Genomic DNA, 57,671 nt, shown 5'->3' with positions numbered 1-57,671 from the left:
GCAACCTCTGCCCCCAACATGATATTAGCGCTACCACTTTTGCCTTCACCGATAATCGTGCCATCTTTATCTAGCACTCTGGCGCGACACGAGGTGCCGCCACCGTCGATTCCTGCTATGAATCTAGCCATGATGTTCACCTTTGCTATCGCTAAGCTTTAGTGCCACTGCTAACAGATACCATGCAGCATGAGGAATCCACTGCTCACCCCAACGCCAGTTTTGCAGCATGTCGTCTTTTTGCTCTTTGGGGTTAAAAGCAATATCACGTTCATCGTCAAAGCCGCCAGTAATGCCATTACAGATACCGCCGTGAGCATTGAAAAATCCAAGCTGCGGTAGATAATCGGGGTTATTAAAACCGTAACCGTCTAACATACACATGTCATAAGGATTCGATCCTAATATCCAGTCGAGGCAGTGAGTAGCGTAGCCCTCTAACTGATGCTTAACTGAGGTGTCAGAGACAATGCTCTTGGCAATCAAAGCCATGGAGGCGAGAGACGCAATACGGGCATTTTCACCTTGCCACCAATAGCCAGACTCGTTGTTATGTGGAATGAAAAAGGCAGAGCGTTTTGGCTCATCAACGCCTTTTACATACTGTCTTGGATAACTAAAGGGATTAAATACTTCAGTGGTGACGGTCAGTTCAAATTGACAGGCTTGTGTGACTAACTGCATGAAACGTTGTTGACGTTCTAGGTTAGTCTCGATAGTAAGATATTCTGCTAATGCAATGACAGGTAATCCCGCTTCAGCAGCGTGGTAAAACGGGCGAGAACCGTCACAATCACTAGACCAGAAGAAATCGTAGTTGTCGTCGGCCTTAGCCCGCAAGGCTAATGAGTCCGCCCAGATTCTCGCTTGATCTAAATAAAGGTCTTTACCGCTCGCTCTATAAAGCTCGACCGTCGCCAGCAGAGCACAGTATTCATCAATGATATTAGCAATGCCGTCGTTGAGATATTGCGTATTATGTTGTTGTAAGTGCCAATAGCCTTTTTGGGCTAGCTCAATAAAATGCGCTGCTTGGGAACAGGTGGCCGACTCAGATTGACTCGCTTTGGCAAGAGCGGCAATCGCGATGCCAGCACCTTGTCGAAAACCTGCTTGATAGTCTTGCTTCTTGTGACCTAATTGAGTCTCGTAGGCACAGATATCGCGCTGTTCGACATCTTTGCTCCACTTATCAAACACGGTCATGTAAAAGTAACCGTCGCTATGTTGCATGCGAGCAAGAAACTCGGCGCCGTAAAGTGCTTCCTCTTGCAAACGTGCACGCACAAAATTTGGGGCGTCTTGTTGTGCGAACAGAAGATCGTCCGCTTTCAGCATATTCCAAACCACCATTGGCGTTTGTTGTGGATTGAGGTAATTGGCGTAGGAAAGGTGGCTTAGATATTTACTGACATCTCCCGAAGCATCATACCAACCACCGTGCACATCGGCGGTGTCATCGCTGCCGATAATACGCGCTTGCTTATCGTGTTTATCGAATTGTCCACCGCAGCGTTGAGATTTGAAATAATGAATGACATCAGAAAAACTGCGCGTTAATAGATTGTGTTCTTCAATCACAAAATCATGAGAGCGAATGGACTGGTAGCGAAGGTAGTAACGTCCTGCCTGCTGATATTGACTGAAGTCGATAGTAAAAAACACCCCACAGTGCCAGTTGTCGACAGACTGTCCGCCTTCGAGTATGAGCTCTAGAACGGTGTTTTCAGAATACGCATCAACTAAATATGCCGTCGTCACTGGATGATGTGGATCAGTACACATCAACACTGCGCGTTTCGCATTGTTTACCTGATAGCCAATATGATTAGTGAGCAATTGCATCGTTTTTCATTCACCTGTCGAGAAGAAGCGCTCCCATTACAGGAGCGTGTAATTAGTTTTCGTAGAGATAACAACGCACAAAATGGTTGTCAGCGAGTTTGGTCACTGGTGGCAAGGCTTGCGTACATTTACTGGTTGCGTGTTTGCATCGACCCGCAAATGGGCAACCAATGGAGGCCGGTGTCCAGAGTGGAATCTCGCCTTTATTACCTTCCAACTTCTCATGAATAGATTTCTTCGGATCCGGTACCGCGGAAACTAGAAGTTGGGTGTAAGGATGCTGAGGGTTGGCAATGACCTCATCGGTATCGCCCCATTCCACCATATGGCCGACGTACATCACCGAGATATCTTCTGCGATATAGCGAGCCGTTGCGATATCGTGAGTGATGTAAAGCAATGACATTTGTTTTTCAAACTTCATCTCTTCCATCAGGTTGAGAACGCCAGCGCGAATCGAGACATCGAGCATAGAGGTGGGCTCATCAGCGAGGACAACTTCTGCTCCAACCGCAATATTTCTCGCTAAATTGACACGCTGCCTTTGACCACCTGAAAGCTGATGAGGGTATTTGGCTGCGGTTTCTTTAGGTGGGATCAAGCCTACTTGATCGAGCAGATCGTACACTCGCTCTTCTAGCTCTTTTTTATTGCTTTTCGACACCTTGTTGTGGATCAGTAGTGGACGCGCAATATGATGAAAGATCGTGTGTGTAGGGTTTAATGAACCAAACGGATCTTGCCATACCATCTGCACGCCTTCGCGGTACTTCATTAACTCGCTACGCGCTTTGATCTCTTGAATATCACGGCCGCGATATTTAATTTCACCACCACTTGGGGCATACATTTTGGCGATCATTTTTGCCGTTGTTGATTTGCCAGAGCCTGACTCACCAACTACCGCAAGACCGCGACTTTTGTACATTTTGAATGAGACGTCGTTGATAGCACGCATCATGGGTTGTTTTAGCGTATTACTGTTGATTGCGAAATCTTTGATAACGTTGTTGCCTTCAATCAGTAGTTCACCATAGTTGCTCATAATGTTTCTCCAGAAATTCCTTGTATAACTTGCTCAGTTCGTTGCTGGTTGCTTATGACAACTCTTGCGATACAGCGATGGTGTCGCCATATAAGTGGCAGTTAGAAAAACGGTTCGGTTCAATTTGGCGTAACTTGGTCGGTATACGAGTACACGCTTCATGAACACGATCGCATCGTGCTTGGAAACGACAACCTTGTGGAATTTCCAATAGATTGAGTGGATTACCTGGAATGCCCGTTAGCTTGGTTTTTGGACCTGTTAAAGGCGGGAATGAACTTCCCAGCCCTTTTGTGTATGGGTGATAAGGCGAATCTAAGATCTGTTGTGAGGGGGCGACTTCAATAAGCTCACCGGAATACATGATCCCAATACGATCGGAGAACTCCACCATAAGCGAAATATCGTGAGTGATGAATAAGATCGAAAATCCAAACTCCTCTTTGAGCGCATAGATCTTTTGCAAAATCTCACGCTGTACAACCACATCAAGCGCCGTGGTTGGCTCATCCATGATGATCATTTTCGGGTTGAGGGCGAGAGCAATTGCAATCACCAAGCGCTGGCGCATACCACCAGAAAACTGATGCGGGTAGTCGTTAAGACGACTTGGATGAATATCAACAATCTCCAATAAGCCTTGCGCACGTCTTACGGCTTGTTCACGAGTCATATTGGTGTGGCGCATAATAACGTCACAGAACTGCTCTTCCATGGTTAGGACGGGATTCAAAGCGTTCATGGCGCTTTGGAACACCATAGACATTTGGCTCCAACGGAAGTTTTGCATCTTATCATCACTGTATTGAAGGATATCTTCGCCATTGAAGATGACCTCACCACCTGAGATAAACGCTGGCGGCTTGTGTAAGCGCATGAGCGAGAAAGCAACGGTCGACTTACCGCAACCAGACTCCCCTGCAAGACCAAATACTTCGCCTTTACCGATATCGAAACTTACATTGTTGCACGCTCGAACATCGCCTGCTTCAGTGATGTAATCTACGCACAAATTGCGGACTGAAATTAGTGGTTCTGACATGATTAACGATCTCCGCTCCAAAGTGCATTTTGTGGCGCGACGGGTACTTCGCGTTCCTGTTTGTCTTGCTCTGCCAGTTTCTTCCAGCGTTTAAGGCCTTTATGAGAACGAAGCTGAGGGTTGGCAATTTCATCGACGGCAAAGTTAAGCAGTGCTAGACCTGTGACCAGAAGAGTCAATGCGATACATGGAGCTAGAATTTCCCACCATGCGCCTATCAGCATGGCAGAAGAAGTTTGTACGTTATAAAGCATGATGCCCCAACTGATGGTATTGGGATCGCCCATTCCCAAGAAAGAGATAATGGCTTCCATCAAGATGGCGTAAGACACGGAGCCGATAAAACTTGCACCCACAATTGAGATTAGGTTTGGTAGCAGCTCAACAAAAATGATGCGTAGTCGTGATTCTCCAAGTACCTCAGCCGCTTTTACAAACTCTTTCTCTCGCAGCGATAAGGTTTGTGCCCGAATAACCCTAGCTCCCCATGCCCAAGAAATGGAGGCAATAACGACCGCGATGGTCATGGGGCCGGCTTCACCCACAAAGGCTGCGACAACGAACAGAAGAGGCCAAGGAGGAATGACGAGCATAATGTTCATAGCTGAGGTCAGCACACTATCTACACGGCCGCCAAAGTAGCCAGCGGAAATTCCGATCACTGTTGCTAACACACACACAATAAGGCCTGCGCTAAAACCCACCATCAGTGATACACGAGCGCCGTAAGCCACTTGTGACCAGACATCACGACCCATGCGCGTGGTGCCCAATACATGATCCGCCTTTTTCGACATGAGTAACGTTCTGCGATCATCCGCGAGATGCTGTGCTACCCAACCGTCCGGGTTAGCTTGTGCTAACTTCACCACCGCAGAGGGGTACTCGTGAGGGTTACCAGTACGTTTGTCTGGGGCATGTTTGGTGACTAATGGTGCAGCAATGGCCACAAACATAAATAAGCCAATGATAATAAGTCCAATGCGCGCCGTGGTATTACGCCAAACTAAAGATAGAAAACCTTTCATGACTATTTACCTCCCTTGCGTAGACGTGGGTCTAGCACGACATACAACATGTCAGCAGCCAAGTTAAAGAACAGCATAAAGAGCGTCATAATAAGAAGTTGTCCTTGCAGTACTTGGTAGTCACGAGCATGAATCGCATTCAGCATGACACTGCCAAGCCCTGGATAGTTGAAGATGATTTCGACAATTAACTGACCACCAATCGCCATACCTAACGCCATGGAAAGCGCGGTGACACTGGGTAGGAGCGCGTTACGCGCTGCATAGTTGAAGACGACGCGGTTTTCACTTAAGCCCTTACCGCGAGCCATAGTGATGTAGTCTTCTCCCAACAAGTTGATCATGTTGTTACGCATGTTTACTAGGAAGCCACCGATTTGAATGACAGTGGCGCAAAATAGGGGAAGTGCTGCGTGATAAAGCATATCTTTGATAAATGCCCAGCTCGTCCACTCAGGAATGGTGCCTGGGGTATACGCATAACCCGTAGGAAACCATTTCAGGCCTATCGCAAAGATAAACATGGCTAACATGGCAATAACCACAGGGGGGATCGCTTGAATGATGAGCATTCCAGGAGTGACGAATGTGTCGAAACGAGACCCGCGCTTCCAAGCGGCGAAAATACCGAGAATTGAGCCGATAGAGAAAGACATCACGACAGCGGTGCCAGCCAGAAACAGTGACCAACCAAATGCACCGCCTAACAGCTCACTAACGGTCAATGGGAAGAACTGAACCGAAACACCAAGCTCCCAACTTAAAATGTTCTTCATGTAGGTCAGATATTGAACAAATAAGTTACCGTCAACAAAGCCCAATAGCTCTCTCATCGCGGCAATTCGTTCTGGTGTAATTTGCACCGTTGTATGAGCGAACATCATAGTAACCGGATCGCCCGGCATCGCCCTTGGAATAATAAAGTTGATAGTAGCCGCAACTAATAGTGCTACTACATATAATGACAAACGTCTTAAAAAATAACCCATAACTCACACCTTAATTACCCAGCTTTTTCCTTAGCTGGCTACGCCGCCTCCAAATTAGAGACGAGCAATCCCCTGACGACGAGCGCCAAACATCAAATAGACATAGAGAGGGGAAGAAAGCGGTACGGATGTACCGCTTTTAGTTTGTGTTTACTTCACTGGTTTTAGGTCCAGTACGTGTAGTAGACGCTCTGGAATACCTGCCCAGATATTTGGACGACCTTGAGGATTTTGCTCGTTCCACCAACCCGCAAAACGAGTGGTGTTGTATTGGTACATGTAAGCACCTGACATCACTGGAATAGTGACTTGGTCTTGAGCAATGATCTTCTGGATGCCATGAGCAATTTCTAGCTGCTCATCTTTATCTGCCGTCTTGTAGAAGCTATTTAGTAAGTTATCTAACTCAGCATTCTTATAGAAGTGCATTGCAAAGCGAGGCATACCGTCACCAGCTTGAAGCGTTGAGTTATAACCAGAGTTCCAATATGTGTATGGATCAGCTCCGTGGAAGTAGTTGGTATAAGCGACGTCGTAGTTACCTTCTAACATAGCTTGGTTGTACACAGAGAAATCAGGCGTTCGAGCTTTAGCTTTAATGCCTGCTTCAGCCAGTTGTTCTACAGCCAGTTGAACTGTGTTGTTAAAGTCTGTCCAACCGTTTGGTGATTGGATGAATAGCTCAAACGATTTGCCTGATGGAGTATCGACAAAGCCATCGCCATCGACGTCTTTAAAGCCTGCTTTTTCTAGCAATGCTTTTGCACCTTCAACATCATAGCTGTTGTAGCCTTTGTATTTATTGTGAACCGCTTCGTCAGACCAAGCAGAGAATGCGTAGCCAAGACCAGAAGCAAAGTCATTCACAGTACCGCCGCCGTAGAAAGCAATATCGATAATAGTTTGACGGTCAAGAGCCATTGAGAATGCGCGACGGAAGTCGACATTAGTGAGGGCTTCTTTTTTCGCTGCATCTTGGTGTTTGAAGTTAACAACAAATGCTTGCGTACCTGACGGTGGATACCAATATTGATGGTTAGGAGAGGCGGCAGCATAAGTGCGGTCAATGTCAGGAATAAACGATGACGTCCAGTCCATTTCTGAGTTAACAACTTTACCAAGGAACTGATCGTTGTTAGCGATTTGTGGAACACGCAGGCAATCTACCTCTAGGTTGTCATTATCCCAATAGTTAGGGTTGCGGCATTGAACGTATAGCTGCGGAGTGAACGTATCGATCTCAGTAAATGGACCAGAGCCTACAGGATTTTCGTTTGTGAAGGTCGTAGGATCTTTAACGTCTTTCCATACGTGCTCAGGCACAACTGGCACTTTAACAATCTCGTAAGGAACGTTTGAGTTTGCTTCAGTGAGATAGAACTTCACTTGGTAGTCGTTCAGTTTTTCAACTTTCTCTACCCAAGAGTTGATGCCGCTTTGGTCTAGTGCTGGATTTTTCTGCACTAGATTGAATGAGAATAGAACGTCATCAGCATCAAAGGTTTCGCCGTCAGACCATTTCACACCTTTGCGGATATCAAAGGTCACGGTTTTTAGGTCGTCCGACATTTTGAAGCCTTCAGCCAAACGAAATACGGGCTTGTTACCGTGCATTTCGTTGAAAACAACTAAAGGTTCGAATAAAAAATCTGTCGTAGTGTGTAAGTTGGTCGCACCCAGATAAGGGTTAAAGTTGCGTACAAAAGTGTTGAACTCTTTCGGGTGGATGGTCAATTCGCTGCGTTCTGCTGCGACGGTAACAGAGCTAAAGCCTGTTACTGAGGTTGCGATAATTGCGGTCGCTAGTGCTGTTTTTTTAATATGCGCAAGCATAGCTATTCCTTACTATTTGCTTTTGTTTCACTGGAAGGTAAATCTACCTTCCTCACATTGTGCTGAAGCCTACCTCTTAATATGTGTCCTAAAGAGTGGCCTGTAGGCCTTAGGCGTTATTAAGAAAACACCTTAAAAGATAATTTATCAATTACTGTTCCCGTTAAAAACGTCAAAATACTTTTTTTACACGTTAAAAACGTCAAAAGCTGCTAAGTTAGATTGTTTTTTGAACAGAATTAAGAGTGGGTATACATCACACTTTGCCTTTTATTAATGGTTGTTTGTTAGTGCTTACTTTCTTCTTTCAGCTTTTTATGTATTGGCTGGTTTTTCGGTTTAAATTTACCGTGATTGTGATCACTACATAAAATTAGACGTTAATTTTTGGTGGAAAATTGAGACGGTCATTTGTTGTGATTATTATCGCAAATCGATAAATAACCCATCGCTTCAGCGCTCTGGTATATAATTTTTAGACCGAGTAGGATTCTACTATTGCTATCACTAGCACTTAATTCACATCGAAAAAATTTGCGATTTCATACCCAGAGATACACATGAAATACGAAGGTAATTGGTAAGGTGAATCGTGAGAATCAGCGGCTAGAGTATAGGAATTGAGAGTTTGGTTGGACAGGTCGAGGAAGGCGACGTATTGATTTAAAACGACTGAGAGGATAATTACTCCCAGGCGGCTTTGGTTTTACTGACTATGGAATATCTGTTCTGTCTCTAGTGATGTCATTTGGCGAATCTGACGCCATAGATAGTAGAAGATGCCGACCATCATCAACATGCTTGGTATGGCGATAATGGGATAGCTATAGAGTGTGAGTTTACCGAGTTCTTCATTAAATGCTGGCGTTCCTGCTGGGCTGGTAACAATCCACGTTGCTAAGAAATAGTTCATCGCCGATGAAAAGGCAAAGGTACTGGCAAATAGGTAGTTCGATGACACCAAACAACGTTCAAACCCTTCGGTGTTACCTCGCTCATCTAAGCGCTGTTTGATTAATGACAAGTTGAAGATACTATCGTTTAAGATCATCTTCTGCATAAACGGGTATCGAGTAAAGGTTGAGCCAAGGACAGCTAAACCAATGAGACCAGGTATCAGCGCTTCTTTTAGGGCTAGCCAGCGAGTATCTAACTCTAGTAAACCAATACCACCTGTTAATAAGACACTGACGAAGCCAAGCGCAGAGATAAAGTTAAACTTATTATTCCGGATGAGATCCATACCGCCGTAGACGACAGGGAACAGTAAGGCAACAACCAAAGCCATGGTCGTTCCTAAGTGTTCTTCACCGCTGAATTTCATCAATATGAAAGAAGGGATGAAGACATTAAACAGGATTTCAAAGAGGGGATTCGACTTTCTAGCTGTCGTATTATTCATAATATCTTTTGGACTCTACTTTATGGACTGCCAACTTTACGTTGCAAGGCAGTGTTCAATGCCAGAGAACTGGTGTAAAGAGTTAATGGTGAAAGTTGTGTAACAATATATTAACTATCACATTCAGCTACTCTCAATAACGTTACTTGCTTAATGGGCTGAGTGCTAGTGTTACTACATCTTAGTACGTCTGAATAACAAAAAAGGCGCATGGATTTCTCCACGCGCCTTTTCTAAATTTGGTGGCCCCTCGCAGACTTGAACTGCGGACCAATCGATTATGAGTCGACTGCTCTAACCACTGAGCTAAGGGGCCGATATGTGGATGATTATAGGGGAAGGGACGCTAGGTGTCTAGACGCAATAAGGGGTAATTGCGCTTACTTTTTAATCACTTAAACCGCATAAAACAAAAAAGGTGAGCTAGTGCTCACCTTTTTTGTTGATTTGGTGACGAATTACTCGTCTAGGAAGCTGCGCAGGGTCTCTGAGCGGCTTGGGTGACGCAGTTTACGTAATGCTTTTGCTTCGATCTGACGGATACGCTCACGCGTTACGTCGAACTGTTTGCCTACTTCTTCTAGAGTATGGTCAGTGTTCATATCAATACCGAAACGCATACGCAGTACTTTGGCTTCACGAGGAGTAAGACCTGCTAGTACGTCTTTAGTCGCTACTCGTAGGCTCGTCATTGTTGCAGAGTCAACAGGTAGCTCTAGAGTAGTATCCTCGATAAAATCACCTAGATGCGAATCTTCGTCGTCACCAATTGGTGTCTCCATAGAGATAGGCTCTTTAGCGATTTTTAGTACTTTACGAATCTTATCTTCCGGCATCTGCATACGTTCTGCCAATTCTTCTGGAAGAGGCTCGCGGCCCATTTCTTGAAGCATCTGGCGAGAAATACGGTTCAGCTTGTTGATCGTTTCGATCATATGCACTGGAATACGAATCGTACGTGCTTGGTCTGCGATAGAGCGAGTGATTGCCTGACGGATCCACCAAGTCGCATAAGTTGAGAACTTATAACCACGGCGATATTCAAACTTATCTACTGCTTTCATAAGACCAATGTTACCTTCTTGGATCAGATCCAAGAATTGTAGGCCACGGTTGGTGTACTTCTTAGCAATCGAGATTACTAGACGTAAGTTTGCTTCAACCATCTCTTTCTTAGCACGGCGAGCTTTTGCTTCACCGATAGACATACGACGGCTGATGTCTTTAATGTTTTGAACAGAAAGCGACGTTTCTTCTTCAATAATGTTTAGTTTTTGAATCGAACGACGAATATCATCTTCGTAACGTTTAACTTTGTCTGCATACGGTTTATCAGAAGCAAGGACTTCATCTAACCAAGCTTCGCTTGACTCATTGCCAGTAAACAAAGCAATGAACGATTTCTTAGGCATTTTGCCGTATTCAACCGCTTGACGCATGATCAAACGCTCTTGAGTACGAACGCGATCCATAGACGTGCGCAATTCGTTCACTAGATGATCAAACTGTTTTGGTGTCAGACGGAACTCTTTAAAGACTTCTTGTACCAACTCGTGAGACTTAGCCACTTGAGGACTATCGTAGCCATACTCGTTGATAACTAATTGAAGATCTTGATAGCTGTTACGAAGCGCTGTGAACTTCTCTAGAGCAAGCTCAGGGTCAATACCTGTATCTTCTTCTTCCTCAGACTCGTCGTCTTCATCAATATCGTCGTCATCGTCATCGTCTTCGTCATCCAGATCTGCTTCAGAAAGCTCAGAACCAATGTGAGTTGCTGTTGGCGCAGTGGTTTCTTCTTCGTTTGGATCAACAAAACCGGTGATAACGTCAGTAAGGCGAAGCTCTTCGGCTTGAACCTTGTCAAACTGTTCAAGAATATAAGGGATAGTGCCTGGGTATTCAGCTACAGAGCTTTGAACTTGGTTAATACCATCTTCAATGCGTTTTGCGATGTCGATCTCGCCTTCGCGAGTCAATAGCTCAACGGTGCCCATTTCACGCATATACATGCGCACTGGGTCAGTTGTACGGCCGATTTCACTTTCTACACTTGAAAGCGCAGCAGCAGCAGCTTCGGCAGCATCTTCATCAGTGATGTTGTTGTCATCATTCAGAGCAAGGTCATCAGCATCAGGAGCAGTTTCTACTACCTTAATACCCATGTCATTAATCATCTGAATAATATCTTCTACCTGTTCAGAATCGACGATTTCTTCAGGTAGGTGGTCATTTACTTCTGCGTAGGTCAGATAGCCTTGTTCCTTGCCTTTGATGACAAGTAATTTTAGCTGTGACTGCGGATTTTGGTCCATAGACGATATCCAACTTAAGATCTGGTGAAGGAATTTTAGTATGCGAAATGCAAACCTCTAATATTAACAAATTTATTCATTGCTGACTAACTGAATTGGGTTACGCTTTTAAGTCTAGCATCAAGGCTAGCAGCTCCCGTTTTTCTTCGACTGATAAGCCGACACTTCTTTCTTTGGCCTGCAGGTTTTCAATTTGTTTTTCGATGCACTGAGACAATATCTTGTCCAATGAATCGATAAATACGTCTTCTTGATTGTCGTCGTCAAGTGGAATAACCCAACTTGCGAGACGAGACAGAAGTGCCTCATTGTTGCCACCACGCCATTGTTCTAATAACTGGCCTGTAGTCATATGGGGATGCGCTTGACATTTATCAACCACTTCCACGAATAAATTCAACCCCGGCAATAATAAATCTCTTACCGTTGAGAGGTCAGGTACCATTTCAGCATAGCTCGGATTTTGCAAAAGGAGAGCTATCACTTCACGCATTGGTGTGCGTTTAATCTCTTTATGAGGCTGAGCTCGCGTTTCTTGTTGGCCTTGTCGGTCAATTAGTTGCTGAAGCTGCCTTTCATCCACAAGACCAAGTTTGCGTCCGAGAAGTTCTCTCAAGTATAGACGCAGGGTTCCACCTGGCACTTTATCGATGAGTGGAACGGCTAGCGTACTAAGCTTAGCCATCCCTTCTTTTGTTCGGCTATCCACCTGCTGCATGAGCGAGGAGAACATAAACTCTGACAGAGGCATTGCATTTTGCACTTCAGCTTCAAATGCTTCTTTACCGTTTTGACGAATGAAGGAATCAGGATCCTCACCATCCGGCAAAAACATAAACTTCAGCTGTCGGCCATCGTTTAGATACGGCAAAGCGTTTTCCATGGCACGCCACGCTGCATCTCGTCCGGCCCGGTCACCATCATAACAGCACACGACGGTGCTTGTTTGGCGAAATAGGACTTGAAGATGATCACCTGTTGTCGATGTACCTAGTGATGCCACGGAGTAATCCACTCCGTATTGAGCTAAGGCAACCACATCCATATAACCTTCAACCACCAAGACTTGTGGAGGCTCTCGATAAGCCTGCAACACTTCATAAAGACCATACAGTTCTTTGCCTTTATGGAAAATCGGTGTCTCTGGTGAGTTGAGATATTTAGGGGTGTCGTTTCCAAGAACGCGTCCGCCAAACCCAATCACTCTTCCGCGTCTATCGCGGATTGGAAACATGATACGACCTCTAAATCGGTCGTAGCGGTTACCTTTGTCGTTCTCAATAAGCATACCGCCAGACACCAACATGTCCTGGGTTGCTTTTTGTTGACCGAAGTTTTTTCGGACACTGTCCCATTCGTCAGCCACATAGCCAATGCCGAATTTCTGGACAATTTCTCCAGAGAGTCCACGACCTTTTAAGTACTCTATAGCGGCCTTATTTGACGAAACTTTAAGCTGATCTCGATAGTACTGTCCGATCGTACCCATAAGATCATACAAAGATCGTTTTTGCTCGCTATTGGCGGTAGGCCCTTTGGAAAAATTGCCTGAGCTGCCATTACGTTGCTCACGAGGGACATCGAGCCCAAGTGAAGCGGCGAGTTCTTCGATAGCCTCTACGAACTCAAGGCGCTCATATTCCATAAGAAAATCAATAGCATTTCCGTGTACGCCACAACCAAAACAGTGATAAAACTGCTTCTCTTGGCTCACGCTAAATGATGGGGTTTTCTCGTTATGGAAAGGGCAGCAAGCACCGTAGTTCTTGCCTTGTTTTTTCAGTTTTACGCGTGCATCAATGATGTCGACTATGTCAAGGCGAGCCAACAGATCATCAATAAAGCTACGAGGGATAATTCCTGCCATAAAACCTTTTTACAAGAGTGAGATACAAACAAGCCGTGCGTTCCAAAGGATAGCACGGCTTGCTGCAATTTGGTTGGGCAATTAAGCGAGTTTAGCGCGAACTAAGCCACTTACTTTACCCATATCTGCACGGCCTTGAATTTGTGGCTTAAGCACACCCATTACCTTACCCATGTCTTGCATGCCCGCAGCACCAGATTCAGCAATCGCACTTTCAATCAGTGCTGACACTTCTTCGTCAGTGAGCGGTTGAGGCATAAAATCCTCAAGAACGGTAATCTCAGCTTGCTCAGCTTCAGCGAGATCTTGACGACCTGCTGCTTCAAATTGCGTAACAGAGTCGCGACGTTGTTTAACCATTTTAGTCAGCACAGCAAGAATGTCGTCGTCGCCCAGAGTAATCTGTTCGTCAACTTCACGTTGCTTAATGGCTGCTAAAGCTAAACGAATAGTGCCAAGGCGCAGTTTGTCCTTGGCTTTCATCGCTAGTTTTTGCTCGTCTTTGAGTTTATCAATCAGAGCCATAACTTAAATCCTATTGGACCTAGTTATTAGTACAGGCGAACGCGACGAGCGTTTTCGCGAGCTAGCTTCTTAGCGTGACGCTTTTGAGCAGCTGCTTTAGCGCGTTTGCGAACTGTAGTTGGTTTTTCATAGTGCTCACGACGACGCACTTCAGAAAGGATACCTGCTTTTTCGCAAGAGCGCTTGAAACGACGTAGTGCAACGTCGAACGGTTCGTTTTCACGTACTTTAACTACTGGCATATGCCTTTCACCTCAGGGGTTAACTATTCATTAATGCTGGCGATTGTTTGTTAGGTCTAAGAAGTTCCTAGTGAAGTTCTTAGTTCTAAGCGGTAAACCAGCTAGATCAAAAATGGTGCGGAATTTTAATCCGATCAGATGGGCTTTGTAAAGTACTTTGTCGTCTATCTCTTGTACAAAATTTGTTTGAGAGCCAATGACGAGGTAATATTGCGACAATTTCGAAATATGTCGAGAACAATATGCGCATTTTAGGTATTGAAACCTCTTGTGATGAAACTGGCATCGCAATCTATGATGATGAGAAAGGATTGCTTTCACATCAACTATACAGCCAAGTGAAACTGCACGCTGATTATGGCGGAGTGGTTCCAGAATTGGCATCTCGTGATCATGTTAAAAAAACGATCCCGTTGATCAAAGCTGCGTTAGCAGAAGCGAATTTGACACCAAAAGACATTGATGGTGTCGCGTATACCGCAGGACCTGGGTTAGTTGGTGCACTGCTTGTCGGTACGACGATTGGTCGCAGCATGGCATACGCTTGGGGAGTGCCGGCGATTCCGGTCCATCATATGGAAGGCCATTTGCTTGCTCCTATGCTAGAGGATAATCCACCGCCGTTCCCATTTATCGCGCTTTTGGTCTCTGGTGGCCACAGTATGATCGTGGAAGTAAAAGGGATTGGTGAATATCAGATCCTTGGCGAATCCATTGACGATGCGGCGGGTGAAGCGTTTGATAAAACCGCGAAGCTAATGGGGTTAGATTACCCAGGAGGGCCTTTATTGTCTAAATTGGCGGATAAAGGTACACCTGGTCGATTCAAGTTCCCTCGTCCAATGACGGATCGTCCTGGTTTGGACATGAGTTTTTCTGGTTTGAAGACATTTGCTGCCAATACTATTGCCGATAATGATGACAGTGAACAGACTCGCGCAGATATTGCTTATGCTTTCCAAGAAGCGGTGTGCGATACATTGGCGATTAAATGTAAACGAGCGCTGAAACAAACTGGTATGAAACGCATTGTTATTGCCGGTGGTGTAAGTGCTAATAAGTTCTTGCGTCAGGAGCTTGAGGCTCTCGCGAGCAAAATTGGCGGGGAGGTTTACTATCCTCGTACGGAGTTTTGTACCGACAATGGTGCCATGATAGCTTATGCAGGTATGCAGCGGCTAAAAAATGGTGAAGCCGCTGAACTTTCAGTAGAAGCAACGCCACGTTGGCCAATTGACCAGCTTAAGCCGATTAAAGCATAAAAAAAGGTCACTTCGGTGGCCTTTTTAACGACATATTTTAACAAAACAGCGAAGGTCTATGACTTGCTGTCTGTGTTAACCTGTCAAAAAACATAGGGAATGAAGGTATATGAAGCAATTCAAGGTTGATGGTCAAACCATGGCTTATCAAGATGTAGGGCAGGGGCCAGTCGTTCTGTTCGGTCATAGCTACCTGTGGGACAGGGCGATGTGGCAGCCTCAAGTGGAAGCGCTGAGTCACCATTATCGCTGTATCGTTCCAGATCTATGGTCACATGGTGAGTCTGAAGCAGCGCCGACTTCAATGTCGAACCTTAAAGATTACGCGCACCATATATTGGCGTTAATGGATGCTCTTGAAATAGAAGAATTTTCCATTGTTGGTTTGTCCGTTGGCGGAATGTGGGGCGCAGAGCTAACTGCATTAGCACCAGCGAGAGTCAAAAGCTTAGTCCTTATGGATACGTTTGTCGGTCTAGAGCCTGAAGTTGCTCATGCTAAATACTTCGCCATGCTAGCGACGATTTCCGAGCGGAAAGCCGTACCTGCGCCGATTGTTGAGGCGGTCGTGCCATTGTTCTTTGCTAATAATGCCAAACAAGTGAATGCTGAACTTGTGGGGAGTTTTGAAGCGAAGTTGTCAGCGTTAAGTGGCGACCGAGCGGTTGAAGTAGCAAGGATTGGTCGTATGGTCTTTGGCCGACGTGACTTGTGCGATGACATTGAGAAATTCGCGTTACCGGCCTTAGTTGCTGTTGGTGCAGAGGACAAGCCTCGTCCAGTACTTGAATCATATTTGATGAACGACCTGATTTCTGGCAGCACGATCAATGTGATCCCAGAGGCTGGCCATATCAGTAATTTAGAGCAGCCAGAATACGTAACGGCTATGTTGACAGAGTTTTTAGCTCAGCACAGCTAATGGCAAACCTGACAAATGTTCAATACGAGTAAGCGGTGCCAATGGCGCCGCTTTTTGTTCTTTGATCAGCAATCAATGATGAGATCTTTTTTTACCTAGCTTGGGTTCACTTCCATCGAACAATCGACGAATATTTTGGTGATGCCTTAACAAAATAAGACAGCTCAACATTGCCACAGGAAGAGTGAAGAGAGGTCTTGCCATCCAAGTATAAACGGGTGCAAGTAAAACGGTAACGATCGCCGCCAGTGATGAGTAACGAAAGATCACGGCAACCACTAGCCAAGTACCCGTAATCAGCCCAGTAAGATCCCAGCCGATCGGTGCAATCGCACCAAGTGCAGTCGCCACCCCTTTACCACCTTTAAAGTGGAAGAAAATAGGGTACATATGTCCAAGACATGCAGCGATGGCAATGACACCAAGAATCACAGGATCGATCCCTAAATAGTAACCACTCCAGACGGGAATGGTTCCCTTGAGCATATCGCACAGCAATACACCAATGGCAGCGCCTTTACCGCCAACGCGAAGTACATTCGTTGCGCCTGGGTTATTGGAACCCACGGTTCTTGGGTCAGGTAATCGCAGCAAACGACAGATCAATACTGCACTCGATATTGAACCAAGCAAGTAAGCAGCGATGATCATAGCAAACGCTAATGGGGTCATTAGGCACCTTTTCGCAAGAAATTATCTAAGGGGACTGATATCATATCGAAAATAGTACGTTTTTTCCCGACAAATGGGTATCCGACCTCTAATAAAGGACAAATCATGGCATTGGATAAAGTATTCATAGAACAGCTAGAAGTCATTACAACTATTGGCGTTTATGACTGGGAACAAGAAATAAAACAAAAGCTTATATTAGATATTGAAATGGCTCACGACAATGCCCCTGCTGGAAAAAGCGATGATGTCATGGATGCTTTAGATTATTCAAAAGTGAGCGAAGCGGTACTTAACCATATTGAAGATGGCCGTTTTTTGTTAGTGGAGAGAGTGGCGGAAGAAATAGCAGATTTAATTCAAACGCAATTTTCAGTACCTTGGGTGAAAATTCGCTTAGCAAAACCGGGCGCAGTACCACAAGCGAAAAGTGTTGGCGTTGTCATTGAACGAGGCGAGGCATGATTACGGCCTTTATTGGGGTTGGTTCTAACGTGGAGCGTGAAAAACACATTCGCGCTGCGTGCCAAGAGCTATCACTCATTGCTAGTAATTTAAAAATGTCGCCTGTGTATGCGTGTGAATCTTTTGGTTTCTCTGGTAATGATTTCTATAACATGGTGGTTCGTTTGGATACATCGTTGAACTTGGTGGAACTCAGTGCAGCTCTGAAGGAGATTGAGGTGAAATGGGGGCGAGATATTGATGCAGCTAAGTTTCAAAATCGCACCATCGATCTCGATATTCTGTTGTTTGGCAATGAAATCTCACAAAAAAAACCGCTCGTTCCACGTGAAGACATTTTTAAATATTCATTTGTCATACAACCTTTGTATGATCTTGCGCCAGATTTGGTTATTCCAAACGATGAGCGCTCACTCGGTCAGATCTTAGCGGCGATTCCAGCTCCTGTGGCTTTAAGAAGAATCGATTTTCAATTTTAGTTGGTAGTGAATAATGAGTTACTTTGAAGCCTTTATTCTGGCTCTAATTCAGGGGCTTACTGAGTTTTTGCCTATCTCAAGTTCGGCTCACCTGATTTTGCCTTCAGCGGTTTTAGGATGGGAAGATCAAGGCTTAGCCTTTGATGTAGCCGTACACGTGGGTACGTTAGCTGCGGTGGTTATCTATTTTCGCAAGGAAGTGGTTACCTTGTTTGGCGCGCTATTCGACTCTATTTTCAAAGGGGAGCGCAGCAAAGAGGCTAAGTTGGCTTGGATGATTGTCCTAGCAACGATTCCAGCGTGCATCTTTGGTTTGCTGATGAAAGACATTGTGGAGCTGTATTTGCGTAGTGCTTATGTGATTGCGACAACGACAATTGTGTTTGGCTTGTTGCTTTGGTGGGTGGATAAAAACTCCAAGTTAGCAGACGATGAATACCAAGCGGGTTGGAAGAAAGCGTTATTTATTGGCTTAGCACAAGCTTTGGCGATCATACCTGGTACTTCTCGCTCTGGTGCAACCATCACCGCGGCGCTGTATCTCGGTTTTACTCGCGAAGCGGCAGCGCGTTTCTCGTTTCTGATGTCTATCCCAATCATCACTTTAGCTGGTGCTTATCTTGGTCTAAAACTGGTGACAGGTTCAGAGCCCATTCATGTTGGTTTCCTGCTAACTGGCATCATTGTGTCTTTTATTAGCGCCTACATTTGTATTCACTTTTTCCTAAAACTGATTTCAAGAATGGGTATGACACCATTTGTGATCTATCGATTGATTTTAGGTGTAGGCCTATTTGCGTTTCTACTGATGAGCTAAGACGACAAAGCCTAAGCCTTAGGGCTTAGGCTTTGTTCTACGGCTTTAACACGACGCTTATCCAGTTCTTCTTTAATCGCTTGACCTTTAAAGCCATCTGCTATGATGTCTTGTACTTCCACTCTGATTGCCGCTTGGTAGGCTTGCATGAAACGTTCGGCTTGTGGATACGGGTTACCCTCTAGTCCTTTTCGTCCTTTATGGTCGGCTTCACAGCACATCAAAACTTGCTGTAATTTCTCGGGTTTACGCCACACATCGAGTTGACCCAAAATCTTAATGAAGGTTGCAGGCCTTAGCTCGGCCGCGCGATGAACGTTGGAGTGCTGAGCGCAAACTGCAACCGCCAAATCACGATACTCATTTGGTACACGTATACGACTACAAAGAGACTTTATAGCTTTTTGCCCAGTGTGCGTATGAAGCTTATGACTTGGCCACTCCTCTTTTGGCGTTAACGCTTTTCCAAGGTCGTGGACTTGAGCAGCAAAACGGATGATTGGCGATGTGCTGAGTAAGGCGACTTGCTGCGCAACCATTAGCGTATGTATGCCTGTATCTATCTCGGGATGCCATTTTTCGGGTTGTGGAACACCAAACAACGCGTCTAATTCCGGTAAAACCACCGCAAGAGCTCCGCAGGAACGAAGTGTGTCTAAAAACACCTCGGGGTGACGAGTTGTCAGTGATTTGTGCCACTCTTGCCATACCCGTTCGGCGGTTAAGTGCTGCAATTCTCCACCGCTAACGATCGATTTCATTAAATCCATGGTTTCTGGAGCCACCGTAAATCCTAGATGTCTGAGCTTAGCGGCGAAACGAGCGACACGTAATACTCTGAGCGGATCCTCGACGAATGCCGGTGAGACATGACGTAATACTTTATCTTTTAAGTCTTGTTGTCCGTTGTAGGGGTCAATGATACGTCCTGAATCGTCTTGTGCCATGGCATTGATGGTAAGGTCGCGGCGCATTAAGTCTTGCTCTAGAGTGACATCCGGCGATGAAAAGCACTCGAAACCAGTATAGCCTTTGCCTGCCTTACGTTCAGTACGAGCAAGCGCATGCTCCTGTTTCGATTTAGGATGTAAGAAGACTGGAAATTCCTTGCCTACAGCTTGAAAGCCGTCAGCCAGCATTTGCTCTGGTGTTGCTCCCACCACGACCCAATCTTTGTCATAGCTCTCAAGCTTTAGCAATTGGTCGCGTACAGCGCCCCCAACAAGATAGACTTGCAAATTGGCTCTCCTCTTTTTTGTACTTAGCCGTTGGCATTCATCTGCTTCAATGGTACTTTGCTTTTACGGATATTGTAAGGTTGAACGGATGTATAAGGATTATTTTGGTTTTTACGAGGTACCCTTTTCAATAGTACCAAGCGCTCGTTATTTATTCTTGAGTCAGCGACATCGAGAGGCAATGCACCATCTTCAAGCGGGACTTGGACAGGGTGGTGGATTTGCGATGTTAACTGGGGAAGTCGGTACCGGAAAAACCACCGTAGCCAAAGCAATGCTCGCGTCTTTGGATGATAAAACCGCATCCGGGTTTATCCTTAACCCTACCTTTTCGAGTCAAGATCTACTTGAAGCCATTTGCGATGAGTTTTCGCTGAATTACCATGAAAAGGCTTCCTTAAAGCAGCTCAGCCAAGCCATATACCACTACCTTATCGACAATGACCAGCAAGGCATCAATACGTTACTGGTCATCGATGAAGCTCAGCACTTATCTGCGGAAGTGCTTGAGCAGTTACGACTACTGACCAATCTTGAGACCGATGACCATAAGTTACTGAAAGTATTGTTGATTGGTCAACCTGAGTTGCAAGAAAAACTGCGCACAACCCAATTACGCCAATTAGCCCAGCGAATCACAGGGCGCTATCATTTATTGCCACTCACAGAAGGAGAAACTCGTCAATATATAGAATTTCGTTTGTCGACGGCTGGCGGTAATATGTCACTGTTTTCCAAAGGTGCGGTTTCGGTAATCAATCAAGCGAGTCAGGGTATTCCACGCTTGATTAATCTGATTGGTGATAAAGCATTACAGTATGCTTATCATTCTGGAGAGAAAAGTGTCTCTAAGTTACAGGCGCAAAAAGCGTGTGAGGACATCCTTTCTTTCCAAGCACCAGGTGTTGGGCTTCAGAGGCAAAACAATAGCCATGGTTTATTCGAGTTTATTTCTACTTATGCGATGCCCGCACTACTGGGTATTGCGGTAGCAGGTGGCCTATATTGGAAAGGTGCTGACGGATTGGCATGGTTGTCATCATTATCGAACCAACAATTTGCTGAGCCAGTGAGCGCCTCAACGACTTCACCAGTGAGTGCCTCAACTACATCACCTAAAGCAGTGATAAGCCCTGATGATAATGTTGCTGAACCTTATCCAGAGGACTTGGTGCGAAGTCTGTTTAATCGAGAAGATAAAATATCAGCGATTCAAGAGCTTTATGCAGTATGGGGTTACAAAGCCGACTTGCTTGATGGCCTGTGTGAAGAGTCATCGAACAGTAGTTTTGAGTGTCAGAAGTATCTAGGAACCTTTGCTCAAATTGAAAAACAGAATTTGCCCGTTGTGATGACATTGTATTTGGATAGACAGCAAAGTTACGTAGTGTTGTATCAAGTTTCAGGCGACCAGGTGCAAGTGCTCAATGGTCAACAACGTATCTCGATGCCTAAATCATGGCTCGAGCAACTTTGGACGGGCGAGTATTACTCGATTTGGCAACGTGAATTACAAATAACGCTTCGATTAAATCAGCAGGGAGAGCAAGTTCGCTTATTAGATGAAAAATTGTCTAAAGTTCTTGGTAGTACACCATCTGGCAACGATGTTTTCGACCAAGCGTTAAAGCATAAAGTAGAAATCTTCCAGCGTTGGCAGAACATACATGTCGATGGAATCGCTGGACAAATTACACTGCGTAAGTTGGAACTATTAACTCAATCTAACCCACCTTTTATTAGAGTTGAGAGGAGCCAAGAGGAGTCGTTATGAGGTTTCTAATTTGTAGTAGCTTAGTGTTTGTTTCTATCGGTGCAACCGCTTCGCAGAGTGCTCCGGAAACGCTGCAACAACCAAGTCAATCTTATTCTATTCTGGCTTATCCTGACTTTTCTGAGCTGAAACCATTGCCGCAAGTCAGTATGCCTTTTTCTACCATTCAGGGGCCTCAACGCAATCGTTCAGCGGATACTCTTGTACCTAGTACCGTTATTCCAGAAGCAACATCTTCAAAGCAGCCTTTTGATTTAGACAACTTAGATCTTAGCGGTTTAGATCCTGAAATTGCTCGTAAAGTGGCGTCTGCTATCAACAAAACAGAACCTTCTTTAGTAACAAACAACTCTGATCATATTGCCCTGAAAGATAATCAAGCTCGTTATCGTGGTCGCCTGCCGACATTGAATCTACAAACTCACATGTATTCGTCTGATGCTCAGCGACGGTGGGTTAAGATCAACGGGCTGGAGTTAAAAGAGGGAGACAGGCTGAATAACATTCAGCTACTGGCCATAGAGCCTCAGTTCATTACGATCCGTTTTGATAACGACATCATTGATATTCCAGCTCTGTATGATTGGGGAGGATAACACAGGGGACGCCAAGTCGCGTCCCATGTTCATATTGCTAATGTGTAGTTAGTTTACCGCAGAGGCTTGTGGGTCGTGTGGTTGTGTTTGAATAGGTAGTGGCGAATTTAGCTCAAATGGTTGATAAGGGAACAGATATTCCGCTTCAGCTTTGACTTGCTGAGCTTTGCTCTGGTCTCCTATTCCTTGGTAAGCCAGTATTAGGTTGCGATATAAAGCAGGGCGTGGTTTATGACGAATAATATCGACAGACCAATCTATGTAAGGCTGAATAAGAGTTTGATTGCCAGTGCTTAGGCCGAATTTTAAGTAGGTGCTGTAAACATCCCAATCATAGCGATCTTGCCAAGCCATGGGGTTACTTACTTGCTCCAAAATCGTGACATCGATAGGATCGGATTTTTCGAATTTTGTTAACACATAGTTGGTATGCAAAGAGGCAACCATGTATGTGGTAATTAAGATAGGAAGCAATAATGACATTGCTCGTGTGAGCGTTTTTGTCACCTTTGATATCGATGTTTGTTTTAGTCGAGGCGTTCGTTGATCTACCCAATAAATGAGGACAATAAAAGTTACCCAATGTATCAACGAATGATAGAAGGGGTATTGCAATTGGCTGTGTAAAACAATAGGGACAAAGAGAGCAAAGATGGCTAAACGTGTACCGGCTTTAGCGGTATAAATCCGGCTCAGTACAAAAAGAGCAGCAAGTAAAATACCTAAAATTGGCAGCACCCCGCCTTCAACCCCCCAAAATAGTAGCTCGTTATGAGGATGTTCAAGGGCAGGTACACCGGCATCAAAACGGTTATTGAGTTGATGTTGTCGTGCTGTGTACACGATATACTCAGGCTCAAACTTACCTAATCCATAGCCAGTAAATGGTTTCTCGATCAACATGTCGATAGATTGACTATAAATCGTTGTGCGAATATCGCTAAAGCTCGCTTTTTGCTCGAGGAGATTTTGACTACTGGTGTTCCCAAACCCAAGCAAAAGTCCCAAGACGACGCCTATTAAGGTTGCAAAAGTCCAGCCAAGAAAGCGCTTGAGAGTCGAGTGGCGATAGAGATAAGGAATAAGCAGTATTGTTCCGATTAAGGCTCCTAACCAGCCAGTTCTTGAGGCTAAAATGATAATCAGAGGTAAAGTAATGACGGGTGTTAAATATAAAATGGAGACATCGCTGATGTGCCAGTTATATTTATGTCGTTGGCGCGCCAACAAGTAACCTGACAAGACCAGTGCCGTAGCGAGAAAACTCGCCATCACATTAGGTTGTTGGAAGATGCCATAAGGGCGGTCAATGACGACGTCATAGTCCATGAAGTTACTTGAAGACAGAAAGAAATATTGTCCATAGCCAATTGCAGACTCAATCAGAGCGGCTAGGACAACTAACCACAAAAAGCGTTGCTTCTGTTTATTCGTGAATCGAAACTGCTGCAATATAATGAATAACAACATACCACTCCATAAAGCAATGAAACGTGGAGCGACGGAGAACATATCAGGTTTGCTGTATAACAGTGGGACACTTAATAGAATGCATGAGAGTAGCAAACCAATAGTGAGCTTGCTGTAACGTAATATTTGGTTGGTGCCTAGTTGATAAAGTCCTATGGCTAAGGTAAAGCTGAACGCTATCCAAGCCGTATTGTTAAAGGTGAGCGCAAGCCCTGAACCACCGGGATTTGGCCAGAAGACATGCGTCGCGATGAGGTAAAGCATCGCCATAGCGGCCATGAACTTTCGATTAAGCGGGGGACGGATTTGGTTTTCAGCCAGTTGTGTACCGTTGGTATGAATAATTGCCATGCTTGCTACTAGTTTATGAACAAGAAAAAGAGTGACGTAACCAGACATCACTCTTCTAAGATGCCTTAATTTAACCTTTTAGCATAGGTTTTAGGAAGCGTGCTGTGTGCGAACCTTCGACTTGAGACACACTTTCTGGAGTGCCTTGAGCAATAATTTCGCCTCCACCTTGCCCGCCTTCAGGTCCTAAATCAATGATCCAGTCAGAAGTTTTAATGACATCAAGGTTGTGCTCGATAACAACGACGGTATTGCCGTGGTCGCGTAGGCGATGAAGCACTGACAAGAGGAGCTCGATATCATGGAAGTGCAAGCCAGTTGTCGGCTCATCTAAAATATAGAGCGTTTTTCCGGTGTCACGTTTGGAAAGTTCTCGAGCCAGTTTAACTCGTTGAGCTTCACCACCAGAGAGAGTTGTCGCTGCTTGACCAAGACGAATGTACGAAAGGCCTACATCCATCAACGTTTGTAGTTTTCGTGCAATCACGGGAACCGGATCGAAGAACTCACGTGCATCCTCCACCGTCATTTGTAGCACTTCATCGATGGTCTTACCTTTGTAGCGCACTTCTAAGGTTTCACGGTTATAGCGCTTGCCTTTACAAACATCACAAGGTACGTACACGTCAGGCAAAAAATGCATTTCGACTTTGATAACACCGTCACCCTGACATGCTTCACAGCGACCACCACGAACGTTGAAGCTAAAGCGACCCGGCTTGTAGCCACGAGAGCGTGATTCTTGGGTGCCAGAGAATAGTTCACGGATTGGCGTAAAGATACCCGTGTAGGTCGCTGGGTTAGAGCGCGGTGTTCGACCGATTGGACTTTGGTCAATATCGATTACTTTATCGAAATGCTCTAATCCCTCAATCTTCTTATAGGGAGAGGGTTCGGCTGTCGTCGCCCCATTGAGCTGAGTGTGCGCAATCTTAAAAAACGTATCGTTGATCAGAGTTGACTTACCAGAACCAGAAACACCAGTAATACAGCTAAAAAGACCGACCGGAATGGTTAAATCGACATTTTTGAGGTTATTACCTGTTGCTCCCAGCAGCTTCACTACTTTCTTCGCATCCATTGGTGTGCGCTGCTTAGGAATCGAGATCTCACGTTTCCCACTCAGATACTGACCGGTTAGTGATTCTTCGGATTGAATAATGTCTTCAATAGTACCTTCAGCTACTACTGAGCCGCCGTGTACGCCAGCACCTGGGCCAATATCAATAACATGGTCGGCCATGCGGATAGCGTCTTCATCGTGTTCCACAACCAACACAGTGTTGCCTAAATCTCTTAGGTGGGTGAGCGTATTAAGCAGACGTTCATTATCGCGCTGATGAAGACCGATTGAAGGTTCATCAAGAACATACATTACCCCAACTAGACCCGCTCCAATTTGGCTTGCCAAGCGGATACGTTGTGCTTCACCGCCGGATAATGTTTCTGCGCTGCGTGACAGGTTTAAGTAGTTAAGACCAACATTAACCAGGAAGTGTAGTCGGTCGTTGATCTCTTTCATAACCTTTTCAGCTATTTGGGCACGCTGACCCTCTAGCTTCAGAGTTCGGAAAAAGTCCATGGCATCACTGATACTCATTTCAACAATTTCTGGCATTGTAGTGTCTGCAATGAAAACGTTGCGAGCTTCTTCTCTCAGGCGAGTGCCGCCGCAAGAACCGCAAGACTTAGTTGAAATATACTTGGCGAGATCTTCACGTACTGAATTAGACTCTGTATCACGATAGCGGCGTTCGAGGGTATTTAGGATCCCTTCGAATGGGTGACGTTTCACACGGATATCACCACGATCGTTGACATAGTTAAACTCTACCTCAGTGCGTCCTGAGCCTGTGAGTACCACATCTTTGATCTTTTTCGGCAGAGACTTAAATGGAGCGAATAAGTCAAAATCGTAGTGCTTGGCCAGCGAGGTCAGCATTTGGAAGTAATAATAGTTTTTCTGATCCCATCCACGAATCGCACCTTCCGCTATGCTCAGTTCTTCATCCATCACAACTCGTGCTGGATCGAAATATTGTTGTACCCCTAAACCATCACAGGTATGGCAAGCACCAGCAGGGTTGTTAAACGAAAACAGACGAGGCTCAAGCTCCTGTAAGCTGTAACCACAATAAGGGCAAGCGAAGTTGGCTGAGAAAATGATGTCGTCTTTTTCTGGTTCGTCCATCCAAGCGACGCCAACGATGCCACCGGATAGTTCTAGTGCGGTTTCAAAAGATTCCGCAAGACGTTGTTGCAAGTTATCTCTAACTTTAAAACGATCGACGATTACCTCAATAGTGTGCTTCTTATGTAGCTCCAGTGTCGGTGGATCGGAGAGATCGCACGTTTCTCCGTCGATACGAGCACGAATAAAGCCTTGAGCTGAGAGGTTTTCTAATGTTTTAACATGTTCACCTTTACGCTCTTTAACAATCGGAGCAAGTAACATCATTTTAGAGCCTTCTGGCAGCTCTAGAACCTTATCAACCATTTGGCTAACCGTTTGTGCAGCCAAGGGGGTTTTGTGCTCTGGGCAGCGTGGTTCGCCTACACGTGCGTACAGCAAACGCAAGTAGTCATAGACTTCGGTGATAGTTCCTACAGTCGAACGAGGGTTGTGAGAGGTCGACTTTTGCTCAATAGATATAGCTGGAGATAAACCTTCGATATGGTCAACATCGGGTTTTTCCATCAATGATAAAAACTGTCTTGCATAAGCGGACAAGGATTCCACATAACGACGCTGTCCTTCTGCATACAGAGTATCAAAGGCCAATGAAGACTTACCTGAGCCAGAAAGGCCGGTGATAACGGTCAGTTTGTCGCGAGGAATTGTCAGATTGACGTTTTTTAGGTTATGGGTGCGAGCACCCCTAACTTCGATCTTATCCATTGTTGCCACTCATGTAATACGTAGTGTGACAAGTATTACATAGTGTGAAGTTTGTGCAAAGAAATACTGGATAAAAAAACAGGCATATGAGTGTAAAAAGCGCCACCTCTAAAAGAAAGTGGCGCTATCACTTGTCGTATGCTTTATGTGTTCAGGCTGAATTAGGCTTTTTTAGTTGCGTGTTTACCAAGCTCAGCGGTTTTTTCATCTTTAAGGTATAAATTTTCAAAACAGTAGTTAGTGGCTTCGATATAGCCTTCTACGCTGCCACAGTCAAAACGTTGACCTTTAAATTTGTAAGCCAATACACAACCTGCTTTTGCTTGTTTAAGCAGTGCATCCGTGATTTGGATTTCACCACCTTTGCCAGGTTCAGTTTGCTCGATGAGTTCAAAAATATCTGGCGTTAGGATGTAACGACCGATGATAGCAAGGTTGCTTGGTGCTGTTCCTTGTTCTGGTTTTTCAACCATATCATCCACGCGGAAAAGATCGTCTTTGATCATTTCACCAGAGATAACACCGTATTTGTGCGTTTCGTTTTCTGGCACTTCTTGGACTGCAACGATTGAACAGCGGAACTGTTTGTAGAGTGCGACCATTTGTGCTAGTACGCCTTGATCTTCGTTGACACAAAGGTCATCAGCTAGTACCACCGCAAATGGTTCGTCACCCACAAGTTCACGCCCAGTCAAAATTGCATGGCCTAGACCTTTCATTTCACGCTGGCGAATGTAAGTAAACTGTGCTGAATCAATAATGTCGCGGATATCAACCAGAAGCTCTTCTTTGTTAGTGCCGCTGATTTGGTGTTCAAGCTCGTAGTTTTTATCGAAATGATCCATGATAGAGTGCTTACCGCGACCAGTCACAATGCACATCCCGTCCATTCCGGCTTGAATCGCTTCTTCCACGCCATACTCAATCAGCGGCTTGTTGACCACTGGCATCATCTCTTTCGGCATAGATTTGGTGGCTGGTAGGAAACGAGTCCCGTAACCAGCTGCTGGGAATAGGCACTTTTTGATCATGATAAAAACCTTTATCTTTATTTGTTTCAATTTGCTGCCACTGGCGGGCTATTGGAGCTAAGTCTACAGAATATCGCTGTTTTATGACAGTAGAAATGTGACAGAGTTCGCTCAGCTTTTCGAGATAAATTGAGCGAACTCTGACTGATACGATGAACAATGGCGACGTAAACTAAGACAGTAAGTTTTGATTCGCCCAAGCGATGGCTTGTAACCTATTTTTCACAGAAAGCTTTCTAAAGATCTGATAAAGATGGGATTTAACGGTGGATTCAGTAATAAATAAGTCTTCTGATATTTGCAGATTACTGGCACCGGACTGCAGGCAACGAAGAATTTCTATTTCACGAGCGGTTAAATCAACGACAGTGGGAGACGTATGAGCGGAAACAACGTGGCGGTAGTGATGCAATAACTGACTCGTTACATCACGCGGTAGCCAGTTCTTTCCGTTGATAATTTCACCTAAGCCAATCACCACTTTTTTAGCCTCCTCATGACTGTAAAATAACCCTTTTATATGCCCATAACGAAGAATCTCTTCTGTTGTTAACCGATGAGGGACATTGATTAGCACGGTCTCAAAGTTTTTGCTTGCCAACGGCAGATTTAACACCTGTCGAAAGAGATCTAAAGATTCTTTGTAATCAAAGAGCAAAATTCGGTTACGCGGACCAGAAGCGGTCGAGAGCAGGTCTTGAGGGGTGATCGTCTTAATTTCATTGATATTCAAATGTGACAGACGCTTAACCCTTTTGGTTACGGAGTCTTCTTGATTAAGAGTGACATGTTGAATGACACGTTGGTAATTATTTCTTCTCATAGCACTTTGTTAGTAATGATTTTTATGCATGTTGACGAGTATTCTGCGTGTGCTCTAGTACTGAAAAGAGAGTTTGAGAGTGAGTTAAATGTATCTAAGTAATTGATATGTTTATAAAGTTGAACATTACTTAGCTGGCTCGTAATAATGTTTGCTCTAGGGTTATTTTAACAACCATAGGATAAGCGCTGTTGCTGTACTAGCGGTTCGTGTTATCCTATTAGGCTAATTTAAAACACACTGTGGTTACGGAGCAAAACATGGCAAGCCGTGGAGTAAACAAAGTCATTCTAGTGGGTAACTTAGGTAACGACCCAGAAATTCGTTACATGCCAAACGGCGGTGCCGTGGCGAATATTACAATCGCGACCTCTGAATCTTGGCGTGATAAAGCGACTGGCGAACAGCGCGAAAAAACTGAGTGGCACCGTGTTGCACTATTCGGCAAGCTGGCAGAAGTAGCGGGTGAGTACTTAAGAAAAGGTTCTCAAGTCTACATCGAAGGCCAACTTCAAACTCGTAAGTGGCAAGATCAAAGTGGTCAAGACCGTTACACCACTGAAGTTGTAGTACAAGGCTTCAATGGCGTTATGCAAATGTTGGGTGGTCGCCAAGGCGGCGGTGCCCCAATGCAAGGTGGTATGAACCAAGGTGGCATGCAACAGCAAGCGCCACAGCAGCAGCAAGGTTGGGGCCAGCCACAACAACCTGTTCAGCAACCAGCTCAGCAGAAACCAGCTCAGCAGCAGCCACAATACACTGAACCACCAATGGACTTTGATGATGACATTCCGTTCTAAATCGAGGTTAGGTGAGGTCAGTTGATGATACTTGACCACATTGAACATGAAAAACCGCGATTATCATCGCGGTTTTTTTTATTTCTTAGAACCTTGCCATAGCTGATTACTTAAAGGTTCTGACCAAATTTGATATAACAAACATTAAGGCAGCTTGAGCGTCGACTGTTCGGCACTTTTAGAATTGTAGCTCGCTATTTCGTTCAAAAAGGACTTTGACAATCTATGAGGCAAACCCCAACTCTTAAACTGAGCACGCGCTTGGTCGCTTTTGTCACGGTCATTGTGATGAGTGCAGTTTTTATTCTCTTTGTCGGTGGAACCTTGTCGATTAAGCGAATGGGACAAGAGTACCTGAATCATCATTTAGCGGGCATCGTTAAGGTGATAGATAAAGAACTGGAAGACCCTGATGCCGCCTATATGATGCAGCGCTGGATGCCGAAAATGCTTCAGGCCAGCAATATTATTGAAATGCAGCTGTTATCTTCAGCCGGTGTTGTATATCGCTATAAGAATACCTCCCCAACGATAGATAGAACGATTGTCTATGAACAAGGATTCGAACTGGAGCGAAATGACGGCTATCGAGTGGAATTTGTTGCCTTACCACCTTATTTGGATGTTCGTTATTCGATAGAAGCGATGTGGTCTGTCACGCTTGCATTTGGTTTGATTGTATTTTGTTTGATGCAAGGGGTTAAATGGTTGCGTCAGCAATTGGTGGGATCAGAACTACTTGAAGAGCGGGGAAGAATGATCCTCGGTGGCCGTGTTGAACAATACGCTAAAGGTGATGAGCGAGAGTGGCCATATACCGCGAGTGAAGCCTTAGACATCCTTATTGAAGAGTTGCAAGATGCTCGTCAAGAACGCAGTCGGTTTGATACTTTCATCCGAACTCAGACCTTCCTCGATCCACTAACGGGCAGTGCGAATAGAATTTTATTCGATAGTAAACTTGAGTCAGCCTTACAAGAAAGTGGCGCGCAAGGTGGCGTGATTTTGTTTCGTATTGAAGACTGGGAACAAGCTCAAGAAAGACTCGGCAAATCTGCCGGCGATGACTTCCTTATTGAAGTTGGCGAAGTGCTGTCACAGTGTGTGCAAAAATACCCAGATGCGATTTTCTCGCGTTATTACGAGGCGGATTTTGCCATTTTCATTCCTCACCAAAGCAGCAAAGACGTGGCAAACCTGGCAAGTCAATGCATACGCCAGATGGAAAAAGCACCACCACCCGTACCACTGGATGAAGATAACTGGTGTCATATTGGGGTGAGTATGTACTCCGAGGGTGAACACCGTGGGCGTATTATGGAAGAAGCCGAAACGGCCCTTAAAAGTGCTCAGCTTCAGAAGGTGAACAACTGGAGCCGATTCCAAAAGCAAGCTCAAAAGTTTGATGAACGTGGTAGCGTCCGCTGGAGAACACTCTTTGATCGTGCTTTGTTACCTGAGAACTTACTGATATACGCTCAGCCTTGCTACTTATATGAAAAGGGCAAGGAGCTTAATGCTCTGCACAAGGAATTATTCGCGAGAATTGATGATCCAGAACGAGGAACGGTGAAGGCGTCTCGTTTCCATTCAGCGTTACTCCAAGTCGGTTACGAAGCTAATTTTGACCGAGCTGTGCTTAATAAAGTGTTTAGAAGTATTAAACATGGCCACCTTGCGCTTCCGGTATCGATTAATGTTTATGTTGTGCCGTTTGCTAACAAGAGCTACTTCAAATGGTTTAGAGACGAACTACTACAACTTCCTGTAGGGATAAGAAAGCAGCTTAGTTTCGAATTCTCTGAGGCTCGTCTTGTTCAGCATTTAGACTATATTCGTCCAGTGGTGAAAATGTTATCAGGTATTGGGTGTACCGTTATTGTAGGGCAGGCTGGACGCTCTATTGTTAGTACTCACTACATCAAGGATCTTAAAGTTGATTACCTTAAGTTACATAGAAGCTTAGTCAAACGAATTGATCAGCGTGATGAAAATCAATTGTTTGTGCGTAGTATGGTCGGTGCTTGTGGCGATTCCACAACGAAAGTTCTTGCGGTAGGGGTAGAAACGAAGAAAGAGTGGCACACCTTGATTGGTCTAGGAGTTAGCGGCGGTCAGGGCCGATACTTTGCCGCTGAAATGCAGTTATTGCCAGAGCAAAAAACCAAAGCTGTAACTATCAAGCCCGGACGCAGAAATCGTTGGAAACGCTCCTAGCTCTAGTAACGGCTGAACTCAAAAAAGGCACCCTATCTTACTAGAGAGGGCGCCTTTTTAGTTTATCAAATGGTTTTAATTATTACGCGGCCGATACTCCGTCCACGATTTGTCGTCAAAGCTGTAAAACTGCTTTTCATCGACTTCGAGCATTGTGGTGCCTGAGTTTTGCGAAATCACTGGTGTCGTTGGCAGCCCCTGAGTCAAGGAGGCGAGTGACGTCGATTTTCCTTGATAGATATCACTGGTTATGATGTTGGAAAGCAGATCGCTAAGTGCTAAGAAGCTGACTGGCGTGTCAATTTCCAGCTGAGTGCGATTGTCTATAGATACGTCACCAAAGAACTTAATACCGACAGGAACGCTGGTAATTGCTTTGGTAGGAATCTCTCTCATGCCTGATATTTGCATGCGGTCGCCACGAACAGCTGCGCCATGTTCTGGCAGCAGTACCACCACATTTCGTTTGCTCTCTTTTAGGTTTTGGAAGAACGCATAAAGGTCATCAAGCAAAATTCTCTGTTGACGCTTATAAGTCACTAGTCGTGAGCCAGATTTACCAACCACACGGTTGCCATCGTGAATGCTTATGGTGTTGTACAAGCTGACGGTCGGCTTGTCATGAGCGAGAGATTCCCATTGCGATAAAATCTCGCCATCACTATAGATTTTAGTCCCATCAAAGGCGTACTGAGAAGGTGACAAAGCTTCAATATCAACGGCAGGAGAGAAGTTACCAATGTTATTAGCAATGTGCTTGTTAAAACCATCGAATTTGCCATCGTGGTTCATAAAGACTTCTTTATCAAAACCAATACGTGCTAACTGATCGAACAGTGAGCATTGTTGAGTCAGGTTGTTGTTGAAGAGATCTGCATGTGATTGCTGTCCACAGTGAGCTCGTAAGATCCTGAGCACCGCCGGACCACTGTACGATGTAGCGGAGTTGAATTGTTTGAATAAAATATCAAACTCTTTAAATATCGGATGATCAATGTTGCCTGAATACTCCAAATCATCCCATGCGAGGGAGCAGACACTTAGGAATAAGATGTCAAAATTCGGCTGTTTAGCTGACTCATTGATACTTCCGAGCATCGAGGTTTTGTTTGCTTGTTGACTAAAGAACTGGTTGATATAGGTGGTGAGCCCTTCTGAAGACGTATCGATTGCTTCCTGAGCTACGCTGGGTGTTTCTTGTCCGCTAGTCATCCCGCCTTGCCCTTCAGAAATGACGGTTGCTGGTGTAGCAGTAATAGACATCTGCCAGAAGGAGCTTGGAACGGAAGCTATGGCCATTCCCAAAATAACAAACGTTGATAGACGTAAGATTTGGTTGAGGTATAAATACCCCACAAAAAGCACGAACCCGAGTAGTAAGAAGTCTATAGAGATAAAGTCTTTAGCTAACGCGAGAAGATAGACACCATCAAACTGGCTGACTAGATCCCACTGGCTAAATAGCCGCTCGATTGGCGGTAAGTAAGAGTCGTGATGCAAGAGGAGTAAAGCCAATATAATAGCGATGCTTTGTCTGGTGATATTTACCCAGCGAGAGCGAATTGGGAGCGCGATGAAGCAAAGCAAACTGAAATTATACAGAGGTGAAAAACTCAATGTATCATTGGCATACAAAGCCAGTTTCAGCGCAAAGTATAGGGTCCACCAACCGAGGGATATGGAAGCAATAGGTCTGATACTATGCATGATTTAAAATTTGGTTTCTCTTAAGTGTTTTGGCCGTTTGCTAAATTTGACAATAAGCTTAGCAATGGTGCGAAAAATACTTGGGGCTATGATGCCGATAGCTAAACCGACAAGAGTAAAAAAGCCCGCAACAATCAAAAAATCTTCAATGTTCATACATCGTCCCAATCGACAGGCTTGGCGAATCGACTCTTCGGCTTAGTGATGCTTAGCTGTGTAGAGTACGTTTCGGATTGTTCAATGTAGTCGATACCTTGAATGGCAGATAGTCTCTTAATGATGTTCTCTGCGGTCGTAAATTGCGCCTCTTCGATAAACAGTTCGCTTGGCGCGACTGCAAATACATTGAGTAATGCTTGGTGGATCTCATAACGTCGTAATGAACTGAAAAAGATCAACACTCGACCATCAATTTGACAAGCGATGTCACCCCTGCGTTTCATCTGACTATAGGAAACCACTTCATTGAGCGGAACCGATGAGTAAGGGGTTAACTCGACAAGAGCATACTCTATCTGAGTGTTACGACATAGCTCGATAGCGTCGAGTGTCATCGATTTAAAATCACTAAAGCTGATAAAGCCACTTTGCTTGACCGGACTTTCAAATTGAGTAAATAGACTCAGTTCATCGATATAGCGAGCGTCCATTTTTGTGATAGAAGCAAGGCGGACCTGGTCATAGAGTGCCGCCTCATTTTTACTATGCTCGACAATGCTTTGTGCACCAGCCGTAATTAGCATATGAAAATCATTGTATCGAATACAAGGAGCAAGCTCTTTTACTACAAAGTGAATGTTATCCCCAAAACGGTTTTTATTGTCGAGGATAGTTTTGGTGAGCGGCTTTATGTCATCGAATCCACGGCAGGGTAGCACAACAACACTTTCAGGAGTGGTCTCTAACACTGCTTTGGGGAAATCAAAGTTTTCAAATGATTGGAAACCATGGCTTTGGATAAAGTCTGAGCTGGCAGTTTGCGAAGAGACTAATACTGGCATGGCTTCTCGCTGAATAAGATGCTTTCCGTTATCGGTAAGCAAAAATAGTTTGTTCTCTAGCTGTGTATGACCATCTTGGTAATGGATAACCTTTAAAAAACACTGTTCTTGACGCGTTTTTAACTCACCAAGAAATACTCTCGTACCACGCAAATAAGGTAGGTATTCACCTTTTTGACTATCAATATTAACATCCAGTAATAGAAATGTAATATTTATAAAATTAGTTGTTGTTTGTTCGATCGCAAAATTAACATCTAATTTTGCACTTTGGCTTAGGTCTATCAATATAACGATATGAATATTTTTATCACTTGGGATTCGCGACAAGTCCTTCAAGAAGTCCATCATTGATAAGGACTGTTCTGACAGAAAGATCCGATCAAACTTCTGATTTATTAGTTCACTAGTTTTTAAGGTCAACTTACTGTTGCTTGTAAGAAAATCCTTTCCTAACGGGGAGGTAAATAGATCAGCGTTCATTTTAAAAAGTGGAATTTGATCGCTTTGTATCAACAAATTTTCCAATGACTCCCAAGAGTTAATGTATATCATTTGTTGAATCATTTAACTGTTTACCATAGATGATAGTGATATTAATTGGGTGATAGTGTACTATGCGTACAATTTTAGAACAAACTTATCTTAAGCAGAGTCGTAGAAGGTAATGCAAAAATACACCACAGATGTAGAACAAATCTATAAATCGTATGGTATTCCAACGACTGGCTATCAGAATTTGGAACGCAGTAACGAAATAGAATCATCACAAAGTAAATGGAGTTTTTTACAATCAAGCCAAACCGATCAAGCCTATGATGAAGGTAAAGCGTTGGCAATGTACGAGAGGCAAACTGAACTGTCTTCTGAGGCACAGTTTAAGGGCGAGTAAGCATTAATGTCCGTGTTACTTGTTAAAGGCATCCACGCAGGCGCGGGAGCGAATAGTGTTGCTGCAAACTTGGCTGCTGCCTATACAGTGTTAGGACATAAAGTGCTGCTGATTGATCTAGACCGCAAGAACCTCACTGGCCCTTGGTTTGCTCATTCGACAGAGCATATTCTAGGTTGGACTGACGCGATTAAGCGTGGAGAAAGCTGGAAAAGTGCATTGATGCAAGATCCCGTTGGGACCTATTTTCTACCGCACGGTAGCGTACCATTGATGTCAGTCGAGTATGCTGATTATCTTTTAGCTATGCTGAACGAAGCTAAAAACAAATTCGAAATCGTCATTATATTAGCGCCTCATGATTTTCATGAAATAGCGGTTAAAAAGGGTCTCTCTCTGGTGCTGAATATTGTGAATCCAACCCCTAGTTCTATTACCCAGCTTCATCGTTTCTTACAGCACAACACCTATCAACCAGCAACGTATTTTGTGCTGAATCAGTGTCGTCATGATGTGGCACTATCAAGAGATATGACGATGGTGTTAGAAGAAACATTAGGAACACGACTGATTTCCGCCCACTTATACTTTGATATTGCTATTCAAGAAGCCTTTGCCATGCTTGGTAATGTTATGACTGCAGCCAAGCGCTCTAACGCGGCTGTCGAATTTAGGCAACTGGCAACGGTATTGTTGTCTCAGGTAGAAAAGAACCAGCTACGCTCATAATCATGTTTGTTGCTCGACTAATTTCACTCAACTTGCTTCGTCAGTTTTCAGAGTCTATCCAGGTATCTGAACTGGCGTTAAAGAATCGTCACACTTTACCACTGCTTTGTTTCCTACTAGCGGTCGTATTCACACGTCGAGTGCCGACGAGAGCTGACTGGGTGCGTTACTTCCCACAAATAGACATGAACCACTTTAGCTTTGGGGATAATGTACGCCTGTGTATTCAAATTGTTTGGTTATCAGTCATTAAACAAAGTTTCACTTGGCATGACTGGCACCTCACACGTCACTTAAATGTTATTAAAACACTCAACTCACGATTCTTTGGTGTTTGTCGACGAATGTCAGCAAAGCTTGTTATTGCTATTGATGACAGACTTGAAGGCCGTGGGGTGAAACGAAGCGCGAATCATTTCTTACCTGATAGCTTGCTTTATATCGTATTGCTAGTGCTTACCGTACTTTGTTTGACGGTACCATTTTCAATCACTGCGCAAATTGTATTTGTTGGCGTGTTAGCGGTTGTCGCGGCTTCAATTCGTGGGGTGAAAGGGCGACTTCCAAATATGTTGCTTATCATTTTGTCGCTCATTGCTTCTTGTCGATACCTATGGTGGCGATATTCATCGACGATCAACTGGGATAAAGATCTCGATATGATCTTGGGCCTCGTGCTGCTTATGGCTGAGACCTATTCTTGGATGGTATTACTACTTAGCTACTTCCAAACCATCTGGCCTTTAAACCGATCTCCCGAACCTTTACCGGCAGATACAAATAAGTGGCCTAGCATTGATCTGTTTATTCCTACTTATAATGAAGAGCTAGAAGTCGTGCGTGCCACAGTGCTTGCGGCAACTGCCATAGACTGGCCAAAAGACAAAGTTAACATCTATATTTTGGATGATGGTAAGAGAGATGATTTTCAGGCGTTTGCTGAGCAAGCTGGGGTTGGGTATATCCGAAGACCAACCAATGAGCACGCTAAAGCCGGTAATTTGAATTACGCGCTCAAGCAGACACATGGTGATTACGTCGCTATCTTCGATTGTGACCATATTCCAACACGTGCTTTTTTCCAGGTGACGATGGGCGCTTTTCTTAAAGATGAGAGCTTGGCTTTAGTACAAACACCGCATCACTTTTTCTCACCAGATCCATTTGAGCGTAACTTGTCGCGTTTTAGACAACTGCCGAATGAAGGCAATCTGTTTTACGGTTTGATCCAAGACGGCAATGACATGTGGGACGCCACCTTTTTCTGTGGATCATGCGCAATTCTACGTCGAGGCCCTCTCGAGGAAGTGGGGGGAGTGGCGGTAGAAACTGTCACAGAAGATGCGCATACCGCGCTTAAAATGCACCGCTTGGGGTATCGCAGTGCGTATCTTAAAGAGCCAATATCAGCAGGTTTAGCGACTGATAGCTTATCTGCCCACGTGGGGCAGAGGATTCGTTGGGCTCGTGGTATGGCTCAGATATTTAGAACTGATAACCCATTGTTAGGTAAGGGCTTTCCTGGCAGCAACGCCTCTGTTACCTTAACGGTATGATGCACTTTTTAAGTGGTATACCGAGGTTGATCTTTATGGTCGCCCCACTAGCGTTTTTGATCTTAGACGTGTATATCATTTATGCGCCTGCACTTGCTATTGTCTTGTTTGTGTTGCCACACATGTATCATGCAAATGTGGCGAACTCGAGGATACAGGGTCAGTATCGGCACTCATTTTGGGGGGAAGTATATGAGACGGTATTGGCGTGGTACATCGCGATTCCAACCACTGTCGCTTTGTTTGCTCCTGACCGTGGTAGTTTTAATGTGACTGCAAAAGGCGGACTTATCGATAGACGTTTTTTTGATTGGGATATCAGCAAACCTATCATTGGGTTGTTGTTGCTTAATTTGACCGGGCTTGCTGTCGGAATCTTCCGATTGTTCGATTACGAGTTTACCGACACCACTATCGTATTAGTGAACCTGTTTTGGGTAATGTACAACTTAATTGTACTTGGTGTGGCATTGGCGGTCGCAGCAGAAGAGAAGCAAGTGAGGATGGCTCATCGAATTGACGTTGATTACCCAGTTTCTTTCATGACGACGTCGGGACATCACTATCCTGCCACATTAAAGGACTTTTCTTTTAGTGGCTTGGGATTGCAAGTAGACCCGCAGTTAAACATCCCAATCGGCGATGAAATCCTAGTAGCCCTTGAGCGTTATGGCATCAAAGAATCATTCCGTTGCGTCGTTCGATTTAGTCGAGATGGCGTGGTGGGAGCGGAGTTGTTACCGATGACCATGGAAAAGGAAAAGCGCTTTGTGCAATGCACGTTTGCCAGATCTGACACATGGTCTAAATGGCAACAGGCATATGAACAAGACAAACCGTTAGAAAGCCTCAAGAGTATGCTTTATGCGAGTGCAGTCGGTATTAGAAAAATAATTGAACTTAGCCCGTCTGTGGTCAGAACGGTAGTATTTAAGTGGGGTGATATTTTGATGAGCATGGCTTCTTATCGTCCTCGCTGGATTGTATAGGAATAGAGAATGAAACTGATTCACACTTTATCGGGATTGATACTAAGCGTGACATCGATGCTGTCGACGTCTGTATGGGCCGATTTTGTTGATAGCTCGACCAAAAAAATAAGCTATACCTTCAGCGAAATTGCGGGTCCATCATCGATTACGGTAAAAGGCAGTGGCGGGACCGCCTTCTTAGGGTTTGGTTCTCGGCTAGATCAAATCATCACTGGCGGTTCTCTAAATCTTGAGTTTGCTCCCTCTCCGGCACTGCGCACCAGGGTCTCTCATTTGCGTATTTACTTAAATGAAGAGCTGATGGATGTGGTGGATATCACTCGGGGTGACTCAACCATGCTGAGCAAAGTCATTACACTTGATGGCCGCTTTTTCAAGAACTACAACCAGATTAAATTTGAACTTATTGGTCGTATCGATGAGGAATGCAGTGATGCCAGTGATCCAGCGTTATGGTGGGAGTTGGGATCGGCGAGTCGCATTACTTTGGATGTCCGCAACATAGAGGTGGCTAACGAATTAAGTTTATTGCCTGCCCCTTTCTTTGATTCACGTGATCTGAAAAATGTTTCCATTCCGGTAGTCCTACCTCAGAACTTTGGCACGCGAAATTTGCATTCAGCGGCAGTAGTTGCCTCATATTTTGCAAGCCAAGTAAAATGGCGCGAAGTAAGCTTCCCGGTATATCAACAAGGTGAGCCAGAGCAACACGCGGTCGTTCTCGCAACCAATAGTCAGCGCCCTGAACTCATCAAAGATCTTCCGGAGATTACTCAGCCAACGATTCAAATGGTGACTCAGCCAACGATGCCAGGCAAAAAGTTGTTATTGGTACTCGGCAAAGATGAAGAGCAATTGGCATTGGCTGCAAAAGGCCTAGTGGCAGGTAGTCAGCTTATGTCAGGAGAAGTCGCCTATGTGAATAGTGTGACTGACGTAGCTCCACGTAAGCCCTATGATGCGCCAAACTGGTTACCGACAGATAGAGCGGTGAAGTTTTCTGAACTTATCGAAGGTAATTACCAACTAGAATCGCAAGGCGTCGAATTACCGCCTATTCGAGTGAGCTTTACGCTTCCACCTGATTTATTTACTTGGAACGCCAATAGCGTTCCAATGAAGCTCAGCTATCGATATTCCCCTCCTCTTAAGGGAAGTAAGACATCACGCCTTAATATTTCGGTCAACGATAGATTTATTCGAGCTTTTCCGCTGGATGAGAATAAGAGTGAGGGTGATCAAGACACATGGCGAGTACCTATTCTTGGTAGTGAGTCATTTAGTGCGCGTTCGTCAACGCAGCTACCAGGCTTTAAAATCAGTGAAAATAATACGCTGGCGTTTAACTTCCAAATTGCCAAGGTGTCAACAGGCATTTGTGAGGGGGTAGGACCGTCAATTTACTATGCTGCAGTTGATGGTGACTCAACTCTCGACTTTTCTGGGTTTCCTCATTACATCCGAATGCCAGATGCCCAATCGTTTGTCAGTTCAGGATTTCCGTATTCACGTATGGCGGATCTTTCAGAGACCTCTGTTGTCATAACACCAGAGCCAAGTGATAAAGAAGTGGAATTACTATTGAATACGGTTGGTTTCATTTCTAAGCAAACGGGCTTGCCAGCTTATCAGTTTCAGTTAACCGAATCGTGGGATGAAGTAAGCCTAGCGGAGAAAGATATTCTGGTAGTAGGGGTGCAGGCAGCTGACAAGCTTAGCTTAACTTCAGCCTCATTAGCGCATGTTAGATCGAATGAATCAGGGCGATTTATTGAAGCCACGACCGTTTCGGAAAAGCCACAATCTCAGGGGATTGCGAATTTATCCGGCCGCCAAGCAACAATAAGTGCCAATGTGCGTGCACGAGGTGAGTTTGCGTCGATTGCGAGCTTTGAATCACCGTTTACAAAGCAGCGTACTGTCACAGTGCTGTCTGCCCGTAATGATCAATCGGTACCTTTACTTTATGGTGCCATGAACGCGAGATCGGCCTTGGTCAATGGTTCTGCCATTGCGATCACCCAATATGAAATCACTAGTCATCAAGTTGGTGATTATTATTATGTTGGAACACTGCCTCTCTTTGATTTGGTTTGGTATCACTTTTCCGATAGGCCGATGCTGATGGTCGCTGTTGCTCTTCTACTTGTCGTAGCGTTCACCATGCTAATGTGGCGAGTGCTATCGCGTTATGCAAAACGTCGCCTTGCAGCGACGGGAGTAAAGCAATGAAATCGTGGCTGATGAGAGCAGTATTGGTCTTTAGCATTATCGCACCTACGATTCATGCTAAAGAATGGCAAGAGTGGTACGACTTTAAAGCCGTGTATATGACCTCTCAAGGACGAATTATCGATGGTTCTGACCCGAGGTTAATCACTACATCTGAAGGCCAATCGTATGCGATGTTTTTTGCCTTAGTCGCCAATGATCGTGATGCCTTTGATCGACTTTATAACTGGACTCAGCAGCATCTCGCACAAGGTGATCTGACCGCCTATCTCCCAGCTTGGTTGTGGGGGCGTACTAACCATGGCTACGGAGTTATCGATGATAACTCAGCTTCCGATTCGGATTTGTGGATTGCCTATACGCTTATAGAAGCGGGACGTTTATGGCAGGATGACTATTATCAAAATGTTGGTTACTTGCTTGCCAAGCGAATATTGAAGGAAGAGACCGTTGAGTTTGCACAAGGTAATACGCAGCTGTTACCAGGAAAGCAGGGTTTCACTGCGAAAGGTAAAGTTAAACTAAACCCAAGTTATGTGCCGATGCCATTACTGGCCGCTTTTGCTGCTCACGACTCAAAGGGGCGATGGCAAAGCCTTCAACGGAGTTCACAGAAATTACTACTGAGCAGTCAAGCCAGAGGTGTTAGCCCAGACTGGCTGCTTTATGACGGTGAATCAATTAGTTACGATCGAGATACAACAGATATTGGCAACTATAACGCCATTCGTAGTTATCTATGGGCAGGAATGATGCCAACAGAGATGATAGGCCATCAGCTACTCGTTGATTCACTTGCTCCTTTTGCAAACCAAGCCCTTGTGCAAGGTTATGCGCCACTTAACACCTACGCACAGTCTGGAAAGATGGAGAAACAAGGCCCTATTGGCTTTGATGCAGCTTTATTGCCACTGCTGACTTTTTATGCGCCTACCGATATCACAGATAAATGGGCGAACCGTGTGCGGGAAAACCTGGTGACAGATCGTAATGACGAATACTACAACAACGTGTTAGCGCTATTTGGACTGGGTTGGTACGACCATCAATATCGGTTTAATGCGCAAGGAGAGCTTTTGGTTCCTTGGGCAGAAAAAGGTGAGCAGTGAAAGGGACTCCGAGTAAAGTTGCGATTGCTTGTCTAACCATATTTGGTGCCTCCGCTTGGGCGGATGACATACCTGCGGCCTTCTATCGCAGTGCGCCAGATTGGTTAGAAAATCAAATAGTAATTGGTGAGCTTAAACAGGATGAGGCATTGGTTGAGGGGGCGGTTGAGCGCTGGCTTGCGATTGCGCCACAAAGCCCTGAAGCATTGTTTGCCCAATCTCGATGGTATGTGCGAAACAACCAGGTTCAAAAAGCAGAAACTCTATTTCGTGAACTAGATAAAGAGGCTAACCCAGAGTTGGCTGAAGCATTTGGCAACTACTTAGCACTGCATACCTCTTTGCAAGATCAATACAATCAAGCGTTGTTGCTAGAGCGAGGTGGCCAGAACAAGGCCGCTTTTGAGCTGTTTGAAAAGCTTTATGGAGACAAGCGACCAGATATGCTCAGTGAACTCGACTATTTGGGGCTTAAGTCGACGTTTCCAGAGTATCAGCAAGAAGTACTTGAAGCGTATCAGCAACTAGATAAAGAATTTCCGGACGTTGGTGAAATACGTATTGGTCTTGCACGGCACCTCGCGCGCTACGGTAGAGAGTCAGAGGCGCTCGCGATATATCGAGATTTAGCGAACGACTCTCGACTTGGTGTCTTCGCTAGTACGTTATGGATGGCCGAGCTTCAGTCGGAGCCAATGTCTGAAGAGTGGTTCGACACTTATGAGTTGATTGCGAGTTACCACTCTGAAAACTTATCGATACAACAACAATACGAAACGGCCAAACAGCGCTGGGAGCGAGAGAAGACCCTGCGCAAAGACCCTATTTATCGTGGTAAGTTAGCAGCCTTTGAACGTATTGAAAAAAGACAATATGACACGAAGACGTTAAAAGCGTTGCAGGCTGCTAATCGCAAATACCCTGACGATCCTGAGATCTTGTTGGCATTAGGTCGTTATTACTATCACAACAACGATTATCAAACGTCTATTCGCTATTTCGAACAAGCTCAGAAGTTTGATGACTCGCCTGATTTGGTTGATTTCTATCAATCGGAACTTCGTTCTATTCGCTTCTGGCAAGCGCTAGATCTAGCGCGTCGAGCTCTCAGTGCCGAGCAGTATTCTCAAGCCATACAACAGATCGATTTGGCGTTGTCGCTGGATAATAAAACGCCTGTTGCACATATCTTAAAAGGGCGGATATATCTAGCGCAGAAGAGGTATCGTCTGGCTCATCAGTCAGCAGAGAAGGCGTTAACATTAGAGCCTCTAAATAGTTCAGCCCTGCAGCTTTGGGTACAAAGCTATGCACCGGAAAAGGCAAATGCGGGTGAGTATGCAGCGCTGCAAACACTCACCAAGCAGCAAAAAGCACAAATTGCTGAGTATGCTGCACAAGTCGAGCACCTTAATGTTTATGAACGGTTCGCTGGGAGTACAACATTTCCTGAGCAAGATGTTGATTTTCGAACTCGTTTTAGAACTGTGTTGGAAAGTGATGCCTACTTACCGTGGACGAAAAAAAACATAGCAGAGCAGTTGTTACGTCTAGCGCAGCCTCGTCTTGCGGACAAAATGATGTTTAATGCTTATCAGCGTCATAAGGACGGTGAACATACCCATGCCTATGCTTTGTATTTATCAGGGCAAGGACGTTGGGATGAGGCATTTGACATTGTCAGCAATTCGCCAGCGCAGCAATTAACGTCATCAGAGCTTGCGACTTACTCTCGTATAAAGTTAGAGCATTATCGACAGCATATTGCCCAGAATGGTTTGAGAGGCGAGTCGCTTATTGCTTATATAGAGGAAATTGCTCGCCAAGATCGACCAAGTGCCATTGTCTTGTGGTCACAGACGCCCTACGAAGATAGAGCTCAAGCTGCAATGGACGCTGTGGTGATTGCTTCGTTGACGACGCCTGAGTTAGAACTGATGTCGCAGGCGGCCTTTGATATTGATAATGGCGACTTCCATCAGGCGATTTATCAAGAAGCCAAACGCAGGAAAGTACTCTCAATAAGTATTCAGCAGCGTCAACGTCTATTTGATGCTGATGAGCTTTTAGCTCGAAAGGAAACTCAACAAGCTTCTGAGATCTATATAGAGCTGCTGCAAGATGGATTAGCTATTTCTCAGGCGCGAATGGATGCTTGGTTCACTGCTGCACCGGAATACGTTGAACCTGTGTTAGAGGTTCAAGCTCAGCGTGTGTTTGATCTTACCGATGAGCAAGTAGTCAGTAGCCTGTCGTTGGCTCTAGAGAGCAATAATCAACCGTATATTAACTTTTTCAACAACCATTTACCGCTTAAGACTCTGAATGCTTTTAACTACTGGCAGCTCCAAGAGGCGTCGCTCAAACAATCGAACGATGCACTGACGCGCCAGTACTCTCGTCAAGCTCTGTTGTTGGATGACAAAGAGCGATTAGGACTGACGAGGGTAAGAGATATTGGTAGCGCCTACCTTTCTGCAGAAGAGCACTGGATGACCAATGACATTATCGCCACGTTAGACAGAATAGATGAACGCTATCAGTCATACTTTATCGTTGGTGGGGAATACAATAATGTGCCTGGTGGTTCTAAGTATCTGACTGTGCCATTTGAGCTTGGGATCGCAATGCCTGAGTGGGATGGGCGGTTAAAGCTACGGACGGATAGTGTGTACCTCAATAGCGGCTCGCTCACGTATTATGATACCAATGTCGAGTTTGAACGGGATCGGGTAGGCCAGGCATTTTCTGTCGGGTGGGAAGCGGATAATTGGCGTGCGGACTTCGGCACCACGCCTATTGGTTTTCGTTACACCGATTGGGTTGGTGGCATCGAAGGGGTGACCGAGTGGGGAGATGTTACCTTGCGAGGTAATCTATCAAAGCGCCCTGTTACGGCGAGTCTCATCTCCTATTCAGGGTTGTCGGTGACAGAGCGAAACGGTATTACGACTCAATTTGGTGGTGTGACACGCAGTGGTGCCACTGTCAGTGCTTCTTGGAATGATGGTCGTCCCTATGGAGTTTGGGGCTATCTCGAATATCATCAGCTTTCTGGAAATAATGTTGCCGACAATGACAGAACCTCTGGCATGTTAGGCAGTTACTACAACTTCATTAGTAATGATGAGCAAGCGTTCTCTTTAGGGGGAACAATGTTTTATATGGGTTATGACAAGAATGTCAACGAAGTGATTATCGGTTACGGCAAATATTACAGCCCACAAAGTTACGTGTCGCTCGCTGTACCAATATCTTACTATCGCCGCCATAGTTTTGATTGGACATATGGGGTGAGAGGGACAGTGTCATTCTCTAACGCATCATTTGATGCACCATATAATATTCCTGGTGGTACATCCTCCTCTTCACAAGGGGTTAGCGCAGGTTTACAGCTGTATACTGAGTACCGAGTGAATGAACACTGGAGCTTTGTTGGCTATATGTCGCAGCAATTTTCTAGTGACTATCAGCCAAGTGTCTTCAACGTGTATCTCAAGTATCATTTTGATGCGAATTGGCGTAAAGCAAGACTTCAACCAGATCCCCTTAGACTCTATGCGGACTATTTCTAGTCCGCATAAGGGGTTATTCAGGACGTTTTTTAAAGAACTTAGCGTGTTGTTTGGCCCACTTGCGTCCCCAATCGACAGGCGCGTTTTCGTAGGCTCGTTCTACCGTTTGATTTAGAACTTGAGTCGAAGGGGTATAATTGAGGTTTTGTTGAGTACTGCCGAGCTTTGCGACGTCGTTATCCGTGAGCGATCGCGAGGTGAACATCTTGGCATTTAGGTAGACAGTTCCTGACTCATATTTTCCGGTATCGGTAAATAATGCCATGCCGGATCTATCCATTGCCCAGCCTTCGCCAAGCCCCGGATAGCGCATTGTCTCAATGGGTTCGCCATCAATATATAGCTTGTACACCACATCCCCAGTCTCCGAAGCGTAAAACACTAAGGCAATTCGGTACCAGGTGTCGGCAGCAGTTTTCCCTGCGTACTTGGGAGATAGGCCGATTTTTCCTGTTGGTGACAAGAAAATATCTGTGCCGTTATCGAGTTGGTTGGCATCAAGTATTGGTAACGTTCACCAGTAATGCATTGACATAAAAATGTGGCCATCAGCACTGGATCCCACTTTGCCTATTGAGTGATCATTTCTAGTGTTCATGTTGATTGCATGACTAAGAAAAAATCCAAATTCTCATCTACACCACCTATTGCATCGGATATCAACGAAGCTAATGCGTTGATATCCGAGTTATGGGAGCAATTACGCCATTATGAAGACAAGCTTAAAACGAGCAGTATCAATTCTTCGAAACCCCCTTCCTCCGATGGACCTAAAGAGCGGGCTGAACGAAAAAAGCTCAAAGCTCTAGTGGTCGCAATCCGAGAGGAGCTAAGTAAGGTCACGAAGGGCATAAACGACAACTCTCAGAACTAAAAGAATCCGATACTGTTGTTGATTGTTACCCTGAAAACGCATCCCCTTGCTGCGGTGACACTGATCTCGAAATGAGTGACAGGCCATTTTATCGCCATCAAGTTCATGAAATCCCACCGCCACGTATAGACATTACTGAATATCGGTTCTACTCGGGTAAATGCACACAATGTGGAGAAACAGTGAAAGCACACAAGCCAAGCGACATTCCTCAAGGGATTATGGGACCAAATCTAATGAGTCATATCGCCATACTGGCTGGTCAATATCATCTTAGTGTTCGAAAAATACGCTCATTACTGCAAGAGAAGTTGATCGGCTGCGGACAATAAATCCTGTGAATTTTTTGCGTTAAGTAAGGAAACTGTAAGAAAATGCGGGTTTCACCCCATGTTTCTGCTTCAATGCCTTGCTGTGATGGCAAGGCATTGGTACATTTAGTGCAATTTTTGTCTTCTCATTCTTGCAGGACGAGCGAAGAATATGTTTAAAAAACTGCGTGGCATGTTTTCTAACGACCTATCGATAGATCTAGGTACTGCCAACACACTGATTTATGTAAAAGGACAGGGTATCGTCCTTGACGAGCCTTCTGTAGTAGCTATCCGACAAGATCGTGCGGGTTCAGCCAAAAGCGTTGCGGCAGTAGGCCATGCAGCGAAGCAAATGTTAGGCCGAACGCCGGGCAACATTTCTGCTATTCGTCCAATGAAAGATGGCGTTATTGCTGATTTTTATGTGACTGAAAAAATGCTTCAGCACTTTATCAAGCAGGTTCATGACAATAGTGTTCTTAAACCAAGCCCACGTGTATTAGTTTGTGTTCCTTGTGGTTCCACTCAGGTAGAACGTCGTGCGATTCGCGAATCGGCTTTGGGAGCGGGTGCTCGTGAAGTGTATTTGATCGACGAGCCAATGGCGGCAGCGATTGGTGCAGGCCTACGCGTCTCTGAACCAACGGGGTCAATGGTGGTCGATATTGGCGGCGGTACTACAGAAGTGGCAGTAATCTCACTAAATGGTGTGGTTTACTCTTCTTCAGTACGTATCGGTGGCGATCGTTTTGATGAAGCTATCATCAACTATGTACGTCGTAACTACGGCAGTTTGATCGGTGAAGCGACCGCTGAGAAGATCAAGCATGAGATTGGTTCTGCGTATCCTGGCGATACAGTAGAAGAGATTGAAGTACGTGGTCGTAACCTTGCTGAAGGTGTGCCTCGTAGCTTTAGCTTAAACTCGAATGAAATTCTAGAAGCACTACAAGAGCCATTAACGGGTATTGTATCGGCAGTGATGGTTGCCCTTGAGCAATGTCCACCAGAGCTGGCTTCTGACATTTCTGAAAACGGCATGGTATTGACCGGTGGCGGTGCATTGCTTCGCGATCTTGACCGTTTACTGACAGAAGAAACCGGTATTCCAGTTGTTATCGCTGAAGATCCCCTGACATGTGTGGCTCGTGGTGGCGGTAAAGCTCTAGAAATGATCGACATGCACGGTGGCGATCTATTTACAGAAGAATAATGGTTTCGCTCTAGTTTTGGTGTGGCACTGAAACTAGAGTCCACATCAGGATTATGAGTACATGAAACCAATATTTGGTCGAGGTCCTTCTTTACAACTTCGGTTATTTCTTGCTGTTACTTTATCAGCCGGCTTAATGCTGGTTGATAGTCGTTTAGATACATTCTCACATTTCCGTTACTTGTTGAATAGTGCCGTAGCGCCGATTCAATATGCGGCAAACCTCCCCCGTTCTATGTTTGATGGCGTTTATGAAAGGCTGAATACTCGGCAAGGTCTGGCTGAGCAAAATGTCAATTTAAAACGCGAAGTCTTACGTCTCAAAAGTGACTTGATTTTGCTCGATCAATACCGCGAAGAGAACCAGCGCTTTCGTGAGTTGTTGGGGTCATCTTTCGTCCGAGATGAAAAAAAGATGGTTACTGAGGTGATGGCTGTTGATACGTCGCCATATCGTCATCAGGTTGTGATTGATAAAGGTCGTATTGATGGTGTCTATGAAGGTCAACCCGTTATCAATGAGAGCGGTATCGTTGGCCAGGTAACGTTTGTTGGGGCTCACAACAGCCGCATTATGTTGTTGACGGACTCGAATAGTGCAATACCGGTCCAGGTTATACGCAATGATATTCGTGTGATAGCTTCTGGTAATGGAACGGTTGATGAGATCCAGTTGGAGCATATCCCGACCAGCACCGATGTTCAGACGGATGATTTATTGGTGACATCAGGACTTGGTGGCATCTATCCCGAGGGCTACCCTGTTGCTCATGTGAAGTCGGTACAGAGAGATAATCGACGCGAATTCGCCAGCATTATTGCTGAGCCTGTTGTTGATTTTGATCGATTACGATACTTGCTATTGATTTGGCCAAGTAACGATAGGCAGCAACAAGCTGTTGAAGAAACGCTGAATACGCAATAAAGGATTCTCATACTATTATGGCGAATAGTTCATTTCGTAGTCACATAGTGATCAGTGTATCACTACTGGTGGCGCTCGTTTTGCAAACCATACCTTGGCCGGGCGTGCTAGACTTCGTGAGACCATCGTGGTTATTTTTAGTCTTAGGCTACTGGGTATTAGCGTTACCGCATCGCGTGAATGTAGGTACTGCGTTAATCGTTGGGTTAACGTGGGATTTGCTCGTAGGCTCAACGCTCGGTATTCGTGGCATGATGATGTCAATCGTTATCTATATTGTTGCGCTTAACTTCCTAGTGCTTCGAAATATGGCACTTTGGCAACAGGCTACCATTATGGCCTTGATATCTATGCTGCTGGAAGTGTTTATCTTTTTTGGTGAGTATTTGATCCAAGACGTCACTTTTAATCCGATGTCACTGTGGAGTGGCGCGATTAACTGTATACTTTGGCCATGGATGTTTTTACTACTACGTCGTGTGAGACGACATTGGCATGTCAGGTAACCCAATTAGCACAAAGATAGTCTTGGCATCAACCTCTCCAAGACGCAAGGAGTTGTTAAGTCAACTTGGCTACCAATTCTCGGTGGTGAGCCCTGATATCGAAGAAGTGAAACAAGATCAAGAAAGTGCTCAACAGTACGTTGAGCGCTTGTCGTTAGAAAAAGCGAGGGCTGGGCTTGAATTAAGTGATGCCAGCTCTGTCGTTATTGGCTCTGATACCGTTGTCGTTTTAAATGGTCTAGTACTAGAAAAACCCAATGATTTCGAGCATGCCCAAGCCATGCTTCAGGCGATGTCGGGGCAAAAACATCAGGTACTCACTGCTGTCAGTGTTGTATCTCAAAACAAGCAATCATCGGTCATGGTAACGACGGATGTATGGTTCAAAGCACTTAGCGAAAAAGAAATCGAACAATACTGGCTAAGTGGGGAACCCCAAGATAAAGCTGGCAGTTATGGAATCCAAGGATTAGGGGGGCGCTTTGTCACTCGAATCGAGGGCAGCTATTACGCTGTAGTTGGACTGCCACTGTATGAAACTGACCAGCTCTTGCAAGAATTTATAAATAATTAAAAATATTGAGGTGCGCTCATGAGTGCAGAGCTGTTAATAAACGTAACTCCTAGTGAAACAAGGGTTGCCATGATTGAAGGTGGTGTTCTCCAAGAAGTCCACATTGAGCGCGAAGCAAAACGTGGAATCGTTGGTAACATCTACAAAGGCAAAGTAAGCCGAGTCCTGCCAGGTATGCAGGCCGCTTTCGTGGATATTGGTCTCGAAAAGGCGGCATTTCTTCACGCTTCTGACATTGTTCCGCACACTGAATGTGTGGCAGAAAACGAAAAGAAGCAATTCCAAGTTCGTGATATTTCTGAGCTAGTTCGTCAGGGCCAAGACATCGTAGTACAAGTCGTTAAAGATCCGCTTGGTACCAAAGGTGCTCGCTTAACCACGGACATCACTCTTCCTTCTCGTTACCTTGTCTTTATGCCTGGTGCTAGCCACGTAGGTGTGTCACAGCGTATTGAGAGTGAGGAAGAGCGAAATCGTCTAAAAGACGTCGTGGCTGATTATTGTGATGAGAATGGCGGCTTTATTATTCGTACTGCAGCGGAAGGGGCGAATGAGAAAGAGCTTGCGCAAGATGCGGCCTTCCTCAAGCGTTTATGGACCAAAATTAATGAACGTCGTACTAAGTACAAGACGCGTTCTACACTCTACGGTGAATTGGGCTTAGCGCATCGTATTCTTCGTGATTTTGTCGGCACTGAAATTACTCGTGTTCAAGTAGACTCAAGATTGATTTTTGAGAGCTTGAAGGAATTTACAAGCGAGTTTGTGCCTGAGTTGGAGGATTTGTTAGAGCTTTATGAAGGTGATAAGCCGATCTTTGATATGTATGATACAGAGAATGAGATTCAACGCTCGCTCGAACGTAAAGTCGACTTAAAGTCGGGTGGCTACTTGATCATTGATCAAACTGAAGCGATGACGACGGTGGATATCAATACCGGAGCATTCGTAGGTCGTCGTAACCTCGAAGAGACGATCTTCAACACCAATATTGAAGCAACTCAAGCCATTGCTCGACAGCTTAGACTGCGTAACCTAGGCGGTATTATCATTATCGACTTTATTGATATGGGGCTTGAAGAGCATCGCCAACGTGTGTTGAACTCCTTGGAAGCTGCACTTTCTAAAGACCGCGTAAAAACAAACATCAATGGCTTCACTCAACTGGGCCTAGTGGAGATGACACGAAAAAGAACTCGCGAAAGTATTGAACATGTTCTTTGTAGTGGTTGTCCAACCTGTGAAGGTCGAGGTTCGGTGAAAACGGTTGAAACGGTTTGCTACGAGATTTTACGCGAGATTACTCGTGTGAATCGTGCTTATGATGCGGATAAGTTTGTGGCGTATGCTTCGCCTGCTGTAGCAGAAGCGCTGGAAGGTGAAGAGTCTCATGCCTTAGCTGAGCTAGAAGTCTTTATTGGTAAACAGGTTCGAATTCAAGCAGAGCCTTTATATATTCAAGAACAATTTGACGTTGTTATGATGTAATGAGTAATTTGTGAGTTCTCGCGTTAATCGGGTAGTCCGTTTTTTTCTCTGGTTACTGCTGACCGTATTGGTATTACTTGCCTCTGCGGTCACAGTGCTACGTGTGGGTTTGCCACAACTCAATAAAATTCAGCCTGAAATCGTGACTTGGGTAAACCAAGGAACCGGACTTGATATTTCGCTAAAAGATGTACGCGGATTTTGGCGTAATACTCACCCTTCAATTTCTCTTCAGGGCGTGGTCGTTGGACTTCCTGAAAGCCCCGAAACAAAGTTTGAAGTTGGCAACTTAGAACTGGAATTTGATTTAATTCAAACCATTATTCAGCGGCAGCCAGTGTTAGCAGATATGGTCATTAATGACATGATGCTAGATATTCGCTCGGTCGATTTATTTGCTGCAACTGAGTCCAAACCAGTTCAGAGCACCGATCAACCGGCTGCTAGTGGTGAACAATTGGTTAACAGACTTGATAACTTGCTGCTCAAACAGTTAGATCGTTTTGCCGTTGCCAATTCTACCGTACTGTATCAATCGATATCCGGTGAAGAACGTCAGTTAGATATCGAAAATTTGCAATGGCGTAATCAAAAAGCGCGTCATTTAGCACAAGGCACCATTTCTATTGCCGATGCTCACCTAAACTCGCTAGAAGTGAGGGCCGACTTTGTTGATAAAGGCTCTCTTTCGAATATATCGGGCGATTTTTACGTTGCTGTTGAACAAATGTCGTTGTCGCCATGGCTATCTGAACAACAGAAACAACAAACCGGTATCAAAGATGGTGAAGTCAGTTTACGTGGCTGGATTACGCTTGATAATAGCACGGTAAAAGAGGCTTATTTGGAGGTTCTGCCTTCAGAACTTAGCTGGTCGAAACAGGGTAAGGAACACGATCTTTTTGTTGAATCTGCGGTGATGCATTTGCTACCTTCAGACGCTGGCTGGCAACTCAATGTTCATGAAGTGCAAGCTAGAACCAACGACGTGCCTTGGCCTGAGTTAGATGTTGCCGCGGAATGGAATCGACAACAGCAATGGCAAGTGAACATCTCACATCTTGATGTGAACGCTCTAAAACCTTTAGCGTCGTTGAGCCCAGATCCCAGTATTGAACAGTGGCTAACTAAGCTTGATCCAGGTGGTCAGATTGAAGATATTCGACTATCTCAAACTGAGGGTGCCGGTTCGCTCAAGTATTCAGCACATTTAGAGAATCTGTCGATGTCTCAATGGGAGCTATTGCCGGGCTTTTCTCATGTCTCTGGCTCGGTACGAGGAAACCTAGAGCATGCACATGCTCGCGTGAATGTGATTGATGACAGATTCCCATATGGTGACGTATTCCAAGCACCGTTGAATATTAAGCAAGGTTTGGTTGATATTCATTGGCAAAACAATGGTGAGCAGGGGTGGTCGTTATGGTCTGACAAGGTGACGGCAGCGACGCCTGACTTGCAAGTTCTTGGCGCTTTTAGGCTTGATTTCCCTAAAAATGATAGTCCGTTTTTGTCGTTTTACGCCGAAGCTGACCTATACAATGCCGGAGAGGTTTGGCGTTATCTGCCGACTCTGGCTATGGGGCAAAGTCTGACAGACTATCTATCTGCAGCGATACAAGCAGGGCGAGTCAATACTTCTAAACTGTTGTGGTATGGCAAGCTCTCCGATTTTCCATACCGAGACCATAATGGCATGTTCCAAGCATGGGTAGGACTGCGCGACGCTAAGTTTAGCTTTGATACCAATTGGCCGCCGTTAACCGATCTGCAACTCGATCTCTTGTTCCAAAACGAGACCATGTATCTGGACTCACGTTCAGCCACATTGATGAATGTGAAAGGGAAGCGAATTACTGGACGAATTCCGGTGCTAAGTGGTGACGGACATCTTGAGATAGAGGCCAAAGCTACGGGGCAAGGTAGCGCTGTGCGTGACTACATGATGGCTTCTCCACTTGTAGACTCTGTTGGTGCTGCGCTCACGGCTGTTCAGGTGAGTGGCGATGTGAATGCCGATTTTCAACTGTATATTCCATTTTCCGGTGACGATACGCCATCAAGGGCGTGGGGTTATGCTGAGCTAAAAGATAATCACGTTGAAATTGATGCGCCGCCAATGACGCTGGAAAAAGTGTCCGGAAGAGTGGAGTTTGATAACGATGTGGTAAAAGCAACAGGGCTATCGGCAGAGCTATTAAGCCAACCAATTTTCCTCGATTTCCAAGGGCAGAATGCGGGCAAAGGCTATTCGGTAGGGATTGATGCAATAGGAGATTGGAAAACGGCACCTTTAGAGCCTTATGTGGGTGATAAAGTAGTGAGCAGACTTGCAGGGCACTCTCCATGGAATCTCGATGTCGATCTTCAGCTCAATGATGTTGGTTTTACTTATCAACTCGATCTAAATGCTAACTTAGCAACGATTGCGAGTGACTATCCTTATCCGCTAAAAAAAGCCTATGGTGAAGCGGGTAAAGTAAGACTGCAAGCCTCGGGTAATCAACAAGCGATTACGGCAAGATTACAGCTCCCATCAGTAAAATATCAGACTGAAATTGATATTACTGGTGACGTACCTTTACTTAAGGCAACGAATTTAGTATTGGGCAAAGGTGGCTTTAAAATTAGCCCGATTGTGGGACATCATTTCCAGGTGCGCTCTGATAAGTTCAACTTCGATCAGTGGAGTGAGTTATTTAAAGAGCCGCCAAGCGAGAAAAAAGCCTTACTTGATGAATTGAATAAGCCTAAGTTGCCACTCCCTAAGCGAGTCAATGTTGAAGCGAAAGAGCTGATGCTAGGTGGTATCGAATGGCATGATGTCAACTTTAACGCTCGGTACAAGAAAGGTGGTTGGCAGTTTGAGCTAGATAGTCAAGAAGCGAAGGGACAAGCTAACTATAGTGACAATAATGAGCTGTTTGTAGCACTTAAACGTCTGCATATTTATGTGCCAGAATTTGACAAGAAGGCGCAAGATGATGAGTCGCTGATTACCCAAGAAAACCCTGAAGCTCCTTTGGTGACAGAGTTTGATAGAACATTCTTTAGCGCTATGCCGGATACTCAATTGACCATAGATAACTTTTGGTTCCAGGGTTATAAAGTGGGCAAGGTGAATATGGATGTTGAGCGCCAAGGTAATAAGTTAGTTTGGAAAAAACTGGATCTTGCAAGTGGTACCAGCAAAGTTCATCTAGATGGCGACTGGATGGTAGCCGGCCAACAAAATAAAACGCGTGTTAACCTTGAAGTCAGCGGTGAAAATAACAGCGATCTTATGGAGCGTTTTGGTATTTCTTCTGGGATTCAACGAGCACCGTTTGAGCTCAATTCTAAACTGACGTGGGATGGTGCTCCTTGGTCAATGCGAGTCAATACGGTTAGTGGTGAAATAAATACCAAGCTTGGCAAAGGCATTATTTCAGATGTGAGTGGTGCTGCGCGTTTATTGGGTCTATTTAGCTTAGACTCTATCATTCGTAAGATGCAGCTTGATTTCACGGATGTGTTTGACAAAGGGATGGCATTCAACTCTATCACGGGTAGCGGCAAAATTAGAGACGGTATCTTTGTTACCAACGATATCAAGATGGATGCCGTAGCCGGTGAGATGAAAATCAAAGGGTTGGCTGACTTGGCGACTCAGACGGTGGATGCTGAGGTAAATTTCACACCGGATATGACCTCCGGCATTCCTATCATTACCGCCTTTGCAGTGACACCACAAACAGCATTGATTGTCCTTGCGGTGACCACGGTGATATCACCGGTGGTTGAGGTAGTTACACAAGTTAACTATTCAGTTAAGGGGCCATTGGATTCACCAACGGTCAGTGAGGTTTCTCGCAGTCAGGGAGAGTATAAGTTACCTGAAAACCTCAAGAAGGAGATTAAGTAACCCCATGAGCATGGAACGCTTTGGCATTATTCAAATGACCTCTGGTCCAGAACCAGAGGAGAACTTTAGGTTTATTGAACACAAGGTAGAGTTTCTTTCTGCTAGAGGGATGAAGTGGGTTCTCACCCCTGAAAATTCCTTGGTTTTTGGTTCACGTGACGATTATCACCGTCATGCGGAATATTTAGGGGATGGCCAGTATCAGAACAAGCTGTCTGACTTGGCGAAACGTCATCAGATTCACCTTATTGTTGGCAGTTTTCCTATTCGTGTTTCTGAAACAGAAGTGACCACGACGACACTGGTCTTTGACGTAAATGGGCAGCGCATGAATCATTATGATAAGCTGCATATGTTTGATGTCGACGTCAATGATGGTCACAAAAATTATCGCGAGTCGGAAACTTTTAAAGCGGGAACCAATATTGCGATGGTACCAGCCGACTTCGGTGCTGTGGGGCTAACTATTTGCTACGACTTACGTTTCCCACATTTATTCAGCGCGCTGAGGGCGCAAGGGGCGAATGTTATCGTCGTGCCTTCGGCATTTACTGCGGTGACTGGAAAGGCACATTGGGAAGTCCTGTTGCGTGCTAGAGCGATTGAAAACCAATGTTGGATAGTCGCAGCTAATCAATGTGGCATCCACCCGTGTGGAAGAGCAACCTGGGGACACTCTATGGTGATATCGCCTTGGGGAGAGGTTCAAGGACAGCTTGAGCAGCAGACAGGTACAATAACCGCCGAACTGAATTTTGATGTTGTTGAAGAAGTGAGACAGAGTATGCCTGTCGCTAAACACATTCGATTTGAACAGTACTTACACTAATTATATTTACTATAAAGAGTAATCATATGGAACGCATAGAAGACGCGCTATTAGGGCCTACAGGTCTGTCTGAGCAAGATATTGAAGCTACGCTTGCGAGCATTGCAACTCGCCAGATTGACTATGCGGATATCTATTTTCAATCCAGCTGGCACGAATCTCTAGTGCTCGAAGACAGCATCATCAAGGACGGTTCATTTAATATCGACCGCGGTGTTGGTGTTAGAGCGGTTGCTGGCGAAAAAACGGGTTTTGCATACTCAGACCAAATCACACTGGATGGTCTGAAGCAAAGTGCAGTAGCGGCAAGAGGCATTGCACAGCAGGGTCAAAGCGCGCAAGTTAACGCGCTTACTCGTCGCGATAATCAAGCTTACTATGCAGCGGTTAACCCATTAGAAAGTTGGGAAAAACAACAAAAAACTGAACTGCTAAAGCAGCTTGATGCCTACATTCGTACTAAAGAGCCTTTAGTTAAAGAAGTCTCTGTCAGCTTAAGTGGCGTCTATGAGCAAATGCTGGTGGCGGCAACCGATGGAACCTTTGCTGGAGATGTGCGCCCATTGGTGCGCTTATCTATCAGTGTATTAGCACAGAAAGGTGACCGTCGTGAGCGTGGTAGTGCCGGTGGTGGTGGCCGCTATGGTTACGATTTCTTCCTCTCAACAGAAGAAGGTCAACAAGTCGCTTACAACTATGCCGATGAAGCCATTCGCCAAGCGCTAGTCAATCTGGAAGCGATTGACGCACCTGCTGGTACTATGCCAGTTGTACTAGGTTCTGGTTGGCCGGGAGTACTGTTACACGAAGCCGTAGGTCATGGCCTAGAGGGTGATTTTAACCGTAAAGAGTCATCAGTATTCTCTGGCAAGGTAGGTCAGCAAGTCACATCAAACCTGTGTACGATTGTTGATGATGGAACACTGCAAGACCTTCGTGGTTCGCTTAACGTGGACGATGAGGGTGTTCATGGACAGTACAATACGTTGATTGAAAATGGCACTCTGAAAGGTTACATACAAGACAAGCTTAATGCGCGTCTAATGGGAGTAAACCCTACAGGTAACGCCCGTCGTGAATCCTATGCCCACTTACCTATGCCTCGTATGACCAACACTTATATGTTGCCGGGTGAGCATTCTCCAGAAGAAATTATCTCTACCGTGAAGAAAGGTCTTTATGCACCAAACTTTGGTGGTGGTCAGGTTGATATTACCTCTGGCAAGTTTGTGTTCTCAGCATCAGAAGCGTATCTCATCGAAGACGGTAAGATTACTGCGCCAGTGAAAGGTGCGACGCTAA

Annotated in this window: 48 protein-coding genes and 1 tRNA gene (2 of these 49 only partly in view); 26 read left to right on the top strand and 23 right to left on the bottom strand. The window is 45.0% G+C overall.

The window, feature by feature from the left end; all coding sequences use genetic code 11:
• The 13 genes from VTH8203_RS01545 to rpsU form a co-directional block, all read right to left on the bottom strand.
• A protein-coding gene (locus VTH8203_RS01545) for a glucosamine kinase nucleotide-binding domain-containing protein (protein WP_096992049.1) crosses the window boundary here: on the bottom strand, positions 1-131 show its beginning. The gene continues 748 nt to the left of window position 1, outside the view; only the first 131 of its 879 coding nucleotides appear in the window; its start codon is at positions 129-131; its stop codon lies beyond the left edge, outside the window.
• Positions 124-1,845, bottom strand: a complete 1,722-nt coding sequence (locus tag VTH8203_RS01540; RefSeq protein ID WP_096992048.1) for a glycoside hydrolase family 9 protein — start codon at positions 1,843-1,845, stop codon at positions 124-126. Before VTH8203_RS01540 ends, VTH8203_RS01545 begins: the two co-directional genes overlap by 8 nt.
• A gap of 52 nt (positions 1,846-1,897) precedes the next feature.
• On the bottom strand, positions 1,898-2,890 hold the full coding sequence (locus VTH8203_RS01535) for an ABC transporter ATP-binding protein (RefSeq protein ID WP_167385769.1): 993 nt from the start codon (positions 2,888-2,890) through the stop codon (positions 1,898-1,900).
• A gap of 52 nt (positions 2,891-2,942) precedes the next feature.
• Positions 2,943-3,932 carry an ABC transporter ATP-binding protein gene (locus VTH8203_RS01530; protein WP_096992046.1) on the bottom strand — a complete coding sequence of 330 codons (990 nt, stop codon included), beginning with the start codon at positions 3,930-3,932 and terminating at the stop codon, positions 2,943-2,945.
• A 2-nt stretch (positions 3,933-3,934) separates the two neighbouring features.
• A complete protein-coding gene (locus VTH8203_RS01525) occupies positions 3,935-4,960 on the bottom strand; it encodes an ABC transporter permease (protein WP_096992045.1) in 1,026 nt (341 codons plus the stop codon).
• Positions 4,961-4,962: 2 nt separating this feature from the next.
• Positions 4,963-5,949, bottom strand: a complete 987-nt coding sequence (locus VTH8203_RS01520; protein ID WP_096992044.1) for an ABC transporter permease — start codon at positions 5,947-5,949, stop codon at positions 4,963-4,965.
• A 150-nt stretch (positions 5,950-6,099) separates the two neighbouring features.
• On the bottom strand, positions 6,100-7,782 hold the full coding sequence (locus VTH8203_RS01515) for an ABC transporter substrate-binding protein (protein WP_096992043.1): 1,683 nt from the start codon (positions 7,780-7,782) through the stop codon (positions 6,100-6,102).
• A 706-nt stretch (positions 7,783-8,488) separates the two neighbouring features.
• Entirely contained in the window at positions 8,489-9,184 is a 696-nt protein-coding gene (locus VTH8203_RS01510) for a VC0807 family protein (protein WP_096992042.1), read from the bottom strand.
• 240 nt (positions 9,185-9,424) lie between these two features.
• Positions 9,425-9,500, bottom strand: a tRNA-Ile gene (locus VTH8203_RS01505).
• 142 nt (positions 9,501-9,642) lie between these two features.
• On the bottom strand, positions 9,643-11,499 hold the full coding sequence (gene rpoD / locus VTH8203_RS01500; protein ID WP_096992041.1) for an RNA polymerase sigma factor RpoD: 1,857 nt from the start codon (positions 11,497-11,499) through the stop codon (positions 9,643-9,645).
• A 100-nt stretch (positions 11,500-11,599) separates the two neighbouring features.
• Positions 11,600-13,366 carry a DNA primase gene (gene dnaG / locus VTH8203_RS01495; protein WP_096992040.1) on the bottom strand — a complete coding sequence of 589 codons (1,767 nt, stop codon included), beginning with the start codon at positions 13,364-13,366 and terminating at the stop codon, positions 11,600-11,602.
• An 81-nt stretch (positions 13,367-13,447) separates the two neighbouring features.
• On the bottom strand, positions 13,448-13,891 hold the full coding sequence (locus VTH8203_RS01490) for a GatB/YqeY domain-containing protein (RefSeq protein WP_096992039.1): 444 nt from the start codon (positions 13,889-13,891) through the stop codon (positions 13,448-13,450).
• A 26-nt stretch (positions 13,892-13,917) separates the two neighbouring features.
• The gene (gene rpsU / locus VTH8203_RS01485) at positions 13,918-14,133 is read right to left on the bottom strand and encodes a 30S ribosomal protein S21 (protein WP_001145625.1); all 216 of its coding nucleotides are present in this window, start codon (positions 14,131-14,133) and stop codon (positions 13,918-13,920) included.
• 242 nt (positions 14,134-14,375) lie between these two features.
• Here rpsU and tsaD point away from each other — a divergent pair, with 242 nt between their 5' ends.
• Both tsaD and VTH8203_RS01475 read left to right on the top strand, forming a co-directional pair.
• A complete protein-coding gene (tsaD, locus tag VTH8203_RS01480; RefSeq protein WP_096992038.1) occupies positions 14,376-15,395 on the top strand; it encodes a tRNA (adenosine(37)-N6)-threonylcarbamoyltransferase complex transferase subunit TsaD in 1,020 nt (339 codons plus the stop codon).
• A 109-nt stretch (positions 15,396-15,504) separates the two neighbouring features.
• On the top strand, positions 15,505-16,317 hold the full coding sequence (locus VTH8203_RS01475; RefSeq protein WP_096992037.1) for an alpha/beta fold hydrolase: 813 nt from the start codon (positions 15,505-15,507) through the stop codon (positions 16,315-16,317).
• Between the two features lie 72 nt (positions 16,318-16,389).
• Here VTH8203_RS01475 and plsY read toward each other — a convergent pair whose 3' ends face one another.
• Positions 16,390-16,989, bottom strand: a complete 600-nt coding sequence (gene plsY / locus VTH8203_RS01470) for a glycerol-3-phosphate 1-O-acyltransferase PlsY (protein ID WP_096992036.1) — start codon at positions 16,987-16,989, stop codon at positions 16,390-16,392.
• Between the two features lie 105 nt (positions 16,990-17,094).
• Here plsY and folB point away from each other — a divergent pair, with 105 nt between their 5' ends.
• From folB to VTH8203_RS01455, 3 genes are read left to right on the top strand one after another with little or no spacing between them, the layout of a single operon-like run.
• Positions 17,095-17,454 carry a dihydroneopterin aldolase gene (folB, locus tag VTH8203_RS01465; RefSeq protein WP_096992035.1) on the top strand — a complete coding sequence of 120 codons (360 nt, stop codon included), beginning with the start codon at positions 17,095-17,097 and terminating at the stop codon, positions 17,452-17,454.
• On the top strand, positions 17,451-17,933 hold the full coding sequence (folK, locus tag VTH8203_RS01460) for a 2-amino-4-hydroxy-6-hydroxymethyldihydropteridine diphosphokinase (protein WP_096992034.1): 483 nt from the start codon (positions 17,451-17,453) through the stop codon (positions 17,931-17,933). The genes folB and folK overlap by 4 nt, the downstream gene beginning before the upstream one ends.
• 13 nt (positions 17,934-17,946) lie before the next feature.
• Positions 17,947-18,750, top strand: coding sequence for an undecaprenyl-diphosphate phosphatase (locus VTH8203_RS01455; protein WP_096992033.1), 804 nt, complete (start codon positions 17,947-17,949; stop codon positions 18,748-18,750).
• Positions 18,751-18,761: 11 nt separating this feature from the next.
• On the opposite strand, the gene VTH8203_RS01450 is transcribed toward VTH8203_RS01455, so the two are convergent.
• Positions 18,762-19,988 (bottom strand): multifunctional CCA addition/repair protein, encoded by a 1,227-nt coding sequence (locus VTH8203_RS01450; protein ID WP_096992032.1) that lies wholly within the window; start codon positions 19,986-19,988, stop codon positions 18,762-18,764.
• Positions 19,989-20,076: 88 nt separating this feature from the next.
• On the opposite strand from VTH8203_RS01450, the gene VTH8203_RS01445 reads away from it, so the two are divergent.
• Positions 20,077-21,762: an AAA family ATPase gene (locus VTH8203_RS01445; RefSeq protein ID WP_096992031.1), complete on the top strand. Its 1,686-nt coding sequence runs from the start codon at positions 20,077-20,079 to the stop codon at positions 21,760-21,762.
• Positions 21,759-22,358 carry a general secretion pathway protein GspB gene (locus tag VTH8203_RS01440; RefSeq protein ID WP_096992030.1) on the top strand — a complete coding sequence of 200 codons (600 nt, stop codon included), beginning with the start codon at positions 21,759-21,761 and terminating at the stop codon, positions 22,356-22,358. The genes VTH8203_RS01445 and VTH8203_RS01440 overlap by 4 nt, the downstream gene beginning before the upstream one ends.
• Positions 22,359-22,406: 48 nt before the next feature.
• On the opposite strand, the gene VTH8203_RS01435 is transcribed toward VTH8203_RS01440, so the two are convergent.
• The 4 genes from VTH8203_RS01435 to VTH8203_RS01420 all read right to left on the bottom strand — a co-directional run bounded on the left by VTH8203_RS01435 (position 22,407) and on the right by VTH8203_RS01420 (position 28,932).
• Positions 22,407-24,179 (bottom strand): PglL family O-oligosaccharyltransferase, encoded by a 1,773-nt coding sequence (locus VTH8203_RS01435; protein ID WP_096992182.1) that lies wholly within the window; start codon positions 24,177-24,179, stop codon positions 22,407-22,409.
• Between the two features lie 70 nt (positions 24,180-24,249).
• Positions 24,250-27,078, bottom strand: coding sequence for an excinuclease ABC subunit UvrA (gene uvrA / locus VTH8203_RS01430; protein ID WP_096992029.1), 2,829 nt, complete (start codon positions 27,076-27,078; stop codon positions 24,250-24,252).
• A gap of 161 nt (positions 27,079-27,239) precedes the next feature.
• On the bottom strand, positions 27,240-28,109 hold the full coding sequence (gene galU, locus VTH8203_RS01425; RefSeq protein WP_096992028.1) for a UTP--glucose-1-phosphate uridylyltransferase GalU: 870 nt from the start codon (positions 28,107-28,109) through the stop codon (positions 27,240-27,242).
• 172 nt (positions 28,110-28,281) lie between these two features.
• Positions 28,282-28,932 carry a LuxR C-terminal-related transcriptional regulator gene (locus VTH8203_RS01420; protein WP_096992027.1) on the bottom strand — a complete coding sequence of 217 codons (651 nt, stop codon included), beginning with the start codon at positions 28,930-28,932 and terminating at the stop codon, positions 28,282-28,284.
• 260 nt (positions 28,933-29,192) lie between these two features.
• Here VTH8203_RS01420 and VTH8203_RS01415 point away from each other — a divergent pair, with 260 nt between their 5' ends.
• Complete coding sequence (locus tag VTH8203_RS01415; RefSeq protein WP_096992026.1) at positions 29,193-29,732, top strand: single-stranded DNA-binding protein; 540 nt, start codon at positions 29,193-29,195, stop codon at positions 29,730-29,732.
• Between the two features lie 225 nt (positions 29,733-29,957).
• A complete protein-coding gene (gene csrD / locus VTH8203_RS01410) occupies positions 29,958-31,949 on the top strand; it encodes an RNase E specificity factor CsrD (RefSeq protein WP_096992025.1) in 1,992 nt (663 codons plus the stop codon).
• 75 nt (positions 31,950-32,024) lie between these two features.
• On the opposite strand, the gene bcsG is transcribed toward csrD, so the two are convergent.
• From bcsG to VTH8203_RS01400, 3 genes are read right to left on the bottom strand one after another with little or no spacing between them, the layout of a single operon-like run.
• Positions 32,025-33,656 carry a cellulose biosynthesis protein BcsG gene (bcsG, locus tag VTH8203_RS01405; protein ID WP_096992024.1) on the bottom strand — a complete coding sequence of 544 codons (1,632 nt, stop codon included), beginning with the start codon at positions 33,654-33,656 and terminating at the stop codon, positions 32,025-32,027.
• 3 nt (positions 33,657-33,659) lie between these two features.
• A complete protein-coding gene (locus VTH8203_RS24405) occupies positions 33,660-33,812 on the bottom strand; it encodes a hypothetical protein (RefSeq protein ID WP_158296038.1) in 153 nt (50 codons plus the stop codon).
• Complete coding sequence (locus tag VTH8203_RS01400) at positions 33,809-35,008, bottom strand: BcsE family c-di-GMP-binding protein (protein WP_158296037.1); 1,200 nt, start codon at positions 35,006-35,008, stop codon at positions 33,809-33,811. The genes VTH8203_RS24405 and VTH8203_RS01400 overlap by 4 nt, the downstream gene beginning before the upstream one ends.
• Before the next feature lie 316 nt (positions 35,009-35,324).
• Here VTH8203_RS01400 and VTH8203_RS01395 point away from each other — a divergent pair, with 316 nt between their 5' ends.
• Genes VTH8203_RS01395 through VTH8203_RS01370 form a run of 7 tightly spaced genes read left to right on the top strand, consistent with a single transcriptional unit; the run spans position 35,325 to position 45,742 of the window.
• A complete protein-coding gene (locus tag VTH8203_RS01395; RefSeq protein ID WP_096992022.1) occupies positions 35,325-35,549 on the top strand; it encodes a hypothetical protein in 225 nt (74 codons plus the stop codon).
• Positions 35,550-35,555: 6 nt separating this feature from the next.
• Positions 35,556-36,278, top strand: a complete 723-nt coding sequence (locus VTH8203_RS01390) for a cellulose synthase operon protein YhjQ/BcsQ (RefSeq protein WP_096992021.1) — start codon at positions 35,556-35,558, stop codon at positions 36,276-36,278.
• Positions 36,279-36,280: 2 nt separating this feature from the next.
• Entirely contained in the window at positions 36,281-37,834 is a 1,554-nt protein-coding gene (locus VTH8203_RS24940) for a glycosyltransferase (protein ID WP_244181128.1), read from the top strand.
• 35 nt (positions 37,835-37,869) lie between these two features.
• Positions 37,870-38,823 (top strand): PilZ domain-containing protein, encoded by a 954-nt coding sequence (locus VTH8203_RS24935; protein ID WP_244181127.1) that lies wholly within the window; start codon positions 37,870-37,872, stop codon positions 38,821-38,823.
• Positions 38,824-38,832: 9 nt separating this feature from the next.
• On the top strand, positions 38,833-41,058 hold the full coding sequence (gene bcsB, locus VTH8203_RS01380) for a cellulose biosynthesis cyclic di-GMP-binding regulatory protein BcsB (protein ID WP_096992020.1): 2,226 nt from the start codon (positions 38,833-38,835) through the stop codon (positions 41,056-41,058).
• The gene (gene bcsZ, locus VTH8203_RS01375; RefSeq protein WP_244181126.1) at positions 41,055-42,167 is read left to right on the top strand and encodes a cellulose synthase complex periplasmic endoglucanase BcsZ; all 1,113 of its coding nucleotides are present in this window, start codon (positions 41,055-41,057) and stop codon (positions 42,165-42,167) included. Before bcsB ends, bcsZ begins: the two co-directional genes overlap by 4 nt.
• On the top strand, positions 42,164-45,742 hold the full coding sequence (locus VTH8203_RS01370; protein ID WP_096992019.1) for a cellulose synthase subunit BcsC-related outer membrane protein: 3,579 nt from the start codon (positions 42,164-42,166) through the stop codon (positions 45,740-45,742). The genes bcsZ and VTH8203_RS01370 overlap by 4 nt, the downstream gene beginning before the upstream one ends.
• Before the next feature lie 13 nt (positions 45,743-45,755).
• On the opposite strand, the gene VTH8203_RS01365 is transcribed toward VTH8203_RS01370, so the two are convergent.
• The gene (locus VTH8203_RS01365; protein ID WP_096992018.1) at positions 45,756-46,205 is read right to left on the bottom strand and encodes a hypothetical protein; all 450 of its coding nucleotides are present in this window, start codon (positions 46,203-46,205) and stop codon (positions 45,756-45,758) included.
• 144 nt (positions 46,206-46,349) lie between these two features.
• Here VTH8203_RS01365 and VTH8203_RS25440 point away from each other — a divergent pair, with 144 nt between their 5' ends.
• From VTH8203_RS25440 to tldD, 10 genes are all read left to right on the top strand, one after another.
• Positions 46,350-46,616 carry a DUF6444 domain-containing protein gene (locus tag VTH8203_RS25440; protein ID WP_370739187.1) on the top strand — a complete coding sequence of 89 codons (267 nt, stop codon included), beginning with the start codon at positions 46,350-46,352 and terminating at the stop codon, positions 46,614-46,616.
• A gap of 71 nt (positions 46,617-46,687) precedes the next feature.
• A complete protein-coding gene (locus tag VTH8203_RS25435) occupies positions 46,688-46,948 on the top strand; it encodes a hypothetical protein (RefSeq protein ID WP_370739186.1) in 261 nt (86 codons plus the stop codon).
• 151 nt (positions 46,949-47,099) lie between these two features.
• Positions 47,100-48,143: a rod shape-determining protein gene (locus tag VTH8203_RS01355; RefSeq protein ID WP_042473407.1), complete on the top strand. Its 1,044-nt coding sequence runs from the start codon at positions 47,100-47,102 to the stop codon at positions 48,141-48,143.
• 61 nt (positions 48,144-48,204) lie between these two features.
• Complete coding sequence (gene mreC, locus VTH8203_RS01350; protein ID WP_096992017.1) at positions 48,205-49,068, top strand: rod shape-determining protein MreC; 864 nt, start codon at positions 48,205-48,207, stop codon at positions 49,066-49,068.
• 17 nt (positions 49,069-49,085) lie between these two features.
• Positions 49,086-49,574 (top strand): rod shape-determining protein MreD, encoded by a 489-nt coding sequence (mreD, locus tag VTH8203_RS01345; protein ID WP_096992016.1) that lies wholly within the window; start codon positions 49,086-49,088, stop codon positions 49,572-49,574.
• Positions 49,564-50,148 carry a Maf family protein gene (locus VTH8203_RS01340; RefSeq protein ID WP_096992015.1) on the top strand — a complete coding sequence of 195 codons (585 nt, stop codon included), beginning with the start codon at positions 49,564-49,566 and terminating at the stop codon, positions 50,146-50,148. Before mreD ends, VTH8203_RS01340 begins: the two co-directional genes overlap by 11 nt.
• Before the next feature lie 18 nt (positions 50,149-50,166).
• Entirely contained in the window at positions 50,167-51,636 is a 1,470-nt protein-coding gene (rng, locus tag VTH8203_RS01335; protein ID WP_096992014.1) for a ribonuclease G, read from the top strand.
• Positions 51,637-51,646: 10 nt separating this feature from the next.
• Positions 51,647-55,540: a YhdP family protein gene (locus tag VTH8203_RS01330; protein WP_096992013.1), complete on the top strand. Its 3,894-nt coding sequence runs from the start codon at positions 51,647-51,649 to the stop codon at positions 55,538-55,540.
• A 10-nt stretch (positions 55,541-55,550) separates the two neighbouring features.
• Positions 55,551-56,369: a carbon-nitrogen hydrolase family protein gene (locus VTH8203_RS01325; RefSeq protein WP_167385776.1), complete on the top strand. Its 819-nt coding sequence runs from the start codon at positions 55,551-55,553 to the stop codon at positions 56,367-56,369.
• A 26-nt stretch (positions 56,370-56,395) separates the two neighbouring features.
• A protein-coding gene (gene tldD / locus VTH8203_RS01320) for a metalloprotease TldD (protein WP_096992011.1) crosses the window boundary here: on the top strand, positions 56,396-57,671 show its 5' portion. 164 nt of this gene lie beyond the right edge of the window; 1,276 of the gene's 1,440 nt are visible here — the first part of the coding sequence; it begins with the start codon at positions 56,396-56,398; its stop codon lies beyond the right edge, outside the window.

The sequence above is a fragment of the Vibrio thalassae genome, assembly GCF_900089835.1.
GTDB lineage: Bacteria > Pseudomonadota > Gammaproteobacteria > Enterobacterales > Vibrionaceae > Vibrio > Vibrio thalassae.
This window is presented reverse-complemented; position numbering and strand designations above follow the sequence as displayed.

Coding starts and splice junctions, on each gene's coding strand:
- VTH8203_RS01455 (WP_096992033.1), top strand. CDS start 17,947: ATGAGTTACTTTGAAGCCTTTATTCTGGCTCTAATTCAGGGGCTTACT.
- tsaD (WP_096992038.1), top strand. CDS start 14,376: ATGCGCATTTTAGGTATTGAAACCTCTTGTGATGAAACTGGCATCGCA.
- VTH8203_RS01420 (WP_096992027.1), bottom strand. CDS start 28,932: ATGAGAAGAAATAATTACCAACGTGTCATTCAACATGTCACTCTTAAT.
- VTH8203_RS01390 (WP_096992021.1), top strand. CDS start 35,556: ATGTCCGTGTTACTTGTTAAAGGCATCCACGCAGGCGCGGGAGCGAAT.
- rpoD (WP_096992041.1), bottom strand. CDS start 11,499: ATGGACCAAAATCCGCAGTCACAGCTAAAATTACTTGTCATCAAAGGC.
- VTH8203_RS01355 (WP_042473407.1), top strand. CDS start 47,100: ATGTTTAAAAAACTGCGTGGCATGTTTTCTAACGACCTATCGATAGAT.
- bcsG (WP_096992024.1), bottom strand. CDS start 33,656: ATGCATAGTATCAGACCTATTGCTTCCATATCCCTCGGTTGGTGGACC.
- VTH8203_RS01435 (WP_096992182.1), bottom strand. CDS start 24,179: ATGGCAATTATTCATACCAACGGTACACAACTGGCTGAAAACCAAATC.
- VTH8203_RS01400 (WP_158296037.1), bottom strand. CDS start 35,008: ATGATGGACTTCTTGAAGGACTTGTCGCGAATCCCAAGTGATAAAAAT.
- VTH8203_RS01415 (WP_096992026.1), top strand. CDS start 29,193: ATGGCAAGCCGTGGAGTAAACAAAGTCATTCTAGTGGGTAACTTAGGT.
- VTH8203_RS01515 (WP_096992043.1), bottom strand. CDS start 7,782: ATGCTTGCGCATATTAAAAAAACAGCACTAGCGACCGCAATTATCGCA.
- VTH8203_RS24935 (WP_244181127.1), top strand. CDS start 37,870: ATGGTCGCCCCACTAGCGTTTTTGATCTTAGACGTGTATATCATTTAT.
- galU (WP_096992028.1), bottom strand. CDS start 28,109: ATGATCAAAAAGTGCCTATTCCCAGCAGCTGGTTACGGGACTCGTTTC.
- uvrA (WP_096992029.1), bottom strand. CDS start 27,078: ATGGATAAGATCGAAGTTAGGGGTGCTCGCACCCATAACCTAAAAAAC.
- dnaG (WP_096992040.1), bottom strand. CDS start 13,366: ATGGCAGGAATTATCCCTCGTAGCTTTATTGATGATCTGTTGGCTCGC.
- mreC (WP_096992017.1), top strand. CDS start 48,205: ATGAAACCAATATTTGGTCGAGGTCCTTCTTTACAACTTCGGTTATTT.
- VTH8203_RS24405 (WP_158296038.1), bottom strand. CDS start 33,812: ATGAACATTGAAGATTTTTTGATTGTTGCGGGCTTTTTTACTCTTGTC.
- VTH8203_RS01530 (WP_096992046.1), bottom strand. CDS start 3,932: ATGTCAGAACCACTAATTTCAGTCCGCAATTTGTGCGTAGATTACATC.
- mreD (WP_096992016.1), top strand. CDS start 49,086: ATGGCGAATAGTTCATTTCGTAGTCACATAGTGATCAGTGTATCACTA.
- VTH8203_RS24940 (WP_244181128.1), top strand. CDS start 36,281: ATGTTTGTTGCTCGACTAATTTCACTCAACTTGCTTCGTCAGTTTTCA.
- VTH8203_RS01525 (WP_096992045.1), bottom strand. CDS start 4,960: ATGAAAGGTTTTCTATCTTTAGTTTGGCGTAATACCACGGCGCGCATT.
- csrD (WP_096992025.1), top strand. CDS start 29,958: ATGAGGCAAACCCCAACTCTTAAACTGAGCACGCGCTTGGTCGCTTTT.
- VTH8203_RS01510 (WP_096992042.1), bottom strand. CDS start 9,184: ATGAATAATACGACAGCTAGAAAGTCGAATCCCCTCTTTGAAATCCTG.
- rpsU (WP_001145625.1), bottom strand. CDS start 14,133: ATGCCAGTAGTTAAAGTACGTGAAAACGAACCGTTCGACGTTGCACTA.
- VTH8203_RS01540 (WP_096992048.1), bottom strand. CDS start 1,845: ATGCAATTGCTCACTAATCATATTGGCTATCAGGTAAACAATGCGAAA.
- VTH8203_RS25440 (WP_370739187.1), top strand. CDS start 46,350: ATGACTAAGAAAAAATCCAAATTCTCATCTACACCACCTATTGCATCG.
- VTH8203_RS01340 (WP_096992015.1), top strand. CDS start 49,564: ATGTCAGGTAACCCAATTAGCACAAAGATAGTCTTGGCATCAACCTCT.
- bcsB (WP_096992020.1), top strand. CDS start 38,833: ATGAAACTGATTCACACTTTATCGGGATTGATACTAAGCGTGACATCG.
- VTH8203_RS01490 (WP_096992039.1), bottom strand. CDS start 13,891: ATGGCTCTGATTGATAAACTCAAAGACGAGCAAAAACTAGCGATGAAA.
- folK (WP_096992034.1), top strand. CDS start 17,451: ATGATTACGGCCTTTATTGGGGTTGGTTCTAACGTGGAGCGTGAAAAA.
- VTH8203_RS01520 (WP_096992044.1), bottom strand. CDS start 5,949: ATGGGTTATTTTTTAAGACGTTTGTCATTATATGTAGTAGCACTATTA.
- plsY (WP_096992036.1), bottom strand. CDS start 16,989: ATGACCCCATTAGCGTTTGCTATGATCATCGCTGCTTACTTGCTTGGT.
- VTH8203_RS25435 (WP_370739186.1), top strand. CDS start 46,688: ATGAGTGACAGGCCATTTTATCGCCATCAAGTTCATGAAATCCCACCG.
- VTH8203_RS01325 (WP_167385776.1), top strand. CDS start 55,551: ATGGAACGCTTTGGCATTATTCAAATGACCTCTGGTCCAGAACCAGAG.
- bcsZ (WP_244181126.1), top strand. CDS start 41,055: ATGAAATCGTGGCTGATGAGAGCAGTATTGGTCTTTAGCATTATCGCA.
- VTH8203_RS01445 (WP_096992031.1), top strand. CDS start 20,077: ATGTATAAGGATTATTTTGGTTTTTACGAGGTACCCTTTTCAATAGTA.
- folB (WP_096992035.1), top strand. CDS start 17,095: ATGGCATTGGATAAAGTATTCATAGAACAGCTAGAAGTCATTACAACT.
- VTH8203_RS01475 (WP_096992037.1), top strand. CDS start 15,505: ATGAAGCAATTCAAGGTTGATGGTCAAACCATGGCTTATCAAGATGTA.
- VTH8203_RS01440 (WP_096992030.1), top strand. CDS start 21,759: ATGAGGTTTCTAATTTGTAGTAGCTTAGTGTTTGTTTCTATCGGTGCA.
- VTH8203_RS01395 (WP_096992022.1), top strand. CDS start 35,325: ATGCAAAAATACACCACAGATGTAGAACAAATCTATAAATCGTATGGT.
- rng (WP_096992014.1), top strand. CDS start 50,167: ATGAGTGCAGAGCTGTTAATAAACGTAACTCCTAGTGAAACAAGGGTT.
- VTH8203_RS01535 (WP_167385769.1), bottom strand. CDS start 2,890: ATGAGCAACTATGGTGAACTACTGATTGAAGGCAACAACGTTATCAAA.